This window comes from Corynebacterium provencense, assembly GCA_900049755.1.
GTDB lineage: Bacteria > Actinomycetota > Actinomycetes > Mycobacteriales > Mycobacteriaceae > Corynebacterium > Corynebacterium neomassiliense.
Genome location: LT160592.1, coordinates 1265650 through 1323320, shown reverse-complemented (window position 1 = coordinate 1323320; position 57671 = coordinate 1265650). Strand labels below are relative to the sequence as shown.

Annotated in this window: 42 protein-coding genes and 1 pseudogene (1 of these 43 running past the window's edge); 27 read left to right on the top strand and 16 right to left on the bottom strand. The window is 65.7% G+C overall.

Going from position 1 to position 57671, the window contains the following annotated elements; all coding sequences use genetic code 11:
* The 11 genes from BN3906_RS06030 to BN3906_RS05985 form a co-directional block, all read left to right on the top strand.
* Positions 1-151 carry the 3' end of a TIGR04028 family ABC transporter substrate-binding protein gene (locus BN3906_RS06030; protein ID WP_066585368.1) on the top strand. 1568 nt of this gene lie to the left of the window's left edge, so the window shows 151 of its 1719 coding nt (coding positions 1569-1719); the start codon falls outside the window, past its left edge; it ends in the stop codon at positions 149-151.
* Between the two features lie 2 nt (positions 152-153).
* The gene (locus BN3906_RS06025; RefSeq protein ID WP_066585367.1) at positions 154-1110 is read left to right on the top strand and encodes an ABC transporter permease; all 957 of its coding nucleotides are present in this window, start codon (positions 154-156) and stop codon (positions 1108-1110) included.
* On the top strand, positions 1107-1925 hold the full coding sequence (locus BN3906_RS06020; protein WP_066585364.1) for an ABC transporter permease: 819 nt from the start codon (positions 1107-1109) through the stop codon (positions 1923-1925). The genes BN3906_RS06025 and BN3906_RS06020 overlap by 4 nt, the downstream gene beginning before the upstream one ends.
* Complete coding sequence (locus tag BN3906_RS06015) at positions 1922-3706, top strand: dipeptide ABC transporter ATP-binding protein (RefSeq protein ID WP_078057167.1); 1785 nt, start codon at positions 1922-1924, stop codon at positions 3704-3706. The genes BN3906_RS06020 and BN3906_RS06015 overlap by 4 nt, the downstream gene beginning before the upstream one ends.
* Entirely contained in the window at positions 3703-5118 is a 1416-nt protein-coding gene (locus tag BN3906_RS06010; protein ID WP_066585361.1) for an alkylhydroperoxidase domain protein, read from the top strand. The genes BN3906_RS06015 and BN3906_RS06010 overlap by 4 nt, the downstream gene beginning before the upstream one ends.
* Positions 5119-5277: 159 nt before the next feature.
* Positions 5278-6159, top strand: coding sequence for a hypothetical protein (locus tag BN3906_RS14465; protein WP_147592816.1), 882 nt, complete (start codon positions 5278-5280; stop codon positions 6157-6159).
* A 5-nt stretch (positions 6160-6164) separates the two neighbouring features.
* A complete protein-coding gene (locus BN3906_RS15045) occupies positions 6165-6575 on the top strand; it encodes a hypothetical protein (RefSeq protein ID WP_147592814.1) in 411 nt (136 codons plus the stop codon).
* A 122-nt stretch (positions 6576-6697) separates the two neighbouring features.
* Positions 6698-7654: an aldo/keto reductase gene (locus BN3906_RS06000; RefSeq protein WP_066585355.1), complete on the top strand. Its 957-nt coding sequence runs from the start codon at positions 6698-6700 to the stop codon at positions 7652-7654.
* 690 nt (positions 7655-8344) lie between these two features.
* Positions 8345-9250, top strand: coding sequence for a putative endonuclease domain-containing protein (locus BN3906_RS05995; RefSeq protein ID WP_261796862.1), 906 nt, complete (start codon positions 8345-8347; stop codon positions 9248-9250).
* Between the two features lie 195 nt (positions 9251-9445).
* Positions 9446-11953 carry an acyltransferase family protein gene (locus tag BN3906_RS05990; protein ID WP_078057166.1) on the top strand — a complete coding sequence of 836 codons (2508 nt, stop codon included), beginning with the start codon at positions 9446-9448 and terminating at the stop codon, positions 11951-11953.
* Positions 11954-11967: 14 nt separating this feature from the next.
* Positions 11968-14640: an acyltransferase family protein gene (locus BN3906_RS05985; RefSeq protein ID WP_066585352.1), complete on the top strand. Its 2673-nt coding sequence runs from the start codon at positions 11968-11970 to the stop codon at positions 14638-14640.
* A gap of 47 nt (positions 14641-14687) precedes the next feature.
* On the opposite strand, the gene BN3906_RS05980 is transcribed toward BN3906_RS05985, so the two are convergent.
* Positions 14688-15374 carry a hypothetical protein gene (locus tag BN3906_RS05980; RefSeq protein WP_066585350.1) on the bottom strand — a complete coding sequence of 229 codons (687 nt, stop codon included), beginning with the start codon at positions 15372-15374 and terminating at the stop codon, positions 14688-14690.
* A 113-nt stretch (positions 15375-15487) separates the two neighbouring features.
* Positions 15488-16669 carry a glycerol-3-phosphate dehydrogenase C-terminal domain-containing protein gene (locus tag BN3906_RS05975; RefSeq protein ID WP_066585347.1) on the bottom strand — a complete coding sequence of 394 codons (1182 nt, stop codon included), beginning with the start codon at positions 16667-16669 and terminating at the stop codon, positions 15488-15490.
* Between the two features lie 56 nt (positions 16670-16725).
* Here BN3906_RS05975 and BN3906_RS05970 point away from each other — a divergent pair, with 56 nt between their 5' ends.
* Positions 16726-17379: an SDR family oxidoreductase gene (locus BN3906_RS05970; RefSeq protein ID WP_078057165.1), complete on the top strand. Its 654-nt coding sequence runs from the start codon at positions 16726-16728 to the stop codon at positions 17377-17379.
* Here the strand turns inward: BN3906_RS05970 and BN3906_RS05965 are convergent.
* Positions 17369-19241 (bottom strand): annotated as a pseudogene (locus tag BN3906_RS05965) (aldehyde dehydrogenase family protein); the annotation flags it as partial. The gene BN3906_RS05970 and the pseudogene BN3906_RS05965 sit on opposite strands and share 11 nt — an antisense overlap.
* A gap of 43 nt (positions 19242-19284) precedes the next feature.
* Positions 19285-20871, bottom strand: coding sequence for a proline dehydrogenase family protein (locus tag BN3906_RS05960; RefSeq protein ID WP_436834815.1), 1587 nt, complete (start codon positions 20869-20871; stop codon positions 19285-19287).
* A gap of 747 nt (positions 20872-21618) precedes the next feature.
* Between BN3906_RS05960 and BN3906_RS05955 the strand changes: the two genes are divergently transcribed.
* The gene (locus BN3906_RS05955) at positions 21619-22923 is read left to right on the top strand and encodes a GntR family transcriptional regulator (RefSeq protein ID WP_436834814.1); all 1305 of its coding nucleotides are present in this window, start codon (positions 21619-21621) and stop codon (positions 22921-22923) included.
* Here the strand turns inward: BN3906_RS05955 and BN3906_RS05950 are convergent.
* The 5 genes from BN3906_RS05950 to BN3906_RS05930 all read right to left on the bottom strand — a co-directional run bounded on the left by BN3906_RS05950 (position 22901) and on the right by BN3906_RS05930 (position 28790).
* On the bottom strand, positions 22901-23893 hold the full coding sequence (locus tag BN3906_RS05950; RefSeq protein ID WP_261796861.1) for an ATP-binding cassette domain-containing protein: 993 nt from the start codon (positions 23891-23893) through the stop codon (positions 22901-22903). The genes BN3906_RS05955 and BN3906_RS05950 overlap by 23 nt on opposite strands.
* Entirely contained in the window at positions 23890-25479 is a 1590-nt protein-coding gene (locus BN3906_RS05945; RefSeq protein WP_078057163.1) for an ABC transporter ATP-binding protein/permease, read from the bottom strand. The genes BN3906_RS05950 and BN3906_RS05945 overlap by 4 nt, the downstream gene beginning before the upstream one ends.
* Positions 25476-26522, bottom strand: coding sequence for a cytochrome d ubiquinol oxidase subunit II (gene cydB, locus BN3906_RS05940; protein ID WP_066585341.1), 1047 nt, complete (start codon positions 26520-26522; stop codon positions 25476-25478). The genes BN3906_RS05945 and cydB overlap by 4 nt, the downstream gene beginning before the upstream one ends.
* A 1-nt stretch (position 26523) precedes the next feature.
* Positions 26524-28140, bottom strand: coding sequence for a cytochrome ubiquinol oxidase subunit I (locus BN3906_RS05935; RefSeq protein ID WP_066585340.1), 1617 nt, complete (start codon positions 28138-28140; stop codon positions 26524-26526).
* 380 nt (positions 28141-28520) lie between these two features.
* On the bottom strand, positions 28521-28790 hold the full coding sequence (locus BN3906_RS05930; protein ID WP_066585336.1) for a metal-sensitive transcriptional regulator: 270 nt from the start codon (positions 28788-28790) through the stop codon (positions 28521-28523).
* Between the two features lie 80 nt (positions 28791-28870).
* Between BN3906_RS05930 and BN3906_RS15425 the strand changes: the two genes are divergently transcribed.
* Positions 28871-30337, top strand: coding sequence for an MMPL family transporter (locus BN3906_RS15425; protein ID WP_066585332.1), 1467 nt, complete (start codon positions 28871-28873; stop codon positions 30335-30337).
* Positions 30334-31098 (top strand): MMPL family transporter, encoded by a 765-nt coding sequence (locus tag BN3906_RS15420; RefSeq protein ID WP_066585329.1) that lies wholly within the window; start codon positions 30334-30336, stop codon positions 31096-31098. Before BN3906_RS15425 ends, BN3906_RS15420 begins: the two co-directional genes overlap by 4 nt.
* Before the next feature lie 8 nt (positions 31099-31106).
* Here BN3906_RS15420 and BN3906_RS05915 read toward each other — a convergent pair whose 3' ends face one another.
* Both BN3906_RS05915 and BN3906_RS05910 read right to left on the bottom strand, forming a co-directional pair.
* Positions 31107-31523, bottom strand: coding sequence for a TA system VapC family ribonuclease toxin (locus BN3906_RS05915; RefSeq protein WP_078057162.1), 417 nt, complete (start codon positions 31521-31523; stop codon positions 31107-31109).
* Positions 31523-31780: a hypothetical protein gene (locus BN3906_RS05910; RefSeq protein ID WP_066585322.1), complete on the bottom strand. Its 258-nt coding sequence runs from the start codon at positions 31778-31780 to the stop codon at positions 31523-31525. The genes BN3906_RS05915 and BN3906_RS05910 overlap by 1 nt, the downstream gene beginning before the upstream one ends.
* 238 nt (positions 31781-32018) lie before the next feature.
* Between BN3906_RS05910 and BN3906_RS05905 the strand changes: the two genes are divergently transcribed.
* Together BN3906_RS05905 and ctaD are read left to right on the top strand one after the other, a co-directional pair.
* Positions 32019-33020, top strand: coding sequence for a LysR family transcriptional regulator (locus BN3906_RS05905; protein WP_078057161.1), 1002 nt, complete (start codon positions 32019-32021; stop codon positions 33018-33020).
* Between the two features lie 132 nt (positions 33021-33152).
* Positions 33153-34865 carry an aa3-type cytochrome oxidase subunit I gene (gene ctaD, locus BN3906_RS05900; RefSeq protein ID WP_066585320.1) on the top strand — a complete coding sequence of 571 codons (1713 nt, stop codon included), beginning with the start codon at positions 33153-33155 and terminating at the stop codon, positions 34863-34865.
* 60 nt (positions 34866-34925) lie between these two features.
* Here the strand turns inward: ctaD and BN3906_RS05895 are convergent, their stop codons facing one another.
* Positions 34926-35240, bottom strand: coding sequence for a YbjQ family protein (locus BN3906_RS05895; protein ID WP_066585318.1), 315 nt, complete (start codon positions 35238-35240; stop codon positions 34926-34928).
* A 398-nt stretch (positions 35241-35638) separates the two neighbouring features.
* On the opposite strand from BN3906_RS05895, the gene BN3906_RS05890 reads away from it, so the two are divergent.
* On the top strand, positions 35639-36037 hold the full coding sequence (locus BN3906_RS05890; protein WP_066585314.1) for a (deoxy)nucleoside triphosphate pyrophosphohydrolase: 399 nt from the start codon (positions 35639-35641) through the stop codon (positions 36035-36037).
* Positions 36034-38913 carry a DUF3427 domain-containing protein gene (locus BN3906_RS05885; RefSeq protein ID WP_066585311.1) on the top strand — a complete coding sequence of 960 codons (2880 nt, stop codon included), beginning with the start codon at positions 36034-36036 and terminating at the stop codon, positions 38911-38913. Before BN3906_RS05890 ends, BN3906_RS05885 begins: the two co-directional genes overlap by 4 nt.
* Positions 38914-38932: 19 nt before the next feature.
* Here the strand turns inward: BN3906_RS05885 and BN3906_RS05880 are convergent, their stop codons facing one another.
* From BN3906_RS05880 to BN3906_RS14785, 3 genes are all read right to left on the bottom strand, one after another.
* Positions 38933-39130 (bottom strand): hypothetical protein, encoded by a 198-nt coding sequence (locus BN3906_RS05880; RefSeq protein WP_066585308.1) that lies wholly within the window; start codon positions 39128-39130, stop codon positions 38933-38935.
* 129 nt (positions 39131-39259) lie between these two features.
* Positions 39260-44146 (bottom strand): DEAD/DEAH box helicase, encoded by a 4887-nt coding sequence (locus BN3906_RS05875; protein WP_187119895.1) that lies wholly within the window; start codon positions 44144-44146, stop codon positions 39260-39262.
* Complete coding sequence (locus tag BN3906_RS14785; protein WP_066585306.1) at positions 44139-47801, bottom strand: hypothetical protein; 3663 nt, start codon at positions 47799-47801, stop codon at positions 44139-44141. Before BN3906_RS14785 ends, BN3906_RS05875 begins: the two co-directional genes overlap by 8 nt.
* A gap of 579 nt (positions 47802-48380) precedes the next feature.
* Here BN3906_RS14785 and BN3906_RS05865 point away from each other — a divergent pair.
* The 7 genes from BN3906_RS05865 (at position 48381) to BN3906_RS05835 (ending at position 55422) form a co-directional block, all read left to right on the top strand.
* Positions 48381-50063, top strand: coding sequence for a PucR family transcriptional regulator (locus BN3906_RS05865; RefSeq protein WP_066585303.1), 1683 nt, complete (start codon positions 48381-48383; stop codon positions 50061-50063).
* A gap of 189 nt (positions 50064-50252) precedes the next feature.
* Positions 50253-51569, top strand: coding sequence for a M20 family metallo-hydrolase (locus tag BN3906_RS05860; protein ID WP_066585301.1), 1317 nt, complete (start codon positions 50253-50255; stop codon positions 51567-51569).
* Between the two features lie 36 nt (positions 51570-51605).
* Positions 51606-51872, top strand: a complete 267-nt coding sequence (locus BN3906_RS05855) for a DUF3311 domain-containing protein (RefSeq protein ID WP_066585294.1) — start codon at positions 51606-51608, stop codon at positions 51870-51872.
* Positions 51869-53362 (top strand): sodium:solute symporter family protein, encoded by a 1494-nt coding sequence (locus BN3906_RS05850; RefSeq protein WP_066585293.1) that lies wholly within the window; start codon positions 51869-51871, stop codon positions 53360-53362. Before BN3906_RS05855 ends, BN3906_RS05850 begins: the two co-directional genes overlap by 4 nt.
* Positions 53363-53389: 27 nt before the next feature.
* On the top strand, positions 53390-53683 hold the full coding sequence (locus tag BN3906_RS05845) for a hypothetical protein (RefSeq protein WP_066585292.1): 294 nt from the start codon (positions 53390-53392) through the stop codon (positions 53681-53683).
* 160 nt (positions 53684-53843) lie between these two features.
* On the top strand, positions 53844-54656 hold the full coding sequence (locus BN3906_RS05840) for an LmeA family phospholipid-binding protein (RefSeq protein WP_261796860.1): 813 nt from the start codon (positions 53844-53846) through the stop codon (positions 54654-54656).
* Positions 54657-54699: 43 nt separating this feature from the next.
* Positions 54700-55422: a heme-binding beta-barrel domain-containing protein gene (locus BN3906_RS05835; RefSeq protein ID WP_066586211.1), complete on the top strand. Its 723-nt coding sequence runs from the start codon at positions 54700-54702 to the stop codon at positions 55420-55422.
* A gap of 3 nt (positions 55423-55425) precedes the next feature.
* On the opposite strand, the gene BN3906_RS05830 is transcribed toward BN3906_RS05835, so the two are convergent.
* Positions 55426-56412, bottom strand: coding sequence for an aminodeoxychorismate lyase (locus BN3906_RS05830; RefSeq protein ID WP_066585285.1), 987 nt, complete (start codon positions 56410-56412; stop codon positions 55426-55428).
* Positions 56413-56471: 59 nt separating this feature from the next.
* Between BN3906_RS05830 and ygfZ the strand changes: the two genes are divergently transcribed.
* Positions 56472-57557, top strand: a complete 1086-nt coding sequence (ygfZ, locus tag BN3906_RS05825; RefSeq protein ID WP_078057230.1) for a CAF17-like 4Fe-4S cluster assembly/insertion protein YgfZ — start codon at positions 56472-56474, stop codon at positions 57555-57557.
* Positions 57558-57671: the final 114 nt, after the last annotated feature.

Below are 57671 nucleotides of genomic sequence, written 5' to 3'. Positions count from 1 at the left end.
GATGTTCGAGGAACCCCAGGTCTACGGGGTGCAGCCCTATGTGCACGGCTTCCGGGCCGAGGCCATCGGCCGACCGTGGTTCTACCTGACCAGCGTCGACGCCGGGCAGGCCGCGGCAGCAGACACAACGGAAGGGAACGGGGAGAAGTAGAGATGACCTTCACAGCAGTCCTCCGGCGCGCCGGTGCCGCGGTCCTCGTCCTGTGGGCGAGCTTCACCCTCGCCTTCATCCTGCTCACCGCCCTTCCCGGTGACGCCGTCTCCACCCGCTACGCGGACCCGGAACTCGGTCTCTCCCCCGAGGAGATCGCCGAGATGAGGGACGCCTACGGCTCCGATGAACCCGTCCTGACCAGGTACTGGAACTCCCTGACCGGGGTGCTGCACCTGGACTTCGGCAACTCACTGCACACCGGGGCCGACGTCACCGACTCCCTCCTCGACGCCCTGCCCGGCACCCTCGCCCTGGCCCTCACCGGCTTCCTGCTCGCCGTGGTCATCGCCGTGGTCGTGGCGGTCACCGCGACCTCGCTGCCGGACAACCCGTTCTGCCGCCGGCTGTCGGGTCTGATCCGGTCCGTGCCCCCGCTGTTCATCTCACTGCCCGCATTCTGGCTCGGCATCATCCTCATCCAGGTGTTCAGCTTCTCCCTCGAATGGGTGCCCGTCATCCACGCCACCACCGTCCAGCAGCTCATCCTGCCGTCGGTGGCGCTGGCACTGCCCCTGTCGGCACCGCTGGCGCAGGTCCTGCTGCGCAGCATCGACGATGTCACCGCCATGCCCTTCGTCACCGTGGTCAGGGCCCGCGGTGCCGGGCCCGCCTGGGTGCTGTGGCGCAACGTCCTGCGCAACGCCGTGCTGCCCGCCATGACCGTCGCCGGACTGACCTTCGGCGAACTTGTCGGCGGCGCCGTCGTGACCGAGGCCGTGTTCTCCCGTGCCGGTATCGGGGCGATGACCGTGGACGCCGTCTCCAACAGGGACACTCCCGTCCTCATGGCGGTGGTGGTCCTCGCCGCCGCCGTCTACGTCGTCATCAACCTGGTCGTGGACCTCCTGTACCCGGTACTGGACGCCCGACTGCGCACGAAGAAGGCACGCGCATGAGAAAACTCGCACACATCCGCCCCGGGGTCTGGCTCTCCGGCATCGTCGTCCTCGTCGCAGTGGCCTGGGCGGTCGTCCCCGGCCTGTTCGCCTCCGGGGACCCCACGGAATCCGGCACCACGGCCCCCCTGCTCGCCCCCTCCGGCGAGCACTGGTTCGGTACGGACCCCGTCGGCCGAGACCTTTACACCAGGGTCGTGTGGGGTGCCAGGCACTCCCTGTCCGGCGCCCTCGTCGCCGTCGCCGTCGGCATGGTCGTCGGTACCCTCCTCGGACTGCTCGCGGGGTCCTTCCGTGGCCGGGTCGACGCGGTGATCATGCGCGTCGTCGATGTCCTCCTCTCGATCCCCGCCCTGCTGCTCAGCCTCTCGGTGATCATCCTGCTCGGCTACGGCACCGTGAACGCCGCCGTGGCCGTGGGAGTCACCAACGTCGCGATGTTCGCCAGGCTCGCCAGGTCAGAGGTCCTGGGAGTGGCGTCCTCCGATTTCGTGGAAGCGGCCTACGGTTCCGGCGGCACCGCCTGGTCGGTGCTGTGGCGTCATATCCTGCCGAACTCCCTCACCCCGGTCCTCGCGCTCGCCGCCCTGCAGTTCGGCAGTGCGATCCTGCAGCTGTCCACCCTCGGCTTCCTCGGCTACGGTGCCCCGCCGCCCACCCCGGAATGGGGACTCATCATCTCCGAGGGACGTGACTTCATCGCCACCTCCTGGTGGCTGACCGTCCTGCCCGGCCTGGCGATCGTCCTGGTCGTCCTGGCCACCAACCACCTCAGTCAGGCGCTCCGGCGCATCGACGGGAAGGTCCTCCGATGACCGGCACAGACCGTGCACCCCATACCTCCCACACCCCCGGCACGCCCGGCACGCCCGGGGACAGTCCCCTGCTCGAGATCAACGACCTCGCGGTCAGTTACCGCACCCGGGGCGGCACCGTCCCGGCGGTGAAGAACGTCTCCCTGACCGTGGGGAAAGGCAGGGTCACCGCCATCGTCGGTGAATCCGGCTCCGGGAAGACCACCTCCGCCATGGCGGTCCTCGGCCTGCTGCCCGGCAACTCCGAGGTCACAGGAACCGTCCGGCTCGACGGACAGTCACTCACCGGACTGACGGAACGGGAATGGCGCAGGATCAGGGGCAGGCGCATCGGACTGATCCCGCAGGACCCGAACAACTCCCTCAACCCGGTCAAGACCGTCGGCGAATCCGTGGGTGAGGGCCTGCGCATCGCCCCCCGCGCCGTACGGCTGTCCGCGGCCGACAGGAGGAGGAAGGTCCTCGACCTGCTGGGCCAGGTCGGCATCGACGATCCGGCACTGCGGTACAGCCAGTACCCCCACCAGCTCTCCGGCGGGATGAAGCAGCGCGCCCTCATCGCAGCCGCAGTGGCCACCGAACCCGACCTCATCATCGCAGACGAACCGACCAGTGCACTCGACGTCACCGTCCAGCGGGCCGTCCTCGACCTGCTCGACCGGATGAAGGAGGAGCTCGACCTCGGCATCCTGTTCATCACCCACGACCTCGCCGTGGCCGGGGACCGCTCCGACAACCTCGTCGTCATGCAGGCCGGGGAGGTCCGGGAATCCGGTCCGACCGCAGAAGTTCTCACCCACCCCCGCGACCCCTACACCAGGCAGCTGCTGTCCGACGCCCCGTCCCTTGCCGGGGCGACGGTCAAGCGCGGGTCACGGCGTCACCGCCCGGGTGCCGAACCCGGCACACCGCACTCGGGTACACCGGAGTCCGGCACACCGCAGTCGGGCACCCTGCTCACCGTGGACTCTGTGGGCAGGACCTTCGGCTCCACCACCGCCGTCGACGAGGTCTCCTTCACCGTCGCCAGGGGGACCACCCACGCCGTCGTCGGTGAATCCGGGTCGGGGAAATCCACCCTCGGCAGGATCGTCACCGCGTTCGAGCACCCCGACTCCGGTTCCGTGACCCTCCACGGCGAACAGGGTGACCTGCGGATCGACACTCTCGACAGGGCAGGACGCCGCGCACTGCGACGGCGCGTCCAGATGGTGTACCAGAACCCCTACAGTTCACTCGACCCACGACAGACCGTCGGCAGGATCCTCGCCGAACCTCTGAAGAACCTGACCGACCTGTCGTCCGACGCGATCCGCGAGAAGGTCACGGACATCCTCGGACGTGTGGCACTGGGCACAGGAACCGGTACAGGAACCGGGGCGGGAACCGGGGCGGGGGGCATCGCGCAACGGCGTCCCTCCGAACTCTCCGGTGGTCAGAGGCAGCGCGTCGCCGTGGCGAGGGCACTGATCCTCGACCCCGAGCTGGTCGTCTTCGACGAGGCGGTCTCCGCCCTCGACGTGACGGTGCAGGCCCAGATCCTCCGCCTTCTCGACGAACTGCAGCAGGACCTCGGACTGACGTACATCTTCATCTCGCACGACCTGTCCGTGGTCCGCCAGATCGCCGACACGGTGTCGGTGATGAGCCACGGACGTCAGATGGAGACCGGGCCGACCGGGGAGATCTTCAGCAGTCCCCGCACACAGTTCACCCGGGACCTGCTCGCCGCCATTCCCGGACGCCGTTTCCGCCCCGACGGGCTTAGTCTGGGCCTATGACCGAAACCACCGCCTCCGCGGACATCATCGACTTCCTGGCCGGCCTCGACCCGGACTCGGAGATCTCCGGGCAGGTCGCCCGCCTCCGCCACAACCGTGCCCAGGCCCGCGACAATGCACAGCAGTCGTTCCACGCCCTGTTCGAACCGGAGACCCCGGGAGACTTCACCCTCGCCGAACGATATGCCGTGGCAGCATTCGTCTCAGGTCTGCACGGAGGTGCCACCGCCGGCGCCCGGGCCGCGAGCTTCTACACCGACCTTCTCGTCGACGAACTGGACGGGGACGCCACCCCGGAACAGGCCGACGAGTTCCTCACCACCCTGGCAGCCGTCGTCTCCGATGCACGCGCTCACGTCCACGGTTCAGGGGTCACCGCACCCTACGGCGTGTACCGTGAACCGGATCTCGCCGCCGAATCGGCCCCCGGCCCCGAGTTCCGCCTCCTCGACCGCCAGCGGGACACCTTCGGCCCACGACTGTCCGCGGCACTCGAGTTCAGTCATGTGCTCGTCCTGCACCCGCGCGACTCCCGGGCGGAACGCCTCAGACCGCTCGCGGCGGTGGGATGGTCCCCGACCGAGGTCGTGCGCCTCGCCCAGCTCGTGTCCTTCCTCACCTTCCAGATCCGCACCGCACACGGTCTCGGCGTCCTCGCCACAAAGTTCGTCCCCCAGGGTGACATCCGGCAGCCGGGCATGACAGTCGGCGCACGCCAGGCGGACACCCCCCACCGCCCGCTGCACGCCGACCCCGCGCCGGGGACCGGGGTTGACGCCGGTTTCGAGGTCATCACTTACCCTGACCTGGTGCGACCCGCAAGGTTCGTCACCCACTCACTCGGCTGGGTGCCGTGGGTCCCGCCGGTGGAGGAGGCCGACCTCACCGACAGGCAGAAAGAGGCTCTCGTCGACCCGCTGCGCGCGAAGTCCGCCTACTTCCGGCTGCTCGCCCGCGACCCTGACTCCCTCGAGGCGCGCACACTGACCGACCGGGACATCTTCTTCAACGTCACCGACGGAGTCGGGCGAGCTGAACGTGAACTCTCCGCCGCGGTGACGAGCCGCTTCAACGGCTGCGTGTACTGCGCGTCAGTGCACACCGGACGGACCATCGCAGAATCCGCCTCCGACGGTGACGCCCGTGCGAAAGCGGACGCCGTCCAACGCCTCTGCGACGAGGGGGTGACCGCCGACCTGGGCTCGGACCTGTGGAATGCGGTCCGGGACGCCTCGGTCGCACTGGCCGCCTTCCCGGTGCGCTTCGGCACCTCCCACGTCGCCTCCCTGCGGGACGCCGGACTGGAGGACGCCGAGATCATCGACGTCATCAACGCGGCGTCCTTCTTCAACTGGGCGAACCGTCTGATGCTGTCCCTGGGCGAGCCGGAACTGCCGAAGCGGTTCCGCTGATAGTCGGTGCAGTCCGGCCGGAACGACTGCGGGGAGAAGTCATGTACCTGGGTGGGGGAATGACTTCTCCCCGCTCGTAGTTTCACGTCGTTGCCCCTCACATGACGGGTATGTAAGGTTAGGTAAACAAGCCTTTTCGAGGGTGACAGGAGTGGCTGGATGGCTGCGCGTGATGAGTGGGAACCGTTGGACGGCTGGAATGTACCGGTCCTGTTGCGTGGAAAGGTCGAACTGGTCGCCGACGGGCAATTGTCCTCTGGTGACGGTGGTCTGGTGAGGGGTCTGCGGGCGGCTGATGGGCAGGATCACTCCGGAGAAGCAGTTGAAGTTCTCGACTGGGAAGATCTGCAGATTCGGACTTACGACAACGGAATCCATCCAGCGTACTGGCCGCCGGACCTTTCTGAATACGGAGTCCGTTCCGGAGAAGGAAACAACGTCAAGGAGGCAAATTTCCTAGCGGCAGCAGCTGGCATTCAGTTCTTGGAGCGCGGACTGCATGAATACAATGCTGTCGGCTTGTGGGATCATTATTACGGCAATACTGGCGAACTCTTCGTGTTATCGAGTGCAGTTGTTGACCAGTGGATGGTAGAGATGAATACGGACTACGGCAGGGGTGGCCTCGGAGAATTCGTGGATCCACCGGGGCCACTGGTTCTCATGGACAGGGAATATGCGATAAATCGAGCGGTGCAGATTGCGAAGGGTCGGGGGGCATCGCTGAAATATACGTACTCTTCCAGATGGAGATTGACTGCCGGGATCAGTGGCGACTATGTGCATTCTCTTGGGCGTCATAGTTCTTCGACATTGACAACGGTTATTGCACGGCCGTACCCCAATGGCGTCACCTATGTTCAGTTTGAGCAGGTTGTCTATTACTTCGATCACTATGATTTTGCCTACCACGATACTCGGTGGGGGGCGTGGCAGGAGAACATGGTGAATGTTGCGTACGAGGGTATGAGACTTGGAATTGCTAAACCATTTGAGGTCCAGGGAGAGAGTGCCCCTGTGACCGGTTTTAGGGCAGTCTAGGGACGGTGAGGTTCTGCAATCTTGATGACCCGGACAGGCGTCGCGATGCACGGGTCTCACTGTGGACAGTTTTGGCGGTTGTCCTTGTCGGCACCGGACTGGCAATTGGCTGGTGGGCATCTGATCTATTGAGTGACCGCTATCGCATTTTTCTTGAGGGCGTTTTTGGTATGGTTGATCGGCGAGACGTCAAGGTATCAAGGAATCCGCTGACGGGTGAAGGAATGCTGCTGCTACTCCTGTGTTCGGTCCCGCTCGTCGGCTATGTCGTGGCCTGGGTTGCCTGGGCGGTGCGGAGCCCTGCGGTGGGGAGGTTCCGAGACATATGGAAACTGTTTCTTGCAGGTGTTCTCGTGGCACTGTTCCCTGTCGTGTTGTTCATGTCCATCGGAGAGTGGCTTCTCATCGACGCGTGAGGGCGCGTGAGGGGTTGTCGATGCGGTGCCGGGCCCGGGGCCCGGTCGGAGGGGCCGGTCGGAGTCGGTCGGAGTACAGCGAAGTTCTGAAGCACTCCGGGTCACCGGCGTAGCCTGGGGCCATGACTGACACCACCTCCCTGTTCTCAGACGCCCTGCCCGTCGTTCTCGGCGGCAATACCTTCGGCTGGACCTCGGACGCCGAGGAATCTCAAGCTGTCCTGGATGCTTTCGTATCCGGCGGTGGATCGCTCATCGACACTGCCGACATGTACTCCCAGTGGGGTGAGGGACTGTCCGGCGGGGAGTCGGAAAGGGTGCTCGGGCAGTGGTTCGCGGCGTCCGGAAAGCGCTCTGACGTGGTGCTCGCCACCAAGGTCGGCGCGATCCAGTCGGCGCCGGGTCTGGAGCGCGGCGTGGTCGACCGGAACCTCGACGACTCCCTGAAGCGGCTCCAGACCGACGTCGTGGACCTGTACTACTACCACTACGACGACGAATCCGTGTCTGTCGAAGACCAGGTCGCCACCGCCGCTGCGCTGGTCGAATCCGGCAGGGTGAAGCACATCGGGCTGTCGAACTACACGCCGGACCGGATGCGCGAGTTCTTCCGCATCGCCGCAGGTTCGCCCGCCGCCCCGGTCGCGATCCAGCCCCAGTACAGTCTGCTGGCCAGGTCCGGTTATGAGAAGGACTACGCACCTGTGGTCACCGAGCAGGCTGCTGCCGGGCATGACGTCGCCGTGTTCTCCTACTTCTCACTGGCGTCCGGCCTGCTCACGGGCAAGTACCGTTCTGCCGGGGACATCGCCGGAACGTCTCGTGAGGGAATGGTCTCCGGATACCTGGCAGGTGGGGCTGACCCCTTCGCCGTTGTCTCGACTCTCCTCAGCGTGGCTGAGGGTCGCGGGCAGGAGCCCGCGACGATCGCCCTCGCCTGGCTGCGGGCGAAGGGTGTCACGGCTCCGATCGCCTCTGCCCGGACGGTGGAGCAGGTCGGTCCGCTGCTCGCCGGGGCATCGCTCGTCCTTGACGATGACGAGGTCGAAGCCCTGGATGCGGTGTCCGCCAACTTCTGACCTGCCGTTCGGTGAAGGTTCGGTGCCGTGTGATGCAGTGATGTGGCGTGGCGTGGTTCGGGCGTGGCGTGTTTCTGGCGTGGCGTGGCGTGTTTCGGGCGTGGCGTCCGCGGGTTGTGCTCTGAGTCCGCGGGTTGTGTCGGTTCTGGGCGAGAAGCGACACAACCCGCGGACTTCTGACACAACCTGCGGACGCCACGTTGTCAGATCCCCTGCATACCTGCAGTGCGCGTAGAGAGTCCGCGGGAACGGCATGAACGTCCGAAGAGTATCTGAAGAGACCTGACTGAGGTTTTTCTGTAGGGAATCCACAGAGCGTCCACAAGGTGGGCGCAGGGTCGGCGAGCCTGTGGACACAGGGTGTGACAGGACGTCGGGAGTGCAGTTGACTTGGCGTCCATGAACTCCGGGGGAGAATCGCGGCAGGGGTTCCGCGAACGCACTGCACACAGCACGCCACCACAGCCACCACAGTCACCACAGCCACTACAGCCACCACAGTCACCGGGCCCGGTCACTCCCGGTGCTCTCCTCCCGCTTCACCGCGAGTGCACACCGACGGACTGGTACATCAGGAGGATCCCCTGGCGCCGGTCCAACTTTCCTTCTCCCGTTCCCGACTGCCGGCCCTTCACCCGTGCCGAACTCACGCGTCTCGGAGTGTCCAGGGCGACCCTCCGGGACCGGTGGGTGAGCGTCGACTACGGCATGTTCATCCGCGATGAACAGCAGTTCCCTGAGACGTCATCTTCTACCGTGTACGGGCGTCGGATCCACCCGGCGACCTTGGTGCTGGCTCACCTCATCCGGCATCCGCGTCGCATCGCGACCTCTTTCGCGGCTGCGGTGTTCTACGGCATGAGGTACTTCGTCGATGGTGAGCAGCTCGAGTTCCTTACGCCGAAAGGCACCCGCCGGTCGGCATGCCCACCGCACGTGATCCTGTACCCCACCAGGTACATCGAGCGTCACCGCGCGGCTGCGTCGCCGGTGCTCGACGACCGTCCGGACCTGCTGCGTACGGATCCCCGGACCACCCTGTCGCGGATGCTGCGCAGGGTGTCGGTGCCGGACGCCACCCGTGACCGCTGCTGGCAGGTGCCTGACCTGTCGACGGTGCGTCCGGGATTCACCCGGGAGTTTCTGAGGTGCGTGCAGGTCAGTGATGCTTTCCATCAGGCTCTGGGGGCGACGGTGGTGGGCAGTCCGGCAGCGCTCGGGCTGCCGGGAGGGGTGGATGCCACGGACGCGGCCCGTGTCCTGGGCTACACGGATGTCGGGGCGGAGTCGCCTCCGGAGACGGTGCTGCGACTGGCGGTGGGGGATCTGGCCCCGGGACTGCACAGCCAGGTCCCGGTTTTCCGCGACGACGGTACCCTGCTGACCACCTCCGATCTCGCGTGGGAGGACAGGGGTCTGCACCTGTTCTATGACGGTGTGCACCATCTGCGCCGGGCGCAGCGTGACCATGATTCGAGGGTCCTGGCGGTCCTGCAGCGTGACGGTGGCCGGGTGCTGCGGGTCACGGCCGGGGATCTCCGGGACGTCAGGGCTGTAGCCGCTCTGCGCCGGAGGGTGGCGGTGGCGCTGGGGTGAGACGGTGGGCCGGAGAGAGAAGCAGGGGGGACGCCACCAGTGACCACTCTGCAGCCACCGTGCAGCCACCGTGCGGTCACTCTGCCACAACTTCGGCGCCACCCTGCATCACCCCTGACCGTCACGGCCCCGCTGACATCGGTGTTCGTCATCTGACTTCGGTCCGGGCACGCACATCTGTAGTGTATGGGCGTTATGAATTCGACCGCTCCCCGCTCCTACCGTCGGGACGTCGATGGCCTTCGAGGGTTGGCGATAGCTCTCGTGGTCATCTTCCACGTCTTCGTGGGACGGGTGTCTTCCGGCGTGGACGTCTTCCTGCTCGTCGGCGGCATCTTCTTCTTCGGGCCGCAGATCCGCAATGCCCTCAGTCCCACCGGGCAGACTCTGGTCCAGTCGGTGGTGCGGCTGTTGCGGCGTCTCTATCCTGCTCTCCTCACGGTGGTGACGGTGACCATGGTAGCGGGGCTGGTGGTGTATTCCCGGCCGAGGTGGGTGCAGACGGCGCAGGACGCCGCGGCGTCCCTCCTCTACCGTCAGAACTTCCACCTGGCGTCCCAGGGGCAGGACTATGCCGCGGTCGGTCGTGACGTGAGCCTGTACCAGCACATCTGGTCGATGTCTGCGCAGCTGCAGATCTACCTGGCGTCACTGGTGGTCATCGTCGTTGTCGCGTGGCTTGTCCGCAGGTGGCGTCGGGACGGTTCCGGGGTGCGTGCGGTGAGCGCGGTGACTGTCCTTCATCTGCTGCTCGTCGTCGCGACGGCGGCGAGTTTCGTCTACGCGGTGTACCTGCACAGTGTCGACCAGGGGTGGAACTACTACTCGCCGGTGAGTCGTTTCTGGGAGATCGGTCTCGGCGGTCTGCTGGGTATCTGGCTGGTCAACCGGGAACTGCCTGCGGGTGTGGCGAGGTTCCGTGTCCCCGCCGGGATCGTGGGGGTTGTCCTCATCATTGCGACGGGACTGTTCCTCGACGGCGCGGCCCAGTTCCCCGGCCCGTTGACCCTGATCCCCCTGACGGGTGCGACGCTGGTGATTCTGGCGGGTAATCCTGTCGCCGACCGGTCTGACCGGTCCGACCGTGCCGACCGGTCCGGTGAACTGGTGGGTGTCTCTGCTGTGCTGGTGACCCGCCCTTTCCAGTTTCTGGGCCGGGTCTCCTACAGCCTGTACCTGTGGCACTGGCCGTTGCTGGTCCTGGCCACGTTCCATTTCTCCACGGTGACGGGGCCGACGCGCACCGCCGGGGTGCAGGGCATCACCGCGACCCTGGGCCCCCGGAGGGGCGTCGCGGTCGGTGTGGCGGTCATCGTCCTGTCCCTGGCACTGGCGTGGCTGACCCAGCGCTACATCGAGACTCCGCTGCGTGAGGCGCGTAAGCCGACGCGGTCGTGGTGGCCGGCGTCACGGGAGGCGTTGCGGAGCAGGCCTGCGGTCGCTGTGGTGGGTACGGCGGTGGTGGTCAGTGCCGCGGTGGTGTCCACGGGGCCGGTGATGGAGTACCGGGAGAATGCCCGCCTGTCGGCGATGGACGCCGAGGACCTTGACCCGGCGCAGTACCCGGGCCCGCGGGCCTTCCTGGAGGACGCCCCGGTTCCTTCCGACGTCCCGGTGCGTCCCGATCTGAGCAGTGAGAAGCATATGCTGCCTCCGACGCAGGATGACGGGTGTTACGCCCGGTTCAGTGACACGGACATCGTGCTGACCCACGATTTCAACGATTCCTCGGAACCGTGTGTCTACGGTGACGTGAATTCGCGTCGAACGATCTATCTGGCAGGTGGTTCGCATTCGGAGCATTACCTGCCGGCGTTGGACGTGGTGGCGAAGTCGCAGCACATCCGCATTGTCCCGATCCTCAAGATGGGGTGTGTGCTGGGTATGCCTCTGCCGCGGCTGGGTGGTGACGAGTACCCGGAGTGTGCGGAGTGGGACGCCAGGGCCCAGCAGTACATTTTCGACAATCCGCCGACTGACGGGGTGTTCATGACGGTCACCCGTCCGACGACCATCGAGGGCGACGGCCCGGACCAGACGCCCACGGAGTACGTGGACATGGTGAGGAAGCTGTCGGACGCCGGGATCCACACCTGGGGCGTCCGCGACACCCCGTGGAACATGCAGGCCCCGGGTGAGCAGGGGAACGGACGCCTGTGTGTGGCGGAGGGACTGCTCGGTGACGGCCCGGGCCAGGACTGCGGGACCGACCTGAACCTGGCTATGGCCGAGGTGAATCCGGCGCTGGTGGCGTTGGACGGTCTCGATGTGACCGAGGTTGACCTGACGGATTCGATGTGCCGCGACGGCCGGTGCCCGGCGGTCGTCGGCAATGTCCTGGTCTACCGTGACGGGCAGCATTTCACTGACGTCTTCTCCCAGATGCTCGGCCCGGAGCTGGAGCGTCAGATGTTCGACCCGGATGCGGTCGCCGCGATGAAGAGCGCACAGGAGAAGGCGGTCGCCGACAACGGCGGGACGTCCGGTGTGTCGGGCGAATTGCTGCCGAAGGATGTGCGCCGCATGCCGAAGCCGGGCGAGGAAGGCTACGAGGAAGGCTACGTGGAAGGCTACGTGGAAGGCTATGACGCCGGTACCGCCGCAGAGGATGACGGCACCGCCACCACTTCCGCCACCGCCGCCACCACCTCACAGGGGAGCCCGCCGGCACAGCAGTCCACTGTTGACGGCTCCGCGCGGTAGGCTCAGTCACCGCCATGATCAGTACTTTCGACAGGCCGGGGGAGCCCCGCCGACGCAGTCTCCTGCACCGCAGGGACATTGACGGCCTGCGTGGACTGGCGATCGCCCTGGTGGTCGTCTTCCATGTCTTCGTCGGCAGGGTCTCCTCCGGTGTCGACGTCTTCCTCCTTGTCGGGGGAGTGTTCTTCTTCGGTCCGCAGATCCGCAACGCCCTGAACCCGGCGGGACTCACCGTGGTCCAGGCGTTCCTCCGCATTTTCCGTCGCCTCTACCCGGCTCTCGTCGTGGTGGTGGGGGTCACCCTGGCGGTGGCGGTGGCGGTGTTCGCCCGGGTGCGGTGGGAGCACACTGCCGGGGACGCCGTGGCGTCCCTGCTGTACCACCAGAACCTGCATCTGGCGTCCGAGGGGGAGGACTACTCCGCCATCGGTTCCGACGTCAGCCTGTACCAGCACATCTGGTCCATGTCCGCACAGATGCAGGTGTACGCGGGAAGCCTGCTGGTCATCACTCTCGTGGTGGGGGTGGTCTCCACGCTGCGGAGGAAGCGGGCGGGTGGATCACCGGCCCGTGGCCTCCTCATCGTCGTGACAGCGGCAAGTTTCATCTACGCCGCCTACCTGCATGCCACGGACCAGGGCCTGAACTACTACTCGCCCCTGACCCGGTTCTGGGAGATCGGTCTCGGCGGGATTTTCGGCCTGTACCTGCTCAACCGTCCTTTTCCCCGCAAGGTCCGGGTGCCGGCGGGGGTGGTCGGCGTGGTGCTGATCATCGGTACCGGCCTTTTCCTCGACGGTGCCGCGCAGTTCCCGGGACCGTTGACCCTCATCCCGTTGGCGGGCGCGGCCCTGGTGATCCTGGCGGGCAACGCCGACAGTGCCGACAGGGCCGACAGTGCCGAAAGGGCCGGTACCACCGCCCCTGTCGGCGTCCCGGCCCTGCTGGTCACCCGCCCCTTCCAGTTCCTGGGCAGGATCTCCTACAGCCTGTACCTGTGGCACTGGCCGCTGCTGGTCCTGGCGACGTACCTGTGCTCCCCGGACTCCACCACGGAGGTGGCGTCAGGTGGACTCCACGGCATCACCGCCTCCCTCGGTGGCACCCGGGGGACACTGGTCGGTCTCGGCGTCATAGCCCTGTCCCTCCTGCTCGCCCAGCTCACCTACCGTTTCGTGGAACGTCCGCTGCAGCAGCAGCGCAAGCCTCAACGGTCGTGGGTGCTGTTCCGGCGGGGGTACCTGGCCGGGCCGTTACGGACGGGGAAGGGCCGGGCGAAGGCGGTCGCCGCGGTACTTCTCGCGGTGGTCACCGGTGGCGTCATGGGTTTCAGCCCGTGGGTGCGGGCGGCCAACGAGAGCAGGACGAAGGCCCTCACCGTCGCCGACGTGGACCAGTCCCTGTACCCGGGGCCGGCGGCCCTGCTCGACGACGCCCCGGTTCCTCAGGTCGGGGAGGTTCTCCCGGATCCGATCAACGCCGACCCGATGATGGCGGACACTCTCAAGGACGGCTGCGTCGCACTGTTCGACACCACTGACCTGGTGTTCACGAAGATGACGAACACCACCGACGAGCCGTGCGAGTACGGTGACACGGAATCATCGCGCACCATGTACCTGGCCGGTGGGTCGCATTCGGAGCATTTCCTGCCGGCACTGGACCTCATCGCCAGGGAACGGCACGTGAAGATCGTGCCCGTCATCAAACTGGGCTGTGTGCTCGGAATGGGTGACCTGCCGAAGTGGGACGGTTCCGAGTATCCGGAGTGCGCGGAGTGGGACAGGAAGGCCCAGCAGTACATCCTCGACAATCCGCCGACCGACGGGGTCTTCATGACCGTCACCCGTCCCACGACCATCCAGGGCGACGGTCCAGACCAGGTCCCCGCCGAGTACGTGGACATGGTGAGGAAGCTGTCGGACGCCGGGATCCACACCTGGGGAATGCGTGACACCCCCTGGGTGATGAGCAGCCCCGGCGTCCAGGGCAATGTGCGGGTGTGCGTCGCCGAGGGCCGGTACACCGCGGGGGACGCCACGAAAGACTGCGGCATCGACCGGGAAGAGGCGGTCAGCGCGGTGAACCCGGCGGTCAGCGCCTACCGTGGTCTGGACATCACCGAACTGGATGTCACGGACGCCCTGTGCACGGACACCCGCTGCCCGGGAGTGGTCGGCAATGTGCTGGTCTACCGCGACGCCCAGCACCTGACGAACCTTTTCGCGGCGATGCTGGCACCGGAGATCTACCGCCAGATGTACGACGGCGGGTCGATCAGCGGTTCGGCGTCCGCCACCCGGGGCCCTTCAGCCACCGGAGGAGGGGACACCACCGACGGTCCTGCGCCGAAGGACGTGCGCCGGGTGCCGAAGCCGCTGGAACCCGGCTACACCGAAGCTGACCCCTCCCTGCTGGAGGAGGATTCCGGTGCGGGCAGATCGACAGCACCGTCGCGCCCGGCGTCGCAGTCTCCGACACGTCCGCCGGCAGCACCGGAGCCTGCCCCCGCACCTGCCCCTGAGCCTGCACCGGTGCCGGACACGGGTGGAACCGGCGGGGTCGTGGACAACGACTACGACGGGTACGACGACTACACCGGTGCGGTGATCCCCGGCGGGGTGGCGGACCCGGCGTACTACGGCAACTACTACGGCAACCCGTACGGCTACGGATACGGATACTGACGCCGGAGCGGGCGGGACTCCCCTGGCGGGAATCCCCCGGCAGCCCGTCAGGAGTCGTCGTCGCTGACCTCCATGAGGTCGCGGACGGTGGCGAATTCGTCGAGCCCCATCTGCTCCAGCATTCCGGGACCCTCCTCAGGCCACACGTCGGCCCCGTGGACGGGCAGGAAACTCAGGGAGTCCCCGTCGGGCAGGCAGAAGACCACGGAATCCTGCGCGGTGAGGTTGAGCAGGGCGTCCCCGAGCAGGTCGTCGGGGAAGAGGGTGACGAGGATGACCTCTGTGGGCCCGTCGGCGGAACTGTCGGCGTCCCCGTCACCGGGGGCGACGGCACCCACCACCTCAGGCAGTGAGACACGCAGCTCCGGTGCCGACCGGATCCCCTCCAGGTACGCCTGTGCCAGATTCTGCCGGTGCAGTCGCAGGTTCGTGTCCTCGTCCTGGAGGGTGCGTACGAACACGGGGGCCGTCGGGTGGAGGAACTCCTCGGGGCGGGTCTCCTGGTCCACCGCCCATTCCGCGTAACTGCGGAACTCAGGGGAGGGATCGCCCGAGAGGAACTGCAGGTCCCTGTTCGCGGCGAACTTCGCCTCGGAGAGTTTCGCGGCGGATCCCGCCAGGGGGGCGTTGATCCCGTAGTAGGACCACTGCGGACTGGTGGTGGGGTTGTGCCGGAAAACAACCTGTGCGATGAAATCTCCGGGGGAGACGGGGCCGGTAGCGGGTTCGGTCATGGTGTGCCTCCGATGTTCAGTGGCGGTGCGCCGGGGTTCCGTGCGGTACCGGAGGTGCGGGAAGGTCGGTGAAGCCCGGGCAGATGATCATGCCCCCAGTATGCCGCAGGTGTTCACACCAGCGTGGGAAGCACCTCCCGGAGGATCTCACGCGCCGTTTCCTCGCACGCTGCCCGGTCGGCGGGGACGAGTCCGATGCGGGTGCGCCGGTCGAGCAGGTCACTGACCGTCAGAGCGCATTCGTGGGTGACGTGGAACTCCAGTTCCGCCCGGACGACGTCGATGTCGTGGGTGCTGTGGCCGACGGTGTCGAGGGGATTGTCCACTGTGGCGTCCCGGAGGACCTCGGGGGCTTCACAGCCGAACCTGCCGACCATCGACGTGGGAAGGCCGTCGAGGTCCGCTGGGTCGACCCCGGCGGAGGATTCCGCGGTCGGTGCGCCGACGACCGGGGTGGACGCCGTGACGCACGGACCGGCGGTCACCCCGGATCCGGCGAGGAACCGGGCCGCGGCGTCGACGGCTCTCTCGGCGACGAGCCGGTATCCGGAGTGTCCGACCTCCGGGGCCGTGACAGTGCCGGGGAAGTTCGCTCCGGGGATCGTCCTGCCCGGGTCCGGTATCCGGGAGCCGGTCGCGTCACCGGTCGTGTCGATGATCACCCCGGCCTCGACCTGGAAGACCTCGGGGAGGGGGCGCCTCAGTTCCTCCCTCAGCAGGTCCGTGGCAGGTCCCGAACCCGGTCCTGAATCCGGTGCCGGGTCGGTGCAGGGGGGCAGGGTGTCTGTCAGGGTGACGCGGGCGACGGTGCCGTCGGTGTGGATTCCGGTGGCCCCGCAGTACGTCAGCACCCGGGCACCGTAGCCGGCGGCGGTGCGGGCGAGTGCGGCGACGAGGCGACCGTCGTCGACGTGCCGGACGCCGCGGAACAACCCGTGCCCCGCTTCAGCCCCCACACCGTGCCCCACACCGTACCCGATGCCGTGCCCCACACCGTGCCCGCTGAACAGGGTGAGGATCCGGGCAGGCAGAGGACGTCTCCCGGTTGTACCTGCTCCCGTACCCGCACCCGTCCCTGCTCCCGGGACCGTGTGCGGCACTGCGCCACCGGTCCGGCTTCCGGCCAGGTGCGGGGCCGTGAGCTCGGTGAGGATCCTGCGTTCCCGGGCCAGTCTCCCGGGACGGCCCAACCCGCCCAGTCTGCCCAGCCTCCCCGGCCTGCCCCGCGCACGCGGTCCCGTCGCGGCACGCGGATTCGTCGACCAGTCCACGGTCAACGAAGAGATGGCGTACACGGGCTGGCGCAGGAAACGTTCCGAGTCGGAGTCCTGTCGATTATACGCATCTAGAGGTGCAGAAGAGACGGGAGGAGAAACTCAGGCAGGTGGCGTCCCGGATCGCCGCGGAGACCCCGGACGCCACCACCCACGTCATCACCCTCGACGTCACCGACCCCGGATCCGTGGACGCCCTGGCCACCCGCGTCGCCGGGCTCGGCGGCGTGGACCTGCTGGTCAACAATGCCGGCGGTGCGCGCGGCCTCGACAGCGTCCTCGACGCCGACATCGGGGACTGGCGCTGGATGTACGAGGCGAACGTCATCGGGACACTCCAGGTCACCCGGGCCCTGTTCAGCGAGCTGAAGAAGACCGCCGCACCCCAGGTCATCAACATCGTCTCCGTCGCGGGACGGTGGGGCTACCGGGGTGGGGCGGGGTACAACGCCGCGAAATTCGGTGAGACGGCGCTGACCGACGTGATGCGCATCGAGTTCGCCGACGAGGGAGTGCGCGTCTGCCAGATCGACCCGGGCAGGGTGGCCACCGACTTCAGCCTGAACCGGTTCAAGGGGGACGCCGGACGTGCCGGAGCGGTCTACGCCGATGTCCTCAACCTGCAGGCGGGGGACATCGCCGAGACCGTCCGCTGGGTGGCGGACCGCCCGGCGCACATGGACGTGGACACGGTGATGATCCGGCCCGTCGACCAGAACCTCAGGATCTGAGACGTCCCTGACCTGTCAGTTCCTCCGCCAGGGCGTGGAAGTCCGGGGAGGGGTTGCCGAAACGGTGCAGGGTGACCGCCAACGACTGCTCCTTCAGCCAGTAGCGCAGTTCGACCCGGCCGGAGGCGGTGACGGCGTCGTCGAGGACGGTGACGTCAGGGCGCCCCGCCAGCTCTTCCAGTGTGGTGTGGGCGACACGTCCGACGAAACGGACCCTGGCAGGCTCGTCGCCGAGGGCGTCGAAGAGCAGCAGTGAGGTGAAGGTGGCGTCGTCGACGGTGCGGGCGGGGGGAGTGCCCAGGGTGTCCGTCGCCGTCGCCAGCACCTCAGTCACCCGGGGGTCCACGGCAGGATCGGCGAGAACCTGGACCGGTGCTGCGGCGCGCCGGGCGGCGGCGAGGGTGCGTGCCACCTCCACGGCCGTGGCGTCCGCGCTGACCCGCAGCACAACCTCCGTGGGCAGGTAGCGGAAGATGTTCGCCTCACTGTGCAGGCCGGTGACGTCGCGCGGTGTCCCGAACTCCGTGTTCCAGGTGTCCCTGTCGTCGAGTGCGGCGGTGGTGAGCCAGGCGAGGTCGGCGTCGTCGACGGACGCGGACCGGCCCAGGGCGGTGAGGAAGGCGTCCACCGCCCCTGACGCGTCCCCGGTCACCCCGGTACCGTCACCCGGCCCTGTACCAGGATCAGGCGCCCCGGCGTCATCGGACCAGGTGCCCATGAGCATCACATAGTTCGGGCCGCCGGCCTTCGACCCCAGCCCCACCGAGGACTTCTTCCACCCGCCGAAGGGCTGGCGCCGCACGATCGCCCCGGTGATGCCCCGGTTGACGTAGGCGTTTCCCACGCGCACCTTATCCAGCCACCTGCGGACCTCGGCGACGTCCAGGCTGTGGATACCTCCGGTGAGCCCGAACTCGGTGGCGTTCTGCAGGTCCAGGGCGTCCTCCAGGGTTTCGGCCCTCATCAGCCCGAGCACCGGGCCGAAAACTTCGGTGAGGTGGAAGAAAGAGCCGGGCTGCACGTTCGTCCGGATCCCCGGCGACCACAGGCGTCCCGTCCCGTCCAGCTGACGTGGGGTGACCAGCCATTCCTCACCGTCCTCGAGGGTCGTCAGCGCGCGGGTCAGTTTGTCGGAGGGCAGTTCGGTCAGCGGTCCCGTCGTCGCACGCAGATTCGTCGGCCAGTCCACGGTCAACGAAGAGGTGGCGTCCACGAGCTGGCGCAGGAAACGTTCCGAGTCGGCGACGGACCCGACGAGAATACCGAGGGACGCCGCCGAACACTTCTGCCCCGCATGGCCGAACGCCGAGGACACCAGGTCGGCGACCGCCAGGTCACGGTCGGCGGAAGGGGTGACTATGATCGCGTTCTTGCCGGAGGTCTCCCCGTTGATGCGCAGCCCGGGACGCCAGGACGAGAACATCGCGGCGGTGTCCGAGGAACCCGTGAGGATCACCCGGGAGATACCGGGGTGGCTGACCAGTGTCCGGCCGGTGGCCCGCTCGGCCGGGTACACCCCGCGCAGCAGGTCACGGGGGACACCGGCGTCCCACAGTGCCTCCAGTACCGCCATCGAGCAGTGGGGACTGGGCTTCGAGGGTTTGTGGATGACACCGGCACCGGCGGCGAGGGCGGCGAAGGTACCTCCGGCGGGGATGGCCAGCGGGAAGTTCCACGGCGGGGTCACCAGCACCACCTTGTCCGGGGTGAACCTGGCGTGACGGACCCTGTCCAGATCCTCCGCACTGTGCGCGTAGTAGCGGGCGAAGTCGACTGCCTCGGAAATCTCCGTGTCGGACTGGGCCACAGATTTTCCGACCTCGGCGGCCGCGACCGAGACCAGGTGACCGCGGCGGGAGGCGAGGGTGTCCGCGGCACGGGAGAGGACCTGTCTCTTTTAAACCACTATATGCGGATAAGAGACCGGGGGGACGAGGGTGGACCTTGTGGGCCCGTCTGGGGGACTGCGGGCGTCCCCGGCCCCGGGGGTGCNTTGTCCGGGGTGAACCTGGCGTGACGGACCCTGTCCAGATCCTCCGCACTGTGCGCGTAGTAGCGGGCGAAGTCGACTGCCTCGGAAATCTCCGTGTCGGACTGGGCCACAGATTTTCCGACCTCGGCGGCCGCGACCGAGACCAGGTGACCGCGGCGGGAGGCGAGGATGTCCGCGGCACGGTAGAGGACTGCCGCGCGCTCATGGGCGGGCCGGGCGGCCCACCGTCCGGCGGCGGCGGTGACCGAGGCGACGAGAGGGTCGATGTCCGCCTCCGTCACGGACTCCGGAGAGGACAGCTGGTCGAGGAACCCGGGTTCCGCGGACCGGGCGACAGCTGCGGCGGCCCAGTCCTGGTTGGCGGTGAGGGAGGGGTCGGTGTCCGGTTCACTCCGGAACCCGGGCAGCGGAGTGTCAAGGTAGCTGGTCTCCGGAAGGACCTCGGAGGAACGGTCCTGCCGGCGGTTGGGGGCCGGAGGTGTGCCGCCCTGTTCCTGCAGCAGTACCGCCAGGTCCGCCAGGGAGGACCGGAACCGGCGTTCCTCCCGGCGGAAGACGTCGTTGTCCGGGGCGATCCTGAAGATCCCGGACATGAAGTTGGTGGGGGCGGAGTTCTCCTCCAGGCGCCGGACGAGGTAGGACACCGCGACGTCGAACTCGCTGGGGCGCACCGCCGGCACGTAGAGCAGCAGCTGGCCCACGTCCCTGCTCACCGCACCGGCCTGGTCACCGGCCATGCCCTGCAGCATCTCGAACTCGACCTTGTCGGAGACGCCGCGTTCGACGGACAGGAGATGCGCGAAGGCGATGTCGAAGAGGTTGTGTCCGGCCACGCCCAACCGCAGCCCGCGGAGACTGTCCCTGGTCAGGGTCCGGTGCAGGACAAGCTTGTAGTTGGCGTCGGTGGCCTCCTTGGACGGGCAGGTGACCAGCGGCCACCCCTGCATCTCGGCGTGCACCGTCTCCATCGCCAGGTTCGCACCCTTGACGAGTCGGACCTTGATCCCCGCACCCCCGGCGTCCACCCGTCGGGCGCCGAAGGCGGCCAGTTCCTCCATCGCGGCGAGGGCGTCGGGCAGGTAGGCCTGGAGAACGATGCCGGCCTCGAGGTGTTTCGTCTCCGGCAGACTCATCAGCCTCCGGAACACAGCGACGGTGAGTTTGAGGTCCCGGTACTCCTCCATGTCGAGGTTGATGAACTTCGACCCGGCGGGTGCTTTCGCCGCCTCGAGGTAGAGAGGGGTGAGCCGGTCGACGACATAGTCGACGGTGTCGCGGTAGCCCCACATGTTGATCTGGGAGGCGACGGAGGACGCCTTGACCGAGACGTAGTCGATGTCGTCCCGGGCGAGCAGTCGGCGGGTCTCCGCGAGGTGGTGGTCGGCCTCGTCCTCGCCGAGGACCGCCTCCCCGAGCAGGTTGATGTTCAGCCGGTGTCCGCCGGCGGTGAGGGTGGCGACGGCCCTGCCCAGCGGCCGGTCGTCGGCGTCGACGACCATGTGCCCGACCATGGAACGGATGCGGGACTTCGCCACCGGGACCACCACCCGGGGCAGGGTGGTGGCCAGTGCCGCACCTGCCCTGATCTGGGCACGGTCGAGGAGGGAGAGGGTCTTCGGGGTGATTTCCCCGAGGTCGGCGAGGGCTCTTGCCGCAGCGTCCGGGTCCTCGGTGCGTACCACGCGGTCGACGAACCCGACGGCGAAGTCGAGGCCCTGAGGGTCGGAGAGGACGGCGGCGAGGCGTCGGGCGGCACCGGTGCCTGCGGCTGTTCCCCGGCCTTCCGGACGGGCGGCGGTGAGCCAGGCCCGGACTTTCCCGGTGGCGGCGTCTGCCAGGCGGGTCAGCCCGGTGGTCGGGGTGGTGTTCGGGTCGGTCATGGTGGTGCCGGGCCTTTCTTCGGTGGGGTTTTCTGTGGGGGCTCTTCCGTGGGGGACTTCCCGGGGTCGGGAGTGCAGTGTGCGGCGCAGGTCCTTCCGGTGTGAAGCGGCAGTTCCGGTCTCCGGGGGGTTGTGAGTCAGAAAGGCGGGTGCGAGAATGCGGCCATGGCCACAGGAGCTCAGGCGGGTGCCGCGGCGAGAGGGCGACCCCGGATCCAGGAACAGGCGGACGCCCGGCTCTTATACACATCCAGATGGGTCTAAGAGAACGGGGGGTTCGTTCCCGGCAGACCTCTCAGCCCCCGGAAAACAGCGACGGTGAGTTTGAGGGCCCGGTTCCCCTCCGAGTTNCTGGTCAGCCGTGCGATGCGCCGGATACGGCGGGGAGGTGACCTGCTCCGGGTGGAACACGGTCACCGCAGCCTGCGGTTCTCCGCCTTCACGGTGAGTTTTCCGCGGATCAGTGTGGAATTCAGTACAGGAGGCGCCGACATGCCGGGGGAACTGCAGGCCTTCGACAGGCGGGCGACCGCGGTCATGGCGGCGCTGCGGATCTCCGGGGCGGACGCCTGGCCGACCACCCGGCGTGAGCCCGGGGACGGAGCGGCCGGGCCCCCGGTGGACGGGGACAGTCTGGGGGCGGACACGGTACGGGTGTTCTGGGAGCCGGGACAGCAGACCTGGGAGGCGTTCCTGTCCCAGACGGCAGGCCTTCTGGAGGCCTGCGGACGCAGCGTGGACGCGGTGCCCGGGGATCTGCTCTCCGCACTGTCCGTCCGGGTCGGGCAGGGCCTGCACGGGGTGAGGTGGAGACGGTCCGACCCGGGCACAGCTCCGGGTACAGGTTCAGGCACAGGCCTGCGTGCAGGCCACGCAGACCGTTACGGCGGCATGTCCGGTGAGCGAGACAGTGAACCGGTTTCTGACTCATTCAGCACAGGGTGGCAGGTTCCCGGACCAGGGTGGCAGGGGACGGCGGGAGGGGAACTCTCACCGGCTGAACAGGTCGCCGTCGCCCTGCGCAAGGAGATCACCGACTCCGGCTTCTCCGCCGGCGACCGTGTCACCGGTGGTGTCCTGGCGTCCCACATGGGCATACGGCAGTCCGTGGTGCGCGCGGCGATGCGACGTCTCGCCGACGACGGCCTGCTGGAATCCCGGGACGGTGTGTTCTCCCTGCCCCTCGTCACCGGCGCGGACATCATCGACCTCTACGCCGCGCGTCTGCAGGTCGGCACCGTCCTCCTGCGTGCCTGTGCGGCAGTGCCCCGCCACCGGCTGCTCGGCGCACAGACGGCACTGCGGATGCTGGAGGCCGCCGCAGAACGGGGGGACGCCGTGCGCGTCGACCAGGCCGACCTGTACTTCCAGCAGGAACTGGCGGAGGCGGCCGGTCTCCGCCAGTCCGCGCGCACCTTCCATTCCCTGACCCTGCGCCTGCAGATGTTCATCTCGGTGCTTCAGCTCAACTACGGTCCCGTGGTGGCCCGCATCGTCGCCGACGACCGTCAGATCATGAGTGCCCTGGTCAACGGCAATGCCCCGGTGGCGGTGTGGACGTGGGGGTCGAAGCTCGACAATGCGGTGCGGCACATGTCGGCCGCCGCCGCGGCGGGACTCCGGTTCGACGTCCGGCTCTGGGACAGTCTCACCGGGGGTGCCGGACAATGACCACCGTGCGGCGGGTCCTGGCCCCGGGCAGTCGGGGTGCGGTGAACAGTCCCTCCAGTTCCGTGGCGCCGTCGGCGTCAAGGTGCTCGAAAGGTTCGTCGAGCAGCAGCACCGGGGCGTCGGTGAGCAGCATCCGGGCGAGCAGGAGCCGGCGGCGTTGCCCACCGGACAGACTGTCGGGACCGTCCGCCAGCACCGTGGACAGTCCGTGCGGGAGCGCGTCCACCCAGTCCCTGAGCCCCACGGCCGTGAGGGTGGCGCGCATCAGGTCGTCCGGGGCGTCCGGTGCCCCGACGGCGAGATTGTCCCGCACGGTCGTGGCGAAGACGTGGGCGTCCTCGGGCAGGTAGGAGACGGTCCGGTGCAGCAGTTCCGGGTCGAGGTCCGTGAGCAGGACCCCGTCGAGGGTCACCGTTCCGTGCAGGGGTGGGAGCAGCCCGGCGAGGGTGAGCAGCAGAGTGGTCTTGCCCGTGCCGGACGCCGCGGTGACCGTGTGGACCGTACCGAACGGCAGGTCGAGGTCCGTGATGCCCAGGACATGGTCCCGGCCGTATGCCAGGCCGACCGCCTGCAGGTGCGGGGTGTCGCCGACCGTGGCGGCGGCGCTCCCGGACGTGCCCTCTGTATCTGACGTGCCGCCGGCCCGGTCCCCAGGGGGCTCCGGACCGGTGCGGTAGGCGTTCACCCTGGCGGTGGCGGCGCAGCGCAGGGCGAGCCCGTGGGCGCTGAGCCGGTCGGTGTAGCGGAACGCGGCACGGGAGATGCCGAGTGCTCGCACAGCGGTGACGGCCACGGTCAGGTCCATCACCGGCGGCATCTGCCAGGCCCGGGTGATCAGCCAGGCGGAGACGACGGTCAGGGTGAGCGACGCCAGGAGTGTCGCCGTTCCCGAAGCCACCGGTGCCACGAGGTCACGGGTCCTCAGTCCGGTGAGGGGGCGGGCGGCGGCCAGGGTACGTGTCACGTTCACGGTCTCACCTCGATGTGGTGGTCTGCTGCGGCGGTGACCAGGGGGTCGTGGGAGGCGATGAGCACCGTCGCGCCTTCCGCAGCCCGCCGGCGCAGGGCCTCGACCATGGTCCTGGCGTTGGGGGTGTCCAGGTGGGCTGTCGGTTCGTCGAGGAGCAGCAGGTCACGACCGGTCGTGCGACTGCGGTCGAGTTCGGCGTGGACCGCCGCCCGTTGCCGTTGCCCCAGGGACAGTCCGGAGGTGTCGCCGACGGCCGTGGCGTCCGCCGTGTCGAGGACAGGTCGTTGCGGCAGGTAGGAGGTCCGGTCCCAGAGTTCGGTGCCGGTGAGGCGTGGTCCGGTCCCCGGCCCTGCGGTGACCCGGGCGGTGCCGGTGACCCCGTCGGTCGCGATACCGAGCAGTGCCAGCAGGGTGGTGGTCTTCCCGGCACCGTTCGGGCCGGTCAGGACGGTGAGCTGTCCGGGGCGTGCGGTGCCGGTGACGTCGCGGGGTCGGGGGCCGTCACGTCCGGTGGCGGAGAGGTGGTCGAAGGTGACGGTCAGGCCCTGCCCGCCCTGCCCGTCCTGTGCATCGCGTCCCCCGGCTTCCCCGGCTCCCCCGGTCGTGCCGGGGTGTGCCGTGGTGTCCCCGTCGGAACGGGCGGCGAGGAGGGTGAGGATCCGGTCCACCGCGACGATCCCGTCGCGGGCGTCATGGAACCGGGTTCCGACCTGGCGGACAGGGTTGTACACCTCGGGGATGATGATCAGCACTGTCAGCCCGGCGGCCAGGGTCATGGACCCGTCGAGAAGTCGGAATCCGATCCCCACGGCGACGAGGGCGATCGACAGTGTCGCGAGGAACTCCAGGACCATCGAGGACAGGAATGCGATACGCAGCACCTCCACGGTGGAACGACGGTGTCGGTCGGACAGTCGCCGGACCTCGGCGACGGGGGCGGAGAGACGCCCCAGTGCGCGCAGGGTCGGCAGGCCGGTGACCAGGTCGAGCAGCTGGTCGGACAGGACGCCGAGGGTCATGAGCTTCTTTTCCGTGCGCCCGGCGGTGAGAGTGCCGACAAGCCACATGAACACCGGTATCAGCGGCAGGGTGACCACGGCGACTATCGCGGACCCGGCGTCCAGGAACCACACCACCAGCAGGACCGCGGGGGTCGCCAGGGCGGTGGACATCAGGGCCGGCAGGTAGCCGGTGAGGTAGGGGCCCAGGCCCTCCGTTCCTTCGGTGAGGAGGGTGCGCCATTCCGCCCGGTCCACGGTCCGGGGATCGCGGTGGGCCAGCACCGTCAGTGCCCGGACCCGGAGGTCTTCGGTGGCCTGCGCCGCGGCACGGTGACTGTAGCGCTGTTCCACCCAGGCGAGTGCGGTGCGGGCGACGACGAGGAGAGCGAGGACGCCGAGCGCCGCCCGGTGGTCGGCGAGACCCGTACCGTCGGTGATGACGGAGGCTGAGGTCCGCCCGACGATGATGCCGGAGATCACCAGCGCGACCGTCCGCAGGGCCGTCACCACGGCGAGGACGGCGGTCCACCTCCGGGTCGGGCCGGACAGCTGCAGCAGTCGGGGGTCGACCGGGCCTCTGCTCATGACTGTGGTGTTCCGGTGACCGGCGCCGAGGTGACGCGCCTGCGGAACACCCAGTAGGTCCATCCCTGGTAGGCGAGGACGAGCGGGACCATGAACAGGGCCGACCAGGTCATCACGGTCAGCGTGTAGTCGGCGGAGGAGGCGTTGCGGATGTCCAGGCCCACCCCGTCCGCCAGGGTGGTGGGCATCAGCCACGGGTACAGGGAGCCGAAGAGCAGGACGACAGTGGAGATCACGGTGACGGCGGTGGAGATGAAGGCTGTCGCGTCACGGTCTCGGAGCATCGCGAGGACCCCGAGGAGCACGCCGGCGACGGCGAGGACGGTGACCGCCCAGGTCCAGTTCTTCCCGTGGGCGAGCTGGGTCCACAGGATGAACGCTCCACCGGTGACCGCGGCGAGGACGGTGACGGGGACGACGGCCCGGGTGGTCCGCTGCCGGAGGTCACCGGCGGTGCGCAGACGCAGGAAGCTCAGACCGTGCATGAGGAAGACACAGGTGAAGGCGGCGCCGCCCAGCAGTGCATAGGGGTTGAGCAGCCCGATGAGGGTGGACAGTCCGCTGTCCATGTTCTGGTCGGCGTCCAGGGGGACGCCGCGGACGAGGTTGGAGAAGGCCACACCCCACAGGACCGGCGGGAGCCAGGAGGAGACGGTGACGGTCAGGTCGCAGCGCCGCCTCCAACGCAGGGTGTCGACCTTTCCTCTCCATTCCAGGGCCACGGCCCGGAGGATCAGTGCGACGAGGATGAGGAACAGGGGCAGGTAGAAGCCGGAGAACAGGGCGGCGTACCAGCCTGGGAAGGCGGCGAACAGGGCACCGCCGGCGGTGATCAGCCAGACTTCGTTGCCGTCCCACACCGGCCCGATGGTGCGGACGGCGCCGGTGCGCGCGGCGTCCGCGGCGGCGGGGGAGTCGGTGCGGCGTGAGGTGAACGGCAGGAGCATTCCGACGCCGAAGTCGAAACCTTCGAGCAGGAAGTAACCGGCGAAAAGCACGGTGACGAGGATGAACCAGAGGACGGGGAGGTCGAGGGCGGACATGTCAGAACTCCTTTCCGGAGCCGGTGGCGCTGAAGCGGACGGGTTCCGGACCGTCCCCGGAACCGGTCGTGGCGTCCTTCCCGGTGAGCCCGAATCCGGCGCCGACGGTGGCGGCCGGGTTCGGCCCGTCCTCCGGGGGAGGGCCGGCGAGGATGACACGGCGGATCAGCCAGAACCAGATCACTGCCAGTGCCGCGTAGAGCAGGGTGAATCCGACAAGGGTGACGATCACGGTCCAGGGTGCGTGGTCGGAGACACCCATGTCCACCGTCAGCCGGATCATCTCGGTGCGGGAATCGCCGACGGAGTCGGGGTTGGGATGGACCACCCAGGGTTGGCGTCCCATCTCGGTGAAGATCCACCCGGCGGAGTTCGCGAGGAAGGGGGTGGGGATTGCGATGAGGCAGATCCAGCTGAACAGGGTGCCGGCGCGGCCCTCGGGGACCCGGCCTCTGCGGGTGAACCACCAGCTGGCGGCGAGGAGCGCGACGGAGCCGGCGAGGAGGCCGATCATCGCACGGAACGCCCAGTAGGTCACGAAAAGGTTGGGGGAGTAGTTGCCTGCGCCGTAGAGCATCTCGGATTCGCGCTGCAGGTCCTCCACACCCTGCAGGGTGACGCCGTTGAACTTCCCTTCGGCGAGGAACGGCAGAACCCAGGGAACCTCGATGAGGTGGATGACGGACTCACAGTTGTTGTGGGTTCCGATCGTGAGCACGGAGAACATGGGGTCGGTCTCGGTGTGGCAGAGGGACTCCGCGGACGCCATCTTCATCGGCTGCTGGACGAACATGAGTTTCGCCTGCGTGTCACCGGTGAGGAACAGGGCTATCGCTGAGACGAGGGTGGTCCACCAGGCCAGCCGGTGGGCGGGGCGGTGCATGTCGTGGCGGTCCTCCTCACGACTGCTGTCACGACCGCTGTCATGACCGCCGTCACGGTCGTTGTCGGTGATCTCGCCGCTGTCCAGGAGTGCTTTGCGGGAGCGGTGGTCACGGACCATCCACCAGCCGGTGATGCCGAGGACGAAGGTGCCGGCGGTGAGGAGTGAACCTGCCACGGCGTGCGGGAACGCGGCCAGTGCGGTGGGGTTGGTCAGCAGGGCGACGATGTCGGTGAGTTCCGCCCGGCCGGTGTCGGGGTTGTACTCGGCACCGACAGGGTGCTGCATGAAGGAGTTCGCGACGATGATGAAGTAGGCGGAGAGGTTCACCGCCACCGCGACGATCCAGATGGATGCGGTGTGCATCCACCCGGGAATCTTCCCGGCCCCGAAGATCCACAGTCCGAGGAAGGTGGATTCGAGGAAGAAGGCGATGAGGCCCTCGAGGGCGAGCGGCCCGCCGAAGACGTCACCGACCATGCGGGAGTAGTCGGACCAGTTCATCCCGAACTGGAACTCCTGCACGATGCCGGTCGCCACTCCCATGGCGAAGTTGATGAGCAGGACGGTTCCGAAGAACCGTGTGGCGCGGTACCAGGCGGGGTTCTTCGTGACCTGCCAGAAGGTCTGCATGGCGGCGACCATGGGTGCCAGGCCGATGGTGAGTGGGACGAAGATGAAGTGATAGACGGTGGTGATGCCGAACTGCCACCGTGAAATGTCTACGACATCCATGTGTTGTGCTCCGGTCAGAGAGTCGGGAAAGCGCCGGGTGGGGCGCCGGGTGGGACGTCAGCGGGGTCAGTCAGTGAATCAGCTGCGGGTCGGACAGTGAACTCAGGTGTGGTCTCGGTTGCGGTCTCAGGTGTGGTTTCAGTTGTGGTGCAGTCGGGGACGCAGGTGCGTCTGCTGACGTCTGTACTCCACTGGTCGGAGCGTTCGGGTCGGAAGTTCCTGGCGGGGGTGGTGAACCGGCTCAGGGGGTGCAGTTTCCGATTATACCTGCAGGTCGCCGTGTTTTCGGGCCTGGCCGGGGTGACAGATGTGACAGACGGCCGGCACGGTGACAGCGGTGACAGGAGGGCGGCGGAGTGCTGTCGGTCAGGACAGGGCGGTCAGGACAGGGAGAGGAACATCTTCTCCAGCTGTTCCTCGGACAGTTCGGGGCGTTCCCCGCGTTCGGCGGAGCGGATGCACTCGCGCATTCCGCCGGAGATGATCTTGACCCCCGCCCTGTCCAGTGCCCGGGACACAGCGGCGAGCTGGGTGACCACCTCCCGGCAGTCGCGTCCCTGTTCGAGCATGTCGATGACCCCGTTGAGCTGACCGCGGGCCCGCTTCATCCGGGCGAGTGCTGCTGAGGTCGTGTCGTCGTTGAGTTTCATGGTTGCGAGCTTATACCCCTCCGGGTATCGTCGTGCCGCACGCATACCCCCTGGGGTATACCGACCATCGGAGGAGACCAGTGACCGCACAACAGACAGACACACCACCGCACACCACGACCACCCCACCCGACGCCCCCGGTGCCCTCGCCCGCTGGGGAACCTGGGCGGCCCGCCACATCAGGCCGGTCCTCGGCGTCTGGCTGCTCATCCTCGTCGGACTCGGTGCCGCCGCCCCCTCCGTGTTCAGCTCCCTGGCAGGAGCCGGATGGCAGGCCGACGGTTCCGAATCCGTCGCCGTGCGTGACCTCGCCCAGGAACACTTCGGCGGCAACACCTCCTCCGCCGTCCAGGTCGTCATCCACACCGAGGACGGGACCGTCGGGGACGCCACCACCACCGGCATCATCGACCGGGCCACCGAACTGCTCGCCGCAGACGACTGCATCGCGGAAATCATGCCCCCGACCCCCGGCGTCACCGTCAGCCAGGACGGGAAGACCGGCATCCTCGTCGCCGGCGCCGCCGCCGACACCGACGACATGGTCCGACTCGCCGACGAACTCTCCGACAGCATCACCGCGCTGGCGACAGAAGGCACGGAAGTTTTCCCCACCGGTCAGTCGATGCTGTGGAGCGACTTCAACCACGCCAACCACGACGCCATGATGAAGGCCGAGATGATGTCCTGGCCCGTGACACTGCTCATCCTCGTCATCGCCTTCGGCAGTCTCGTGGCCGCGGGACTGCCGCTGATGCTGACCATCGCCGGCCTCGTCGCATCCGCTGGAGCCCTGGTCCTGCTCAACAGTGTCACCCCGATCTCCGTGTGGGCCATGAACTTCGCGCTGATGTTCGCTCTCGCCCTCGGTATCGACTACGCGCTCTTCCTCGTCGCACGATTCCGCGACGCCCTACGTTCCCGGCCGGACGCTCCGGACGCGGCGGCCGCCGTCGGTGAAACCTACGGGACCGCTGGCAAGGCCGTCCTGCTGTCCGGTCTGACCGTGCTGGTCAGCCTGTCCGCCGTGCTGCTGGTCCCCGCCCCGGCGGTGCGCACCATGGCCGTGGGGATCATGCTCGCCGTGGTCTTCGTGCTCGCGGCGTCCTTCACCCTCCTGCCGGCCGTTCTCGGGGCCCTCGGCACCAGGGTCAACGCGGTCTCCCTGCCCTATGCGAAGAAGCAGGAGCACCGGTCACCGCTGTTCGCCCGGTGGGCGGGCATCCTGCGCAGACGTCCGGTACTGGCCGTCGCCGGGTCCGGAGCGCTGCTGGTGCTCGCCTGCCTGCCGGTGTTCGGGCTGAAGGTGGCGATGCCCTCGATCGCGGTCGTCCCCGAGGACGCCCCGGTCCGGCAGGGCTATCACCTCGTGCAGGACGCCATGGGTGAAGGCGCGCCGGGCATGCTGCAGATCATCGTCGGTGACGGGGACGCCGCCGAGGCGTCACGGACCGCGGCGCAGACGAAGATGAGGCCGCAGACTGACCGGGTGTGTACCCTGCGCAGTGACGGACCGCGGCGCAGACCGCGGGCATCGGCGCGGTGACCCCCGCGGCGCCCGCCTCCGACGACTCCGGGCTGACGATGTTCCAGGCCGTCCCCGAGGTCGACCCCTCGGACAGTGTGATGAACGGGATCCTCGCCGACCTGCGGGAGCACCTTCCGGAATCGGCGCTGGTCGGTGGTGCCCCGGCGGAGAACATCGACCTGCAGGACGCCCTCGACCGCTGGTTCCCCGTGATCGTCGGGATCATCCTCGTCCTCGGATTCCTCCTGCTGCTCATCGCCCTGAGGGCCCCGCTGACCGCCCTGGTGGGAACGGTCGTCAGCCTCCTGTCCACCGGTGCCGCCTTCGGTGTCGCCCGGCTGATCTTCCAGGACGGGCACCTGTCCGGGCTGCTGGGATTCGAACCCCAGGGCTTCCTCGACGGATGGGGACCGGTGTTCTTCTTCGCCATGATCTTCGCCGTGGCCATGGACTACACGGTGTTCCTGCTGGCCACGGTGAAAGAGCACAGGGAACGTACCGGGGACGCCACCACCGCCGTGACCGAGGGCATGGCACACTCCGGACGTATCATCTTCGCCGCCGCAGCGGTGATGGTCGCCGTGTTCTTCACCTTCGCACTCGCTGAACCGCTGCCGCCGAAGGAGATGGGGGTGATCCTCGGAGTTGCGGTGCTGCTGGATGCGCTCCTGGTCCGCCTGGTGCTGCTGCCGGCGCTGATGCTCCTGGCGGGGGAGGCGGCGTGGTGGTGCCCCGCATGGCTGCGCCGAATCCTGCCGGACATCAGCTTCTCGCACTAGCGCGCAGGTCAGCTCCAGACCTCGACGAACCTGCGGTCCGCGGGAACCAGTGAGTCCCTCACCGCGGCGTCGAACGTTGCAAGGCGGGTGTTGTGCGCTGCCGCGATGTTCACGAGCTGGAGGTCAGTGACCTGGCGCCGCCCCATGAGGACGCGGGTGTCGATCACGGGGTCGGACAGGGACCTGTCGTCGGGAATGAACGACCAGCCGGGCACCTGCCGGATCGCCTGCAGCTGGCCGAGGGCCTCCCTGCCGGGTACCCGCCGTCCGACGACCTTCTCCGTCAGCAGGAGCCGGACGAGGCCGGCCTCGGTGACCGGACAGGTGCTCCAGCTTGAAAGCCCGCTGAAGCGAGCGTGGGCGATCTCGTGGTGGATGTGCTGGTCCCAGGTAAGGGCGAGAAGCACGTTGACGTCCAGGAGCATCAGAGGTGGTCTTCCGGTTGGTCTTCCGGTTCCGGATCCTGGTCCCGGAACGTGGCCACGAGATCATCGGTCACCGGGTGGGCGGGGTCGCCGTGGAGAACGGGGAATCCTGACCGGGTACTGTGCACCGCCCGGACGGGGCGTAGCCCGGCGAGGGCGAGTTCAGACACCGCTCTGCCCAGGGAGATGTGCTCGGCCGCCGCTTTGGCCCTGGCGGCACTCAGGACGGTGGGGTCGAGATCAATGGTGGTGCGCATGGCCGCATCATAACATCATGATGATCGGAGAATCTGCAGGAACCTTTCATGCAGAGAACTGGTCACCCGCTTCTTCTTCGGCAGCTCCCGGACTGCCCCGCGTCGCATCCGGGTTCCGGTTCCGCGGGGGACAGTGCACCGACACTTCCCGTCTGTTCCCCAGTGATGCTTATGGCAGTCACGGTCATCTACCGGTATTCTCGCGGGTCCCGGCACAGCAACCTAGGTTGGAAGAATTATGAACGGTCGTCTGTCCCTGGAATCGCTGCGCTACGCCGACGCTGTCGCTGACGCAGGATCCTTCAGCTCCGCGGCGCGCAGGTTCGGAGTCACCCAGCCCGCGCTCTCGTCCAGCATCGCGAAACTCGAGGATTACCTCGGAGGTCGCCTGTTCCTCCGCAATCCGCGGGGCACCTCACCCACAGCTTTCGGACGGGCCGTCCTGCCACGGATCCGCCAGGTCATCATCGACCTGGAGAGGGTGGAGAACGAGGCTGAGGCTTTCGCCAGCCAGGGGCACGGCACCATCCGCATCGGAACGTCACCGCAGATCGAGAAGGCGCTCGTCGCGAAACTGCGGGGCATCATCTACGGCCCGGAGGCGTACGGACCGGACTCCGGCTCTCCGGCGCGGGACGCCACCCTCCTGGAATCCGAGCTCGACCAGCTCGAGGAGTATCTGCAGATGGGCGTCCTCGACATGATCCTCGTCCCTGCGCTGGGGCTCCTCCCCTCGTACAGTCACCGGCTCATCAACTCCGACTACCTGGTGCTCGTCGACCCGGATGCCCCGCACGGGCACGCCCCCGGGGAGCTGGAACCGGTCACCGTGCGGGAACTGGCGGAGAAGGAACTCATCCTCTCCCGTAACGGCTGCGGAATCACCCGCACCGTCACAGCACTCATGGACGAGGCAGGACTGCAGCTCAACCAGGCGGAGATCGAGGTGGCGAACTGCTCCACCCTGTTCAGCTGGGTGGGACGTGGGATGGGGTCGGTGGTGCTCCCGGAACGCAACGTGGCCCCCGGAACTCCGGTGCGCAGAATCATCCGCGACGACGGCACCTGCGCCGAAATGTTCAACGAGATGATCTGGGACCCGGGTTCGCAGGACGCCGTGTACCTCGAGGGACTGTCGCAGCGGCTGGCCGCACCGCAGACCGCTGACCAGGGAAAAGACCCCGCGCAGACGATTCCCCAGTGGGCGGCGGGGACCGGCTCACATAACCGCAACCACTAGCCCCATAACGAAAGCCCCCCTACCTGGGGGGATAGGACGCTCCTAACGTCAGTGTCAGACACTTGCGGTGAACTGTCCCCGTTTCCACAACCGGGGCGCTGACGCTCACCGCTCGCACCAGGAGGTACGACAATGACAGCGGTAGCACCGCGGGAGGATACGGCCGGACGGCCGTCCGCAGCTCCCGCCAGGCCCGAGCCCCAGGGCGGCAGGTCGCTGAAAGGCAACCACGCCCTGACGATCCTGACGACCACCGACCACAAGCAGCTCGGGATCATGTACATCATCATGTCCTTCTGCTTCTTCTTCGCAGGGGGCCTGATGGCCCTGCTGATCCGGCTGGAACTGTTCCACCCGGGCATGCAGTACCTGTCCAACGAGCAGTTCAACCAGCTGTTCACCATGCACGGCACGGTGATGCTGCTGCTCTACGGAACCCCGGTCGTGTGGGGATTCGGCAACTACATGATCCCGTTGCAGATCGGCGCCCCTGACGTCGCCTTCCCCCGTCTCAACGCCTTCGGCCTGTGGATCACCGCCTTCGGAGGCATCATCATGCTCTCCGGGTTCCTCACCCCCGGCGGCGCCGCCGACTTCGGCTGGACGATGTACATGCCCCTGGCGGACGCCATCCACAGCCCCGGGGTCGGGTCGAACCTGTGGATCGTCGGCGTGGGGATGACAGGTGTGGGCACCATCGCCTCGGCCATCAACATGATGACCACGATCCTGTGCCTGCGCGCCCCGGGTATGACCATGTTCCGGATGCCGATCTTCACCTGGGAGATCCTGGTCACCTCCCTGCTGTCCCTGCTGATCTTCCCGCTGCTCACCGCGGCAGCTCTCGGCGTCCTGTACGACCGGTTGTTCGGGGGCCACATCTTCGACCCCGCCAACGGCGGCGGCGTCCTGTGGCAGCACCTGTTCTGGTTCTTCGGCCACCCCGAGGTCTACGTCCTGGCACTGCCGTTCTGGGGAATCGTCTCGGAGATCTTCCCGGTGTTCAGCCGTAAGCCGATGTTCGGGTACATCGGGCTGATCTTCGCCAGCCTCAGTGTCGCCGCACTGTCGCTGAGCGTGTGGGCGCACCACATGTTCGTCACCGGTGCGGTGCTGCTGCCGTTCTTCTCCTTCATGACCTTCCTCATCGCCGTGCCGACCGGCCTGAAATTCTTCAACTGGCTGGGCACGATGTGGAAGGGCCGGATCACCTTCGAGACTCCGATGATCTTCGCACTCGGGTTCTTCGCGACCTTCCTCTTCGGCGGTCTCACCGGCGTCATGCTGGCCTCCCCGGCACTGGATTTCCACCTGTCGGACACGTACTTCGTGGTCGCGCACTTCCACTACACCCTGTTCGGGACGGTGGTCTTCGCCTCCTACGCCGGCGTCTACTACTGGTTCCCGAAGATGACCGGCCGCATGATGAACGAGAAGCTGGGCAAGATCCACTTCTGGCTGACGTTCATCGGCTTCCACACCACATTCCTGGTGCAGCACTGGCTCGGCAACATGGGCATGCCCCGGCGCTACGCCGACTACCTGGACTCGGACGGCTTCACCACCCTGAACCAGGTCTCGACCATCGGCGCACTGATCCTGGGTGTCTCGGTCCTGCCGTTCATCTGGAACGTGTTCAGCTCCTGGCGTTACGGTGAGATCGTCACCGTCGACGACCCCTGGGGTTACGGCAACACCCTGGAGTGGGCGACCTCCTGCCCGCCCCCGCGGCACAACTTCGACTCCCTGCCGAAGATCCGTTCCGAGCGGCCCGCCTTCGAGCTGCACTACCCGCACATGGTCACCCGGATGCGCGAGGAAGCGCACGTCGGCGGTCACTTCTAGGCCATTTCCAGGGGTGCCGGGACGCCTGGTCCAGGTCCGGGGTCGGGTCGGGTCCGGGGTTCAGAACCTGACAGCGGTTCCGGACGCCGTGACCATGACCATCCCGCCCTGGCCGAGGGACTCGTAGTCGATCTTCACACCGATGACGCCCTCAGCACCGAGTTCGATGGCGCGCTGCACCATCTCACCGAGAGCCTGCTCACGGGCGTTGACGATCTCGGTCTCATAGCCGGCGGAACGCCCTCCGACGAGGTTGCGGAAGCCTGCGCCGATGTCCTTGAACATGTTGATGCCCACGACAGTCTCTCCGGCGACGATGCGGACATACTCGCGGACAGGGCGTCCGTCCACGGTGGCAGTGGTGGTCACGATCATGGTGGGGCTCCTCGGGGTTCTGGCCGCGTTGTGTGATGTGGCTCCGGTGATGCGCACTAATGCCCGAGTTTACGGTGGAGGGGTGGTTCCGGGCGGAGGGTGGGTCAGAACCAGCGGAGGACCATGGTGCATGTCCCAGTGACGGCAGCTGTCAGTCGGGAGAAAGACTCTCTGATCTCCAGGGTGGCGAAGAGTGAACCTGAGGTTGACGAGGACCAGGCTGACTTGCGGGATGAGCCTGAACGTCGCGCCAACCAACAGGACCACCGCAGCTTCCGTCACCGAGGCTGGGACAGCGGCAATGAAAAGCAGATATGACGCCTTAAGACGTTCGGAGCTCAGCAACATGAGCCGTCACGGTAGCCGGCGGCGTCCGTCCAGTTGTTAGGCTGACAGACATGGCAAAGCGGATCAACGTCGTCGGAGCAGTCCTTACAGAGGGAACTAAGGTTCTTGCAGCACAGCGGGGTGAAGCCATGTCCCTCGCTGGCTTCTGGGAGTTCCCCGGCGGCAAGATTGAGCCCGGGGAAACCCCGCAGCAGGCTCTGCGCCGAGAGCTGCAGGAGGAGCTGCTCTGCACCGCGGAAATCGGTGAGAAAGTCACCACCACCGAGTACGACTATGACTTCGGCACAGTCATTCTCACCACGTTCTTCGGCACAATCGTGGACCAGGAGCCCACGCTCACTGAGCATGCTGAAGTGCGCTGGGTGGAGGCGGCAGAACTAGCCAATCTCCCCTGGGCTCCCGCGGATGTCCCTGCTGTTGACCTCGTTGTCGCACACTTCGCTGCATGAGTTTCGACAGCCCGGTCGGTGCAGGAACCGCCTTTGGCTTCCTCGACCACACAGTGCCCTCGGAACAGCTCTATAATCCGAAACTCATCGTCAACGACGACGGAAACACCATGGTGCGCGCGATTAAGGATGAACTGAGGCGTTCCGAGCGCGCATATTTCTCCGTCGCTTTCATCGCTCCCAGTGCACTGGGGCTGCTGAAGCAAGACCTACTTGACTTCCAGGGGCAGGCAACGATCATCACGTCCACCTACCTGGATTTCAATGAGCCGGATATGTTCCGTGAACTGCTCACTTTGGACAATATCGAAGTCCTCATCCACCCTGGTGGCGCGGGAGGTTTCCACGCCAAGGGCTATGTCTTCAGCCAGAAAGAAGGTCTCTCGGCGATAGTGGGGAGCTCTAACCTCACTCGCTATGCGCTGACAACGAACAAGGAGTGGAACCTCCGCTTCTCCGCACTTCCTGAGGGAGACATTACCTACCAGCTAAGGGATGCCATTCAGCGACAGCGAGACGAGAGTACACGGCTGACGCCGACGTGGATCGACGAGTACGAGAAAACTAGACTGCCTCGCGTGTCTCCGGAAACTATCGCCGCGGATAACAACAATGAAGTTTTTGTCGACCATGTGGTGCCGAACACGATGCAGACTGAAGCTCTCGATGAGATCCGTAAAGTACGCGAATCGGGTGAGAGACGCGCATTGGTGATCTCTGCGACCGGAACGGGAAAAACTATTCTCGCAGCCCTTGCCGCTCGCGAGATTGATCCCGCACGCATGCTTTTCATTGTTCACCGCGAGCAGATCCTCACCAAGGCGATGTCACAGTTTCAGCTGGTCCTGGGTGGGGAGGAAGTAGAATTCGGTCGTCTTGTCGGCGCTGAGCGACAGATCGACCGTCGTTATATCTTTGCCATGGAGCAGACGCTGTCTCAGCCTGAGACCTTGGCGTCCATCCCGCGAGACGCCTTCGACCTCATCATCATTGATGAGGTCCACCGAGCGGGTGCGGACGGCTACGGTCGCATCATCGACCACTTTGAACCGGGTTTTCTCCTGGGACTGACCGCGACGCCGGAGCGCACCGACGCCTTCAATATCTTCGAACTCTTCGATTATAACGTCCCCTACGAAATTCGTCTGCAGGCTGCGCTGGAAGCAGACATGCTGGCTCCCTTCGACTACTACGGGGTGAGGGAGTATTTGACTGACGAAGGCGAAACGAAGGACACCACAGCTGACCTATCGAAACTCGTTGCCCCGAAGCGGGTGCAGTATATCCTGGAGATGTTACGGACGTACGGCTTCCCTCGAGGCGTCAAGGGTCTGATGTTCTGCTCGGGTAAGGATGAAGCACATGAGCTCTCCCGGTTGTTCAATGAACAGGAGATCAACGGAAGGAAGTTGCGCACGGTGGCTCTCACCGGTGAGTCGACCGCAGAGCAGAGAGATACAGCGATTCGGGAACTAGAGATGGGGAACCTGGACTACATCATTACCAGGGACATCTTTAACGAGGGTATCGACATCCCTACAGTTAACCAGGTAGTGATGCTGAGGAACACGGAATCCAGCATCATTTTTACCCAGCAACTGGGACGTGGGCTGCGCAAGGCGCCGGGTAAGGATCACCTGCGAGTCATTGACTTCATTGGCAACTACAAGAACAACTTCCTTATCCCCATTGCACTGTTCGGCGACAGTAGCCTCAACCCGGACACCATAAAGGAGAAGCTCATCCGTGCGCAGACGACTGGCGTCATTGCTGGAGTTTCCAGCGTGAGTTTCGACAAGGTATCTCGGGATCGAGTGCTGCACTCTTTGCAAAGAGCGAAGCTGGATTCCGTGCCGAATCTCAAGAAATCCATCCGTGATCTGGAGTATAGGCTCGGACATATTCCGATGCTTATTGATTTCGCCCGTTTCCATACTGTGGATCCGGTTGTCATCGCGGCGAAGAAAAAGAGCTATTGGAACCTGCTGCACCATTTCGGCATGGTCGAAGTTGCGCCGACTGCTGAGGAGGCGGCATACATCTCGCTGCTCGACAGTGAATTGCTCAACGGTAAGCGCCCGCACGAGATGCTGTTGCTGAAGGCCCTGTTAGAGCAGCGTTCACTGTCCCGGACTGACTTTATTGGTTTACTCCAGGACGACGAGTGTTCCTCAGATGAGGCGACGGTGGCGTCCGTGGAGAGGATTTTGACACTAAGGTTCTTCGTTGAGTCGGAGATGAAGAAGTACGGTCCACATCCAGTGATGCGAATCGAAGGCGAACAGTATATTCTGGACGACGTTTTCGCTCAGCTCTTCGACCGGGGAGGAAATTTCACGACGCATGTCAAAGATTCCATTGACACAGCGCTCTTCTTGGCCAGACATGACGAATCCTGGTCAGGGACGCTCGTCGTCGGCCATCAGTACACACGTAAGGACGTGTGCCGGCTGCTGAACTTTGAGTCCAACCAGTACAGCACTCTGTACGGCTACAAGGCGGATTCCTTTTCCGGAACGTGTCCCATCTTTATCACGCACGACAAAGCAGCAGACATCTCGGCGACGACCCAGTACGAAGACAGCTTTGAAAGCGAGGCAACGATCAACTGGTTCACCAAGAGCCGGACCTCGCTGAAGAGCAAACGTGAGAACGACATAGCCAACAACTTGTTCCCATTACACGTCTTTGTGAAGAAGAGTGATGTGGACGGCGGTGACTTCTTCTACCTCGGTGAGGCCACTGCTAGAGACGCCCATGACACTCACATCGTGGATGACAAGGGAAAGGACGTCCCCGTAGTCAATATGAAGCTCGATCTTGACCATGTCGTGGAGCCAGGACTGTTCGGGTACCTGGTGGATGCGGGTGATTGAGCCAGCCTAAGTTCGACGATTAACGCGCTTCCCCGGTGGTCATTTGTTTGTAGGCTTCCTGGAGGACGGCACTGGGCAGTTCGTTTCGCCACACGTGTTCGTTGGAGAGCGCGGTGTACGCCTCTTCGACGCTCAGCATGCGGAGTAGCATCCGTCCGCGGATTGCGTCTTTAGCATCGTCGATCCATTCAGCGCGGTCTTCGACGGTCAAGTCCATGGTGTTCTCCTGAGGGAAGGGATGGGAGTAGTCACTCTCGCACCATAGCGGTCCATCCGGACAAGGTCTCGTGACAATCGAACAGCCTACGGAGAGCCTTCGATCTGAAGTCACCACTCAGTTGACCGGCTACACAGAGACTGCGTTGACCACATTCAGCATGTGCTCCAGAAGCTCCTTCGCCGCGTCGCGTCGCAGGGACTCATGGAACCGCTGGTTACTGTATGAGCGCAGGCAGGCGTAGCAGGACGTGTCCTCCCCACATCCGCAGTATGAGACTCGGTGCAATGCAGCTCTCAGCACCTCGGGGAAGTTCTCCTGGATCTTCGTAGTGATGCCTGCGCCACCAGGGACCGCATCGAACAGGACCATCGTTGGTCGGCCGTCGTACATCGCCAGGGTGCCACCCAGGTCGTCCCGATCGATCTGCAGCGTCTCCGAGGCTGCCTCCAACACGGCGTACAGGGCACTGCGCCACTGGTTCCGGTCACCGCTCGGGAACAACGGAGCCGCGATCGTGGCGATATCCGTCTCATAGGTGTGCGCCAGCGACCGGCGTTCCAGGTGGTGCATGGTGCATTCGTTGCCCGTGCGCGGATTGATGTGGCTCTTCGGGAACTGCCGTTGATCCGAGGCGAAGCCACATGCCGAGCAGTACGTGTAGCCCAGATATGTGCTTCCGGAGTTCAGCGCACCCATCGTCGTCCGGGCCCAGGCAGAGACCTGCACTGTCGGTGTGGACTCACTGGTCGCGTCATCGTCCGTAGCATTCGGCGGATAGACCGTGGTCTGCATCTCCTCACCGAACTCCTGGACAAATTCGGTCCGGCTCCACACCCTCTCCGGGGGCGTCGTTCCCACCCGGGACGACTTTTGCTTCGCCACGAACCCGAACTGCGGGATCACGAACTGCTGGGCCTTGGCCGAGTCCAGGGGCTCAGCACAGCGGGAGCAGGTCACCATCTCACCAAACTCCACCTTGCTAGTCTCCACATGATCGCAGTGGGGGCACAAGATCCAGTACGACGTCTGCAGATCCTTGCCTGGGACTACGCGGAGCCCGGCAGATTCCCAGAGCTGGCCACCCGCGACGACCTGGGCTCCCGGGGCGTAATCAGTGATGGCCATGAGCAGGTCACGCTGGAGCTGAATCTTCTTGCCCTCCGGGGAGAGCGATGTGCTCAGATCCACCGTGTCCACCGGGAACCCGTACTTCGGCAAGAGATTGTGTTTGGCGAGAAAGCTCAGCAACTGCTCGGTCTCAAGTGTCTTCATCGTGCGCTGGATCTGTGCTGCCCGACTGAAGTGCTTCTTTTTCGAAGCCTCTGATTCCTGTTCCTCCAGCAGCGCAAAATCATCACTGACAGTTGCCGCAACCTTCTCGAGCAATTCAGTGTAGTTCTGTGCCCACCTGCCATCATCCAACCCGACCAGTTCATGCATCGCGGGCGGGAGGATCCGGTGCAGGGCCGCCATAACGTTCTTCGGAACATCCGTGAGGTACTCCACGAGAGCCGGGTAGCCGGGGAGGTTCCCATTGCTTTCGCGGAAGAACTCGCCGACGGTTCTCCAGGTACGACCAGCATCATTCTGTCGGCGCAGGAAGTCCGCAAAGGCGACCGAGTAAGCGTGCCGGGTATCGATGCGGTCGTTCTCGATGTGAATGAACGGTGCCGCCATCTCACCGTCGATCATGGAGACCGGGTTCTGGTACACGGACATATCGTGCGCCGCACGCTTGGCGAACGTGAGGACGAAGGCCGCGGAACCGGTCCGCCGGCCGGCGCGTCCAGCCCGCTGTACATAGTTCGCCGTCCGCGGCGGAACATTACGCAGCACCACGGACTGCAGGTCACCAACGTCCACGCCGAGTTCGAAGGTTGTCGAACAGCTCAAGACGTTGATGCGTCCATCGACGAACTCCCGCTGGATATCGCCGGCCGCCACCGGCGTCCACTGTGCCGTGTGCTCCTTCGCCGTCAGTGGCAGCAGCTCCATATCGTGGGCGAGGACGCGGTAGTGGTTCTTCGCCACGAGCGGATCCTGCGGATCCACCGCGTCCAGGTGCCCGGGGCACCAGCCGTTCGGGCAGAGCTCCATCACGTTGAAAGCGGTCAGCGTCTGGCAAGTGTCGCAGCGGTACCAGGATGCGGTCTCGCCAGGCCGGACGATGAGCTGCTGAGCATCCACGGCGAATCGGTCCATATGGTTGGTGTTCTCAACACGGAGAATCTCCGCGGTCTGGAGCCGCTCCCACACCAGTTTCATGAGCTGTTCAATGAACTGATCTGGACGGCTGATGTTTTGTCCCGCCTGGCTGATCACCTTGGTGAAGAAGCCCTGTCGGTTGTTCGTCCGATTGCCCTTCGCCTTCCAGGAGAAGGTCTTCGTCAGCTGGTTGCGTCCTCCGTCATAGGTGATGGTCTGCTGGCCGGTCCGCGGCGCGAAACGTTCATCGTTGAAGTTCACCGGAATGTCCTTGGGCGGCATGATCGCACCCTTGTGCCGAACATCCTGCACCAGCAGATTGAGGAAGTCTCGCGCGGTCTGTTCATCGGCACTGCCCAGGAACTTCTTCAGCTGAGGGACGATCTCCATCCGGTCCAGCGCTTCGGGACGCACCTCGATCTTCGCCAAGCCCAGCCCTTCGGTAGCCAGTCGACGCGTGGTGGACGCCATATCGTAGAACACCCAGGGACCCGCGGTTTCCCGCAGCTGCCGGGGACTGGCAGTCTTCGCCAACACACCATTGCGCTGGGCAACTTCACCGGCCCGCTTGACCCACTGACGAATCGGACCTCCGGCTGCGAACTCTTCATCTGTCAGTGCTTCGACGAGGATGCGCCGTTCCAGCAGTCCACCGTAGGAGGACTCCAGATATGGTGCCGCGAACGCCGCAGCCTGACGCGAGTCCGAGAAGGTGAGCAGCTTGCGTCCACCACCGACAAGATCCAGTTCCTCGGGCTTATCGGAGGGCGGCAGCAGCTGATACAGCGAGGTCGTCAGCACCGCCGGCGCAGCGTTAACGTCCGTCATCAGGCGACGGATGAGGTGCACACTCCGGCCACCGCAGACCGCGCAGGTTTGCTGCTTGTTCTTTGCCATGTACTCGAGGACACGCACGGTCAGTAGATCATGACTACCGCAGTGCACACAGGAGTCTGCCGTGACATCTGAGTTCAGCTCACCGCATCCCATGCACAGTGCAGTGAGTACCGGCTTCCCGTTGCTTTTCTCCTCGCCCTGGTTCGTCTCGTCCTCATCCTCATCGAGGACGGCGTCCTTGTCCTGGTCGGTGAGCACAACCCAGCGCTGGGCACGTTCGGCATCCGCGGCCTTCTCGATGGGGAGGAAGGTCCAATCTTCGACCGCACCACCGAGGTGCACCGCGCCACACTTGGTGCAGGTACCGAGCTCATACATCGGGCGTTCCGGATCGGAGCCCGGAATATGCGTCTGCCGGTCCAAAGAGATCACCGGCGTCATTCCCTCGCGGAAGCCGAGGAAGGCGCCTTCTGTGGACCGCACGAAGAAGTGGTAGCGTGCCGCAAGCACGGGGACGCCACTTGCCGAGGTCTCCACACTGCCGATCTGCACCAACTGGTGGACGCGGTGCATCGCGGCGTCCTGATCAAGCTCCGGCCACAGCGCGGCACCGGCATCGGCAATGGAAGTGCTGTGCTCGGCGAGCTCCTCACGCAGCGCAACGATGTGCTGCTCCTCGGACAGCACGCCATAACGCTGCTGGCGGTCCGTGCTGCTCCCACCACGGCGGTGCACCTCCTCGGTGAGCGCGTCTGTAAGGACCTGGACGCCGGCGTCCCCGGCGCCATCGAACAAGGTCGGGTTTAACGCCCAGGTGGGCTCGTGCGGACGCTCCTCCTTGGTGGCGCGGACGAGGTCCTGACGGGACGGATCATCCGTCACGAACTCGAACGGCTCACCGAAGATATCGGAGCCGAAGTCCATGATCTGCTGCTCGGTGCCCTCCAGGGACGCGGACGTGGCGATGCACTGCAGCGGCTGCTCACGCACCACACGGTCCTTGAGTCGACGCAGCAGCATACCGATCTCGGTGCCCTGGGCACCGGCGTAGACGTGGGCCTCATCCATGATGATGAAGCGCCAGCTATCAGCCTGATCACCGTCAAAGAGCGTGGTGTCGGTTGGCCGCAGCAACAGGTACTCCAGCATTGCGTAGTTCGTTAGCAGGATGTTCGGAGGCGTCTGCTGCATCTGCTCTCGACTGATGAGCTCATTGGGCAGTGGACGAGCCTTCTGCCCGTTAACTTCCCGGTAGAGGGTGAGTGCGTCCTTTTGCGTCTGCTTTGTTTCACCGGTGTAGCGGCCAAAGGTGATCTCGGGGGTGTTCACCAGCAACTGTCGCAGCCGCTTGACCTGGTCATTAGCCAGGGCATTCATCGGGTACAGCAGCAGCGCCCGAACACCCGGCCCCAGCTCGCCGGCCTCCTTCTGCCGGAACAGTTCATTGAGCACTGGAATGAGGAAGCTCTCTGTCTTACCCGAGCCCGTACCGGTAGAGACAATGAGGTTCCGTCCGGACGCCACCTTATGCAGAGCCTGTTCCTGATGCTGGTAGAGCGGTCGATCCAACGGGATGGCCGAGTCCAACTGGGTGAAGGACTCCTGCAGCACACCCTGGTCAATCAGCGTCTGCGGGCTGTTGCCCGGAGCATACGGCGGGGTGAGCTGGAGAATCGGTCCCGTCGTCAGGCTCTCCGCCGTATCCACCGCGGTAAAGAAAGCCTCCGAGATCAGGGAGTTGGACGGCCGTAGCATCGTCTTCAGATACCGCCGGTAGTCCTGGCTGATGTGCTCGGCGGCAGCGATGGGGTCCACGGTACGGCGTCCGGCCGACCGCGCGTCCTGCTGTAGCTGGTCGGCACTATTCGGTGCAGCAACAGGAGCGGTGGAGGACGCAGGACCGAAGAAGTCCTCGAAGTCCGAGAAGTCCGGGGAATCCAGGGTGAGGTCGTTGGTGCGGTCGTCAGACATGGGAGGCCTTTCGGTAAGTAGCGGTAGTGGCGGCCAGGGCTGCAGCTTCTGCGGTGACCAGGTCAAAAGCGGTGAGGGTGGGAAGATGACGGGCCAGCAGTGCCCAACTGGGAGTGAGTGTGGTGAACTCCGGGATGGGACGCACGATGCCCTGGGCGATGCCGCGGGCGAGGAAACTGAAGACGAAGGACACCAGTGGCGCACGGAGCCATTCGTCATCGGCGTGATGGATCTCGCTATTCGGAAGTTCACTGAGCGCAGCGATGGTCTGCCGCAACTCCGGATCCTCGAAGGTCTTGAAGAGAAGATCGGCCCATTGTTCTGCGCGTCGGTACATCTCGGGAAGTTCCCAGATTGTGTTGACGGCACTGCGGTGCCGGACTAGTTCAGCCTGTGCGGCGGCTCGAGAGTCTATGCTAATGAACCCGGATGAGAGGCCGTTGGGATCATCTCCCCGTGCGATCATGGAAAGGAACTGTTCAGTGCCGTTGTTCCGAAGGAGCTGAAGTGCAGGACGTTTCAACGCTGCATCGCGGGTAGTGGAACATCCGTGACCGATGCCATTGAACTGCAACCAGAGGTCATGACCACCCGTGGTCTTCAAATAGTCGCGGGATTCATTGATCTCGTCATCGTCCTCGTAACCAACTACCCGGTTGGCGAGGTCCAGCGAGAAGACATCATTCATCTCCTGGATAAGGCCTATCCATGGCTCACGGTGGATATCTCCGGCGGTAATTACTGTGCCGAAGGACGCCAGCGTCAGACGGGAGCGCACGAAAGCCTCAACCTGGCGATCGGCGGGAACTCCGGACTCATTGAGTTCGGTCAGGGAAGTCCGCGGATCGTGGTTCAGGTAAGTGCGCGTGGCAATGTCGAAGTCACCCAGCCGTCTGTTGATGTGCGGGGGTGCAGCATCCAGAACGGCGTTGAAGCGATCACGTGCTGTCCAGACATCCTGCAGCTCATTGCTCAGTAGAATCCGGTCGTCGGCGGTATCGAACATCCACCGCTGGGGGTTTCGCGGTGCATCGGGCGCCTGGTACTCAGCCTGGTCAACAACGATGGCCTTCGGCGTGGGAAGATCACCGGCCCACCCGTTGAACAGCATGTCCATGTTGTTCTCCCGGGCTTCGATGATCAGCGGGCCGGCATCCACCAGAGCATCGGGGAGCGTGCCAGTGGTCCCATTCATCGGGATCTCGATGGCGTCCGCCAGCGGTGCGGTCACCTGCCATGCGCGGACCACCAGATCATCATCAATGTGCCGGCCCAGGGTGAGCTTCAGACGCGTCCCGGTGATGGTGGCATCCGTGAGCAGCGGGTTCTTCGTCACCCGAAAGATCTGGGACAGTGGGGCGGCGGGGCGCGGATCCTGGAAGCCCTTCTTCTTGCTGTAGAACTCGCGGCGAAGTCGGGGGTTATCCTTCGCAGCATCGACGAACTGCTTGACGGTCTGAGGCTGCCACGCCACCAGGATGCGATAGTCCGCGTCTGTCGTCATGGCGGAGGTCAGCTCCAGCGCAGGGCAGGACCATTCCCGCCCGTTCTTGGCGGATTCCGGAGTGATGGTCTGCAGCAGGCCGGCGGCGCTCTTCTTCTGTTCATCGACGGGCACGACCATGAGCGTGACCTCATACACCGGCACCGGGAAGCGGAGCCGGAACAGCTCTGTATCGCTGAGCTCGTCGGCGTCAATCTGCTGGTACGCACCCACCCACTGCGGCATTTCGCCGGCCTTGGGCAGCAGGTACTGGAGCTGCGGCACCTGGGGTGTGACCGCGAGTATGGCATCAGGATCTGTTGTGCTGCTGATGGTGTAGCTGCTAGCGCTCTGGTGCCGGCGCACCTCTTGCGGGTAGCTCAGATGTGAGTGTGCGGGTGCACTGAACTCGATAAAGGCAGGGGAGAGGACGTTCCTATCCTTCTCCAACCGCAGGAACTGGAATTCTCCCCGGCTATGTGTGCTGCCGAAGCTGATCTTCGCGGATAGGCCCTCGGCCATGTTAAATGTGCGCCTGTCACGTGCTCTACCGTTTTTGCATAGTTCGACGGTGTAGTGGCCAACCCACGGGTCCCCGGGAATCGTGGGAAAAAGCTCCATCGGTTCACCTTTGATGATGTCAGCGTCCACATCGAACTCCAGCAAGCTGCCGTCCGCATTAGTTCGTGTCCAGGTCAGCGTCCAGGCCGCGGTGTCCATCGGTAGCGTGATAAGTGGGGACGAGGTAAAGACTGGCCGGTTGTCCGGGCCCACGAGGTTCCTCAGAACGCCCTCGCCGTCATCCCATATCGGACTGGACTCTCGGTTGGCCTTGTAGCGCTGGAAGAAGGAACCCTTCCGCACATCGACAGATTTCGCGTCCGCCACATAGAAACAGCGCAGACTCCAGCTAGGCCATCCGACGATGGCGCCCTTCTTATGATCGGTAACGTTGGTCGTAACCCCGTCATGAACGGCGGCTAGGACTTCGGTGCCTTTGAAGCTCTCCTGGTCACGGCGCAGGTGACCGTTGGGACGCAGGAGAATAATCGGACGCTTGTTGCTGACACCCAGCTCATGGGTGTGTCCATCCGGGCCAGTCACCTGCAATGTGGTGAAAATCGAGGTCAGAGGGACACGGCGCTCCTCGAAACCACCGTAGGATACATTCGGAGCCTGGGCGACAGCTGCCGATCCCTCAGGGCTCTGCACGGTCCACTGGCAGGTGCGTCCTGACCAGCGATGTTCGGGGAAGACCAGCTCAAACTGCAGGTCTTCCTGGTTGAGTTGGAGATAGGGCACAGGCAGCGCGGCTGTCTCAGGCGCGACTGTGTCATCGGCACCCTCGGAGACGTCCTCGCCGGAAAAAAGTGATACCAGCCGGGAAAAGGTTGGCTCGGGCAGACCGTTCGTTCCCTCGAAGGTGCCCTCGTCAGCGGGCCATCCACCGTATTCGGCGGAGTACTGCTGCAGTTCATAGATTCGGGCGAAGATGTCTGCGGCGCGTTCCGGCAGAACTCGGGCGAGAGAGATCAGTGAGATCTTGGCCGCGGTGCCATTCACTAATTCACGCTGCATCTGCCGACCGACGGCCTCTGCATCACCACCGGTAGCGCCTGCCAGGTGAATGCACTCGAGGTGCTCGAGGAGGTCTGCCAGGTCCTGGTTCGGGATCCCCGCATGCAGGGTGATCGTGCCAACGTACTGTTGACTTCCCAGGTCAGCGTCAACGAAGTTGCTGAGGTTCAGCTTGCTCAGAAGATTAGGGATGATCGGGCGTAGGAGGCCTCCGGCATCTTCCCCTTCGGCGAAGTGGAGCCGAGTGGCGTAGGACTCCCAGAAACTGTCCCCGCGAGACAGTAGCGCAGTGCCGACGAGGGTGCTCAGGGTGATGAGGGGATAGCTATCGAAGACCTGGGTCGCCTGCTCCTGGCGCGCTGTGATTCCGCGGAGCGCCGTGGCGAGGATGTCGGTGAGATAGGTGTAGTCCGCTGTCTCCAGTCCCAGATCGGTGAAGAGCACCGCCCTGTCTTCGGGCGTGCTCTCTTGAACCTTGCGGAGTGCCTCCCAGAGGATCATGTCCGCGGCCTGCAACCGTTCCCTATGGGTGCCAGCGCCTTCACGTGCGGCGATGCGCTCACTGATCGTTGCCGCGTGGCGGGTGTTCGACATGTTGCTCCTTCACATGTGCTGTACAGGAAGGCATGTTAGGTGACGCTCGCGACAGTTACTGGACACCATGAACGAACATTCGAAAATGGGGGTAGTGCGAGACGGGCGAGAAAACGAAGAATAGTGTTACAGCTTCCTTAGGTTCGTTCTTATGGATAGGCGCCTGAGCCCGTTGTATCTCAGGGATTGTTCACTCTGATGTTTCGCACGGTGGGATTGGGTGACGCTCATGGGGATCGCCCATCGCGATTCATAGCGAACACCCGCTGTCGTCGGCATTCTGCGGTCGGCAACTGTATTCCAGGGCAGGGCCGGCCGCTACGGCCTGTGAAGCGCCAGGTCTTCCTGATTTGGCTGTTTTACCCTCGAACATAGATCGCGCGTATTCACTGTCTACAGAACGTGACGCGGTCCACAGTTCCGTCTGGTGTGATCAGGCAATGACCGTGTTCGAACGTGTTCGTACAGACCTCGGATTCCACCCCCGAATTAGTGGGGCGCTCCGGGGGACGGGAGGCCGGCGCTGCAGCTGGACAGTCTGTCACTGTTTCGCAACAATCCTCCGGCAGGATGGGCCGGATGAACGCCCCGACCATCTCTCCTCTGACCATCGCCGATATTCTCGCCCTGCCTGAGGCAGCATCGGGAGCTCCCAGGGTGCTCACCGGTGAAGCTCTGCTCAGCAGACCGGTCCGGTGGATCCACGTCGCAGAACAGGCCTCTTCCGCGCGACTCCTCGACGGAGGAGAACTGCTGCTCACCACAGGTGTCGGGTGGCCGGCGGGTGCCCGGGAACGCAGCAGGTTCGTGGCGAACTGTGCGGCCAGCGGGGCTGTGGGACTCGCGGTGGAACTGGGAGGAACGTGGGACCGGGTTCCCGGTGACGTCATCGACGCGTCCAGGCGGTACGGCCTGCCGTTGATCGTGTTCACCACCGAGATCCGGTTCGCCCGTCTCACCCGGGAGGTCCATGAGACCATTGTCAGGGACCATCTCACCGCAGTTGAGGCGACAGCCGAGGTCGCCGACACCTTCACCCGCATGATCCACAACGGGGCCGCGACCGGGCAACTCGTCACCGCGGCGTCCCGGCTCCTCGGTTGTCCGGTGGTCCTGGAAGATGTCGGCCACCGTGTTGTCGTCGCGGAGGAGGCGGGTCTCGGCCTCGGTGAACTGCTCGACGGCTGGTCCGGGCGCTCCGCCGAGATCGTCCGTCCCCCGGGGGCCCGGGATGACCGCTCGTACACCTGTACCGTCCGTGACGGGGAGTTCTGGACCGTCGCGCCGGTCCACGTCCGGGGACGCAACTGGGGCAGACTGCTTGCCTACGGAAGTTCGGGGCACCCCGCGGGAGTTGCCCGTGTCCTCGGACAGGCCGCTGTCGCGCTCGCCATCGACAGGCTCAGTTCCGCCGAGACCTCCGGATGGTCGGATCTGGTCCGCACGGCCGCCATGGCCCGCCTGCTCAACCTGCCCTCGTCGACCACGGAAGACACCCGGGCAGCGCTCACTGCCAGCGGCTTCCCGGTGGAAGGACGTCAACTGACCGGACTCGAGATCGAGATCGGCGGGAAAGTGCCCGATGCCGCGGCGGTCGCCGACGCGATCCGGGGAGGAGTCACCGGTGCGAGGGTTCTCGCCGCCCGCTCCGACACCGGTACGGGTGTGACCGCCGCTGTGTCCGCAGCCTCCGGTACCGGCACCGACGTCCTCGACGGGGAACTGCGCGACGCACTCGCACCCTTCGCCGTCGGTACAGGCCCCACCGGTGATCCGGTCCGCCTACGGATCATCCGGGGGCCGTCGGCGCAGGACCTGCCCTCACTGCTGTCGTCGATCAGGAGGGCACAGGCCTATGCCGCCGAAACACCCCACTGGTGGTGGACGGTCAGCAGGGACCCCGGCGTGCCCGAGCTGGTCCATGTCGAGGCGGATTCCCTGGCCCCGGTCCTGGGGGTCCTCGCCGACGACGTGCGCGTCCAGGCTTTCGCCGAAGAGACACTCGGACCGGTGCTCCGGTACGACGCACGCAACGGCACCGATCTCCTCGACGTCCTGCGCACCGTCGTGCAGTACCCGCAGTCGCGTGCCAGGGCAGCCAAGGCGGTGCACCTGTCCCGCACCTCCTTCTACAACCGTCTGGCGACCCTCGAACGGCTGCTCGGAGCTGATCTCGCAGACGGCGACAGTCTGTTCAGGATCGGTCTCGCACTACGTTCACGGGGAACCCGGCTGTCGGGCAGTGACGCCGATCTCCGTTGAAAGTGCAGGTCTTCACATCGGACCTGCCGTGAATCCCGCCCGAAACCCTCCCACAACGCCCGGGTAACAAATGGACAGACCGTCCGGCAGAGCCGGCCTTTCGGAGCGAAATGCACCTCTGTGACCACCGGGTGGGCGTCCAGTCTGAACAGGTAAAGAATCTCACTCCCCGAGAAAGAAGACCTGCCCATGACTACTGCAGTGCAGTTCGCGCCGTCGACCCGTACCGCCGACGTCACCGACGAAGACTTCCTCGCCGACTTCCACCACACCACCGTCTACGGGGCCACAGAGGCCGGTGGCATCGACCGCCAGGCCGGTACCCCCGAACACGGTGCCGTGCGTGCATGGTTCCGGGAACGTGCGGCCGCTCTCGGCATGACCGTCACCGTCGACGGTATCGGCAACCAGTACGCCACCTTCACCTGGATCGACGACGAACCCGGCGTCCTCATCGGTTCACATCTCGACAGTCAGCCGCTCGGCGGCCGCTTCGACGGAACCTACGGCGTCATCGCCGCACTTCACGCCGCAGCACGCGTCAACGACGAGGTCCGGGCCGGACGCCTGACCCCGACACACAATCTCACCGTCGTCGACTGGTTCAACGAGGAAGGTGCACGCTTCGCCCCCTCGATCATGGGCAGCTCCGTGATGGTAGGCCTGCTGGACAGGGAGAAGGCGCTCGCCACCACCGACCCGGCAGGTGTGACCGTGAAAGAGGCCCTGGAATCCATCGACTGTCTCGGCACCGACCCCGCGCCGGAGATCGCGGCCTACGCCGAGATCCACATTGAGCAGGGGCGCATCCTCGAACGGGAACAGACCACGGTCGGGGCGGTCACCCAGAGCTGGTACACCCAGAAACTGCTTGTCGCAGTGAGAGGCGAACAGTCCCACACCGGGGCGACGATCATGTCCGACCGGCACGACGCCCTCGTCGCCGCGTCCAGGATCGTCCTGTTCACCGAGGACGTCGTCGAGAACTTCGAACCCGAGAAGATCGTCACCTCCGTCGGCCAGTTCACCGTCCACCCGAACTCGCCGATCGTCGTTCCCCGTGAAGTGGACCTGGTCATAGACCTGCGGGCCTCGAAGAAACAGGACGTCCTCGACGCCCGCGACATCCTCCGCAGACAGATCGCCGACCTTGCCGTCGAACGCGGCATCCGGATCGACGTGGAGGACTACGACATCCGGGATATCCAGCACTACCCGGTCGACGGGGTGGAACTGACCGAGAAGGCGGCCGCGGACGCCGGGGTCAGCTGCATGCGCATCGAAACCATGGCAGGTCACGATTCCGTGGCTGTCAACCGCATCGCCCCGTCCGTGATGGTCTTCATCCCCTCCGTCGACGGTGTCTCCCACTGCGAACGTGAGTTCTCCACCGACGCCGACATGGTCGCCGGCGTCACCGCATTCACCCAGATCGTCCGACGCCTGGTCACCGGCGCCCTGGACGGGACAACCCCCGGCGAGCCGTTCGCCGGATCCGACGTCTGACCACAACACCCCGACTCCGAGAGGACCTGATATCCCGTGCACCTGACCCCCTGGCACTCACTACTTCTCATTCCCGTCATCGCACTGGTGGGAACCCCGCTCTACCCCTTCGTCAACTCCGGGGCCGTCGTCCTCGGCCTCCCGGTGATGATGCTCTGGGTCGCCGGCTGGGGTGTCGCCACCACCCTCATCCTCGCACTTCTCTACCGGCACGAACCCGAACTCGCCGACCCCGCTGATGACGCTGCTGACGACGCAGACGCCGCAGTGACCGGTCGCTCCCGCGGGGAGGTCGCAGCATGATCGTCGCAGCTGTCATCGGTATCCTCCTCGTCACCGTCCTCGCCGCCATGGGACGGCGGCAGTCCCTGGACACCCACACCGGATGGTCCATCGGTAACCGGGGCATGAGCAGCCTGACCACGTTCTTCCTCCAGGCGGGCGCCATCTTCACCAGCTTCACCTTCCTGGGGATGTCGGGCCTCACCGTTCTCGGCGGAGTCTCCGCGACATACATGCCCGCCTACCTGGTCCTCGGGTACATCGGCATGTTCCTCATCGGCCCCGTCGTCTGGAAACTGGGGAAGGTCTTCAGCTACCACACCAACGCAGACATGGTCGGACACCAGTTCCGCAGCCCACTGCTCGGCAAACTTGTCGCCCTGGTCTCCGTCATCTTCTTCGTCCCGATCGTCCAGGTCCAGATCGTGGGCCTCGGAACCATGGTGTCCTTCGCCACCGGACAGAAGTCCGCCGGTAACGCCTCCATGATCGTCGCCACCGTCCTCATCCTCCTCTTCGTCGGCTACGCAGGCCTGCGCGGTGTCGCCTCCGCGGCGTACTTCAAGGACGTGGCCATGGTCGTGGCACTCCTGGTCATCCTGTTCGGAGTGCTCGTCAGGTACTCGGGCGAATGGGGCCTCGACGGCGTCATGTCCGAGGCCGGTGACATGCTCACGGTGGACCCGGGCTCCCAGACCTACGGAATCATCTGGTTCGTCACCAGTGTCATCGTCAGCGGTATCGGCCTCGGCGGTATGACACTGCCGGAGAGCTGGCCGGCGGTGCTGTCCGCCAACGGCTCCCGTGCCGTGTCCAAGAACCATGTCATGCTGCCCCTGTACACCCTGGCCACATTCGTGCCGATCATCATCGGCTTCTACGCCGCCACCCACCTGGAGGTCGGCAAGGGGGAGGAAAACTCCGCCATCCTCACCATCGCCCAGGATTCCCTGCCCGGTTGGATGATGGGAGCCGTCCTCATCGCCGGTATCTCCTGTGCGATCGTTCCCGCGGCACACTGTGTCCTCTCGATCGCCACCCTCGTTTCCTCGAACCTCACCCCGGCCGGAACGACCGACGGACGACGCCTCATGGTCGGCAAGATCTCTGCAGGTGTCATCCTGCTCGCTTCCCTGTGGCTCTCGCTGACCCGGCCGGATCTCATGGCCAACCTCTACCTGCTGACCTACGCAGGGCTGGCCCAGCTCGCTCCGGCGAACATCCTGTCCTGTACCCGGTCCACGCTCATCAACGCCAGGGGCCTCATCGCAGGCCTCGTCGTCGGTGAGGTGATCGTCATCGCCTACACCATCGCCGGTACCAACCTCTGGGGTGTGAACAACGGTGTCACCGGCCTTGTCGCCAACCTCGTCGTCATGGTTGCCGTCTCCCTGGCCACCGGCAGGGCAGAGCGTCCCAGGTTCCCGGACATGCCCACCCGACGTGCCTCCGTCCCGGCCCCGACCGACGTCAGCCCCGGCGCCGGCGGTCATGTTCCCGCCGAAGTCTGATCTTTCCGACCCTGAGGAGAATCTCCTGTGACAGACACTGTCCACACATCAAACCCTGCCGGCCTGAATCCTGCCGGCCTGAATCCTGCCGTGGCCTCGTCAACCGCCTCGGCGACAGAACTCCTGGCGGACTTTGCGGCAGGACGCCGGCTCCCCTCCGAAGTGGTCGCCGAATCCCTTGCCCGCATCGCCGCCACCGCACCGGAGATCAACGCGGTCACCGGGATCCTCGCCACGGACCCGGACCAGGTCGCAGCCGTCGCCGCGGCGGACGCGTACTGGCGCGGACCTGTCCCTTATCCCCCTCTCCCTTCTCACTAGATACAGGATGCCCGGCGGTCTGGATCTCTGCTGCCATGTGTTCTTCTTAGGGCTGTGGACCCCGCCTATGTCCGCCGGCGGGTTACCTGTGTCTTCTACTCCTCCCGATGTGTAGAAGAGACAGCCTCGTCGGCTCCGCCGCATCCTCGTCACCGCTCTGGTGACCGTCCTGACCCTGCTGACCGTCGCCGTCGTCTCAGACAGCATCGTTGCGGCGAAAGTGGAGAGGTCGGTCTCCCAGAGGCTCTGGAAGGAGTCCAACCTCGCCACGCCACCGTCCGTGCAGGTCTCGGGAATGCCCTTCGTCTCCTCTCTGCTCACCCATGTCCTGCCGTCAGTGTCGGTGGACGCCAGAGATGTCGAAGTACCGGGTTTCGCCCGGGTCTCAGTCACCTCCTCGGCCCAGAAAGTCACCCTGACCAGGGAAGAGATTCTGTCCGGCAGTTTCACCGACGCACCGGCGAGAAAGGTGTTCACCCGCCTCCAGCTCGACGCCGTCGCCCTCGGAGAGCTGCTCGCCGCCGACGACGGCCGCAGCGGGATGGACGACCTGCACATCCAGGGCGTCGAGGACATCTCCCCCGCCGGAGGGTGGGAGACCGAGGCCCAGTTCACCGCAACCCCCGGTGACATCCCCGGCGTCACCGGACCGGTGAAAGTCGACATGCGCCTGAGGGTCTGGGAGGGCGACGTACGCATCCTCCCGACAAAGATCGTCTCCGTCGACGGGGACAGGTCCCGTGGCGACGGTGGTTCACGGGCGCCGGACCCGCAGACCCGTGACCAGATCATGGAGGCGTTCACCCTCGAGCTTCCGGGAGAGTCACTTCCCATGCACTCCCGCCCCGGACGGGTGTACGTCAACGGTGGAGCGCTCTACATCGAGACGGAGCAGAACTTCACCAGGGTCAGTCTCTCGGACCTGGCGCCCGTGTCCGCTCCGCTGGCGGAGGACGACCGCGCCGGACTGTGAGTGACCGGGATACCGGCGGAACCCGGTACGTATGCTGGACACCATGACTGACTCTCCCACCGGCTCCACCGCCGACTCTCCCACCGGCTCGACCACCGTCGACGGCAACGAGGCTGTCGCCCGCGCCGCAGAACAGGCCCGGACCACGGCGTCCCGTAACATTCCGACCCTCGGCGGCCTCCCTGTGGCCGAGGACACCGCCAACCTCCGCCAGGGCCCGGACCTTCACGAGGGCCTCCTCGCACTGCTCCCGCTCATCGGCGTGTGGCGCGGCGAGGGAAACGCCGCTCCCACGGACGGCTCCGAACCCTACGCTTTCGGCCAGCAGCTCGTCTTCGCCCACGACGGGGAGAACTACATCAGCTTCTCCTCCCGGATCTGGCGCCTCGACGACAAGGGGCAGGCAGTCGGCCAGGACAGGCGGGAGACCGGCTTTCTGCGGATCGACCTGAAAGACAACATCGAGTTCGTCACCGCGCACAGTGACGGTGCCGTGGAGATCATGTACGGTCGCCCGCTCACCGAGCGTTCCTGGCAGATGGAAAGTGCGTCGACGATGGTCACCGAGACCGGGCCGGCTTCCCTGGGCCCGGGCCGGCGACTCTACGGGCTCATGCCGAACAACCACCTCGGATGGGTGGATGAACGTCTCGCGCGACCGGTGGGCGGGACGGGGGAAGGATCCGGTGCCGGTGGGGACGCCGGCGCAGACGCCCCCGCCCTCACCCCGTGGATGTCCGCGGAACTCACCCGTGTGATGGGCTGAGGTTCAGCGCCCCTCCGCCGCCCCCGTCGCAAGTTCCTCGATCTCGTCCGCGCAGGTCGGTCGGGGCAGCGGGGTGCCGTCGAGTTCGGTCACCCGGGCGTACCTGCGCACCGATGACAGGAGCCACACCCCGTCTGCGTCCAGCAGGTCGGCGACGGTCAGGGGCTCCTCGCGGCACTCCCACCCGGACGCACCCGCCAGTCGGAACATCGCCGCCTGGGTGGTGCCGGGCAGGACGCCGACCTCGTGGAGGGGGGTGAGGATCTCCCGGACACTGTCGCCGCCGTCGCCGCGCCTGTCCCGCACGGCGATCACCGAGGAGGTGGGCCCCTCCAGCACCCGGTCGTCCCCTGCTGCGGTGCCCACGCCCTCGCCGGTGAAGATCACGTCGTCGAGGCCGTGGGCCCGGGCGTAACGCAGGGCCGCCATGTTCGCCGCATAGGACAGGGTCTTGGCGCCGACGAGCGCCCAGGGCGCGGCGTCGTGCCCGATGTGCAGGCTGTAGCCCCGGTGGGCCGTCATCACGCGGACGCCGCGGTCACGGTCGCGGGCGACCGCGGGAGATTCAGGGGCGACGGAGACCCAGCCCGTGGGTATTCCGGTGGTCTCCCGGCCACGGGAGTACATCCACCGCAGGGAACCGTCCTGCCCACCGAGGGCCGCCCACCGTTTCAGTGCGAGGTCTGTGGCCGCGTGCCAGCGGGCGGTGTCCGGGTCGGGCAGGTCGAGCATCCGGGAACTGTTCCGGAACCGGGCGGTGTGCCGGTCCAGGTTCCGTACTGCCCCTCCCCTGACCATCAGGGTCTCGAAGACACCGTCACCGCGCACCGCCGCGAGGTCGTCGATGTACAGGACGGGGGCTGCGGCGTCGAGGACTGCGGGGTCGGCGTCCCCTGCGGGGTGTACGTCGACGACGACCCTGAGGTCGGCCCCGGAGGTGGCGGGAGCGGGTTTCCGGTGACGCCGGGCGCTCTGGTTCTCTTCGGTCATGTGGACATCCTAGGTCTGTGGCCGCCGCCCCTGTCCGCCGGTGGGTTACAGTGGACGGTGTGAGTGTCCCGGAAGTATCACCGATCGTGGCCCATGTTGCAGCGGCGAGCACCCGGGACGGTACGGGGGTCGAGTCGGTCACCGCACGTCATTACGGGGCTCCGCTGGTCGAGCAGTCCCGCGTGGACGAGGGTGCCACCGGTCTGGTCGACGGGTGGGACAGGGTGGCGCTGACAGTCACAGGTGCCGCGGCCAGGGGGTGGCTCAACGACTTCATCTCCCAGAAGATCGACGCAGCTGCTCCGGGCACGGCGACGGACGGGCTGCTGCTCGACGCCCGTGGCCGGATCGAGCAGGCGTTCGGTATCAGCGTGGTGACCCCTGACAACGTCGACGCGGAGCACAGCGGTGCGGGGGACGGTGACCCCGTGGTCGTGCTCGATGTCGCAGCGGACCGTGCGGACGACCTCGAGGGCTTCCTGCGCAGAATGGTGTTCTGGTCCGGGGTGGAGATCGACCGTCCGGCACTGGCCCGGCTCAGTGTGCTGCGCCCCGACGGGTTCCCCGGCACAGGTGCCGCCGGTACTTCCGGGGCACCGCATCCCCTGGCCGTTTTCTGGCGGACCCGTCAGACCTCCGGTATCCCGGTCACCGACCTGTGGGTGCCCCGGGAGAGGATCACCGGTGTGTGGGACGACCTCGTCTCGGCGGGTGCCGTACCGACCGGGGGAACGGCCGTGGATGCCTGGCGGCTGCGCGACCGGGTGCCGGTCCTCGGGGTTGACACGGACGAGCGGGTGATTCCCCACGAGGTTCCCGCCTTCATCGGGCCCGAATCCGGGGAGGCGACACGGCTCGCCGACGCCCAGGACGGTCCGACTTCGTCGAGTGTTCACCTGAACAAGGGGTGCTACCGGGGCCAGGAGACGGTCAGCCGGGTGCACAACCTCGGACAGCCGCCACGGCTGCTGGTCCTGCTGCAGCTCGACGGTTCCACCGGGACCCTTCCTGAAGTCGGGTCGTCTGTCACCGCCGGGGGCCGCACCGTGGGCAGGACAGGTGCCCCGGTCCACGACGCCGACTACGGGCCGGTGGTCCTCGCCCTGGTGAAGCGCTGTCTCTTATCGACAGCTAGACTCGTATAAGGCACAGGGGGTGGGCGCGCGGCCCCGGTCGGGGCAGGTCAGTCGAAGCGTCCGGAGGTGGAGTACTCCGTCTCCGTGTGGTCGGTGCAGTCGTCGATCGCCTGCGTGGCGGCG

Excerpts from the sequence above, each read along its gene's own strand:
- BN3906_RS06025 (WP_066585367.1), top strand. The coding sequence starts at position 154 with ATGACCTTCACAGCAGTCCTCCGGCGCGCCGGTGCCGCGGTCCTCGTC.
- BN3906_RS06020 (WP_066585364.1), top strand. The coding sequence starts at position 1,107 with ATGAGAAAACTCGCACACATCCGCCCCGGGGTCTGGCTCTCCGGCATC.
- BN3906_RS06015 (WP_078057167.1), top strand. The coding sequence starts at position 1,922 with ATGACCGGCACAGACCGTGCACCCCATACCTCCCACACCCCCGGCACG.
- BN3906_RS06010 (WP_066585361.1), top strand. The coding sequence starts at position 3,703 with ATGACCGAAACCACCGCCTCCGCGGACATCATCGACTTCCTGGCCGGC.
- BN3906_RS14465 (WP_147592816.1), top strand. The coding sequence starts at position 5,278 with ATGGCTGCGCGTGATGAGTGGGAACCGTTGGACGGCTGGAATGTACCG.
- BN3906_RS06000 (WP_066585355.1), top strand. The coding sequence starts at position 6,698 with ATGACTGACACCACCTCCCTGTTCTCAGACGCCCTGCCCGTCGTTCTC.
- BN3906_RS05990 (WP_078057166.1), top strand. The coding sequence starts at position 9,446 with ATGAATTCGACCGCTCCCCGCTCCTACCGTCGGGACGTCGATGGCCTT.
- BN3906_RS05985 (WP_066585352.1), top strand. The coding sequence starts at position 11,968 with ATGATCAGTACTTTCGACAGGCCGGGGGAGCCCCGCCGACGCAGTCTC.
- BN3906_RS05980 (WP_066585350.1), bottom strand. The coding sequence starts at position 15,374 with ATGACCGAACCCGCTACCGGCCCCGTCTCCCCCGGAGATTTCATCGCA.
- BN3906_RS05955 (WP_436834814.1), top strand. The coding sequence starts at position 21,619 with ATGCGCCGGATACGGCGGGGAGGTGACCTGCTCCGGGTGGAACACGGT.
- BN3906_RS05945 (WP_078057163.1), bottom strand. The coding sequence starts at position 25,479 with ATGAGCAGAGGCCCGGTCGACCCCCGACTGCTGCAGCTGTCCGGCCCG.
- cydB (WP_066585341.1), bottom strand. The coding sequence starts at position 26,522 with ATGTCCGCCCTCGACCTCCCCGTCCTCTGGTTCATCCTCGTCACCGTG.
- BN3906_RS05935 (WP_066585340.1), bottom strand. The coding sequence starts at position 28,140 with ATGGATGTCGTAGACATTTCACGGTGGCAGTTCGGCATCACCACCGTC.
- BN3906_RS05930 (WP_066585336.1), bottom strand. The coding sequence starts at position 28,790 with ATGAAACTCAACGACGACACGACCTCAGCAGCACTCGCCCGGATGAAG.
- BN3906_RS05915 (WP_078057162.1), bottom strand. The coding sequence starts at position 31,523 with ATGCTCCTGGACGTCAACGTGCTTCTCGCCCTTACCTGGGACCAGCAC.
- BN3906_RS05910 (WP_066585322.1), bottom strand. The coding sequence starts at position 31,780 with ATGCGCACCACCATTGATCTCGACCCCACCGTCCTGAGTGCCGCCAGG.
- BN3906_RS05905 (WP_078057161.1), top strand. The coding sequence starts at position 32,019 with ATGAACGGTCGTCTGTCCCTGGAATCGCTGCGCTACGCCGACGCTGTC.
- ctaD (WP_066585320.1), top strand. The coding sequence starts at position 33,153 with ATGACAGCGGTAGCACCGCGGGAGGATACGGCCGGACGGCCGTCCGCA.
- BN3906_RS05895 (WP_066585318.1), bottom strand. The coding sequence starts at position 35,240 with ATGATCGTGACCACCACTGCCACCGTGGACGGACGCCCTGTCCGCGAG.
- BN3906_RS05890 (WP_066585314.1), top strand. The coding sequence starts at position 35,639 with ATGGCAAAGCGGATCAACGTCGTCGGAGCAGTCCTTACAGAGGGAACT.
- BN3906_RS05885 (WP_066585311.1), top strand. The coding sequence starts at position 36,034 with ATGAGTTTCGACAGCCCGGTCGGTGCAGGAACCGCCTTTGGCTTCCTC.
- BN3906_RS05880 (WP_066585308.1), bottom strand. The coding sequence starts at position 39,130 with ATGGACTTGACCGTCGAAGACCGCGCTGAATGGATCGACGATGCTAAA.
- BN3906_RS05875 (WP_187119895.1), bottom strand. The coding sequence starts at position 44,146 with ATGTCTGACGACCGCACCAACGACCTCACCCTGGATTCCCCGGACTTC.
- BN3906_RS14785 (WP_066585306.1), bottom strand. The coding sequence starts at position 47,801 with ATGTCGAACACCCGCCACGCGGCAACGATCAGTGAGCGCATCGCCGCA.
- BN3906_RS05865 (WP_066585303.1), top strand. The coding sequence starts at position 48,381 with ATGAACGCCCCGACCATCTCTCCTCTGACCATCGCCGATATTCTCGCC.
- BN3906_RS05860 (WP_066585301.1), top strand. The coding sequence starts at position 50,253 with ATGACTACTGCAGTGCAGTTCGCGCCGTCGACCCGTACCGCCGACGTC.
- BN3906_RS05850 (WP_066585293.1), top strand. The coding sequence starts at position 51,869 with ATGATCGTCGCAGCTGTCATCGGTATCCTCCTCGTCACCGTCCTCGCC.
- BN3906_RS05835 (WP_066586211.1), top strand. The coding sequence starts at position 54,700 with ATGACTGACTCTCCCACCGGCTCCACCGCCGACTCTCCCACCGGCTCG.
- BN3906_RS05830 (WP_066585285.1), bottom strand. The coding sequence starts at position 56,412 with ATGACCGAAGAGAACCAGAGCGCCCGGCGTCACCGGAAACCCGCTCCC.